A 53,930-nucleotide genomic window follows, 5' to 3' on the forward strand; every position below is an offset into this window, starting at 1 on the left:
AAGGACGTCGCACAGGTTACCCGCGATTATGCAAGCCCTGCCCCCTCCGTAATCCGGTACGGAGGAAAGCCAGCAGTCATCATTGCAGTCGCGATGTCTTCAGGCGGAGACGGCCTTACCCTTGGTACCTCACTCCGTAAAATCACGAGTGCATTCGATCTCCCTGCAGGCATGAAATTGACGCAGGTGGAAGACCAAAGCCTTGTGATTGGAGAGGCTGTAAACACGTTTCTAATAAAATTTGCGGTTGCGCTCATCGTTGTTCTTCTGGTGGCTTTCGTAAGTCTGGGATGGAGATCCGGAATTATTGTCGCCTGCTCCGTTCCCCTGACACTTGCCGGCGTCAACCTTTACATGGGTATGAAGCATATCGGGCTGGATCGCATCTCGCTTGGCGCCCTCATTCTCTCTCTCGGCCTCCTGGTCGATGACGCCATCATCAGCATTGAGGCCATGGTGGTGCAACTGGAACAGGGGAGCAGCCGGGAAGAAGCAGCCTCTTTTGCCTGGACACACACGGCCTTCCCCATGCTGACAGGTACACTTCTGACTGTTGTCAGCTTTCTGCCTGTCGGCCTGGCCACATCCACGACAGGCGAATATGCCGGTGAAATTTTCTGGGTGAGCGGTGCGGCGCTCCTGTTCAGCTGGATCGTCGCGGTTGTCTTTATTCCGTTTCTAGGTGTTCACCTTCTGCCAGAACCAAAACATACAGCAAACGATATTCCGCAGATTTCTGCGGGAACGACAAAGCTCCAGCAAATCCTCTTATGCGTTCTGAACTATAAAAAAGCTGTGGCTGCAGGAACGATTGGTCTTCTTGCCCTGGCATGTGGTGGTTTTTTCTTCGTTGATCAGCAGTTTTTCCCACAATCTGACCGTCCGGAACTCATTGTGGACGTCGCAATGCCCCCCGGTACATCCATCAAAGAAACAGATCAGGCCATCGGCTTTCTGGAGCGTCATCTCGCCGGTCTCTCCTCACTGCGTCACATGGAAGCGCATATCGGAGACGGTGCGCCCCGCTTTTATCTGCCATACGCTCCCGCTACCCCCAGTGCCGCACATGCGACCCTACTTTTGGTCGCGAAAGATCTGAAAGCCCGGGAAGAGCTCGCTCGTCAGATTACGACAATTCCGGTTCCCATCACCGTACACCTCCATGTGCAGCGCCTGTCCTTAGGCCCTACAGCCGATTTCCCTGTACAGTACCGCATCATCGGCCCTGCCGCAGACAAGCTGCTTACAATTGCCCATGAAGTAAACGCAATCGTAGCTGCGACTGGCGTAGCAGTCTCAGTACAATCCGACTGGGGCAACAAAGCTCCGACCCTGACGCTGGAAGCGGATCCTGACAAACTGGCACGCTTCCAAATAGACCGTGCCAATCTTGCTGCGCAGCTCCAAGCAAGTATTTCTGGTGAAAACGCAGGAGACATTTCTAAAGATCACCATGCCATCCCCGTGATTGTACGCGCAGCGCAAAGCATGCGTTCTGACCCAGGGCAGTGGCACTCCATGCCGATCGAGACAGGGGTTGGAATTCTTCCCCTTGGTCAGCTTGGAACAATACAGATGACAAGCGCCTTTCCGATCATATGGCAGAGAAATGGTGAACTCTGCATGACCGTTCAGTCCGGTGTGGCTGGAGATGTACAGCCTTCTCGCGTCCTGCAGCTTGCGGCTCCCGCAATGGATGCGCTCCAGCAAAGGCTTCCGGCAGGTTATCGCATTGAAATCGGTGGAGATGCAGAACTCTCATCAACAGCAAATGATGCGATCTTCGCGCTGTTACCGGTCACAGGCGGCTTGATGCTCTTGTTCCTGATGCTTCAGTTACAGAGTTTCAGCCGTTCTCTACTGGTCATCTTTTCAGCTCCGCTTGGCATCATCGGCATGGTGGCTGGCCTCCTGATATCTGGTGCGCCCTTCGGATTTGTCGCTTTGCTTGGGCTGATTGCTCTAGCAGGCATGATCATGCGGAACACAATCCTTCTCGTTGATCAGATCCAGGCCAACCATATCAACGAGACTTCGCTCCATGATGCAATCATCAAAGCGACGCTACTGCGTGCCCGACCAGTCTGCCTGACAGCCATAGCAGCTGTTCTGGCCTTTATCCCTTTAAGCTTCAACGTGTTCTGGGGACCTATGGCCATTGTCATGATTAGCGGCCTTATCGGCGGCACTCTGCTGACGCTTGTCGCCCTACCTGCGTTTTATGCGCTTCTGTTTGATCGCTCACCGTCAGCATCTAACGGTTCACGTCATGCCTAAACCATATTTTGGATCAAAAAAGGCGTTTATCGTCCTGTGTGCTGCTATCATTGGCTTGGACGGATGTACCATGGGGCCAAATTTCGTCAGCCCAAAGCCGGTTCTGGCTGATCACTGGCAAAACGCGGCTCCTCCCCCGAGCGATCAGCACGCGGGAGCTCAATGGTGGACTGTTTTTAACAGTCCCTGCTTAAATACTCTGATACGTCGTTCCGAAAGCGGCAATCCAGACCTCGCCATGTCGCGTGAGCGGATCAGAGCCGCCCGAATACAGCGTGGCGCCGCATCGGCGGAAAGTCTTCCTACACTGAATGGGCAGGCAGCTTATAGCCGTGAACGGCTTGCCACAGCGGGGGTAGGACAGGTTCTTCAACCACTTCTTGGTCTCTCTTCCAGCACTACGGGCAATGAGCCTGAAGGTGTGTCTTACAACAACTACAACATTGGTGCCGTAGCTTCGTGGGAACTCGATCTGTGGGGCCACCAACGGCGCTTGCAGGAAGCCGCTGCATCTGAGCTTTTAGCCGTAGAAGCCGACGCAGATGCAATGCGCCTTTCCAATCAGGCTGAAATTGCTCGAACCTATTTCCAATGGCTCGACACGAACGAGCGCCTCGAACGATCAGAAGAAACACTCGACATCGCACAAAAATTACTCTCGATTGCTCAGACAGTGCGTGCACATGGGCTTCTCGCAACTATCGACCTTGATGAGCAAAACACCTTTTACCGCACCGCCCAGGCTGAACGCGACAAACTGGCTGCGCAAAAAGCCTCGCTTTATCGAGCGTTGAGCACCCTTGTTGCAGGCAGACCTGATGCCGCAATGCCAGAGCTTAACGCAAAGACCTCATTGCATGACATCAAAATTCCGGAAATTTCTGCCGGTGTTCCTTCGGAAATAGTGCGTAAGCGCCCTGATATCCGTGCGGCAGAAGCACGCCTTCACGCAGCAACAGCAGTGATCGGTATGGCAAAGGCCGACTTCTACCCGCAGCTCACGCTCACGGGCCAATTCAGCCTGGATGCCCTGACAATTGCAGAACTCGGATGGAATGCACGGAATACATCCTTTGGCCCAACCCTCTCTCTTCCTATCTTCAATGGCGGGCGCCTCTCTCGACAGCTGGAACTTCGTCACTCCGAGCAGCGCAGCGCAGGACTTTATTACCAGAGTACTGTTTTAAACGCATGGGTCGAGGTCGAAAATCTTCTGGCAAACCGCACACTTCTCCAAGAACGGCACCAAAGCCAGAATTCTCTCTTCGAAGAAAAAGAAGAAAAGATTCAAATTCTTGAAAAACTATATTACCGCGGAGAGATTGCTCAGAAAGATCTATTCACGTCAGAAATTTCAAACGTAGAATTTCAGAACGACTTTACAGGAACGCTAACTGAACGGCTCATCAATGCAGTAGATCTGACAACAGCCTTAGGTCAATAGACTCGAAATAGGGACGATTTAATATTACTAAAAATGTTACTGTGCGATGATCGCACTAAGAAATATCGCGGCGTCAAACGTATCTCACCTCAGAAGTACCCGTTACTCCTGTGTATACGTATAGACAACCAACAATCAGCTACTCCCCCGCTTTAGCGACAGGGGAATAGCATTCTGTCATTCACAAGGCTGGTTTTGTGCCGCCATGGAGCTCCAACCAGCTCCCCGCAACATCCACCGAAATCGTTGCAGGCTTATAAGATTCTTTGGGCGCAAGCATGATGTTTTCTACGTAAGTCTGAGGGTTTCGATCATACAATGGAAACCAACTCGACTGGACCTGTATCATGATCCGGTGTCCCGGCAGGAACGTATGATTGACCATCGGCAAGCGCACTGGATAGACCTGCTTCACATTCGCAGGGATCGCTTCGGGGTGCTCAAAACTTTTCCGATACCGCCCACGAAGAATATTTCCAGAAACCATGAGCTGGTAGCCGCCCATGGCAGGCTGTTGAGCCACTTCATCTGGGTAAACGTCAATCAGCTTCACAACAAAATCGCCGTCTGTGCCTGTCGTGGCGGCAGTCAGATGCATCAACGGCTCACCCGTTACAGTGAATGGCTTCGTCAGAACGTCAGACGTCAGAGACAGAACATCGGGCCGCGCAGCAGCGTTACGCTGATCCGTCGCCAGCCACCAGCGCCACTCGGAGCCTGCCTGCCCTTTCGAAATGACAGGGCGGGAAACATAGGACACCGGATGTTCAGGATCAGAAACATAGCTCAGTTGCCCTGCATTAACCGGAGGCTTGCCAAAGCTCAGCCCATGATTGGGCTGAAAACGCAGGATTGAGCATTGGCTGTCACAATCTGGCGAAGGAAGAGCATCCATAGTCTCCCACTCGTTCTCGCCTGACCGATAAGCCGTCACACGCGCGGGTAACGGGACTGTTCCATCCTTGAGATAATGCGCAAGGAACGGACTCAGGACATGTTTTCGAAAGTACAGCCCCGTATCGGAATGAAGATCCACTGTCCCCAGCGTACTGGCGGCATGAATTTCACCCCCGTGATTCCACGGCCCCATTGCCAGCCAAAGATTGGATCGTGCATCGGAATTCTTACGCAACGCGTCGTACATCGCGATGGCGCCATAGTTGTCTTCCTGATCCCAGAGGCTGTGAACCAGCATCGTCGGAACCTTCAGACCTTCTTTAGGCAGAAGTCGGTCAAGCGCCTGCAACTGCCACCATGAATCATACGCGGGATGAGCCAAAATCTGCTTAAAAAAGCCAATTTGATCCATACCGCGTGACTTACCAACAGCCCCAGCGGAAACACCGTTCAGGAAGAGCGTATATGAATCATAAGCGCTGTTCCACCATTCGACAGTGTTTTTCCGAGTAGCTCCCTGGTCGTGAATGTAGGGCAGCATTTCTTCACGAAACGCACCGTTATGGAACCAGTCGTCGCCCATCCAGCCATCAACCATCGGGTTCATCGGCACAGACACCTTCAATGCGGGATGAGGATGGAACAGAGCTGTGATAGCCGTATATCCGTCATAGGACACCCCGAGAATGCCGACTTTCCCGTTACTTTGCGGAACGTTATGTGTCAGCCATTCGATAGTATCCCAGGTATCGGTACTCTCATCGACGTCCGTGCCGTTCAGTGGCCCCCGCATGGGGCGGTTCATGACAAAAGCACCTTCAGAACCGTATTTTCCACGAATATCTTGAAGAACCCGAATATATCCCCCTTCGGTTATGACATCCGGCATGTTGTCATAACCGGGCAGGATCGACGCCAAATGATTGCTTGAACCGAGCGATGCCATATGCGCAGCATTGTAAGGGGTACGCGTCATCAGCATTCCAGCATTGTGCGCGCCTTTTGGAACGAGAATAACAGTGTGTAGCTTCACGCCGTCCCGCATCGGAATCATGACGTCTCGACGCGTATAATCGAAACTGGCATCGGAAATATGAAATTCAGCCGGCATGTCCGTGTAAACTGAGCCGTCAGCCTGCTGGGCCAGAGCAGACTGCGAGAAAGCCAGCACACAGGCCGACACCATAAGAATGTTTTTCATAATCGTTCCAAGAATAAAGGACGCGCGCGGTGCAAACGGCATGTATATTACACCTGATTGCACCGCACCATCATGTCACGTCAGAACTCAGCAGAGACCGTGCCGAAATATTGACGCGGCGCTGCGACGAAGAGATTGGCGTTATTGTCGCCTGAGACTGACGCTGCCCCGTAAATTCCGCCGATGTAGTTAGTGTCAAACAGGTTGGTGATACCGAAGGTGGCTTTTAAATTCTGTGCAAAGCCAACTTTGCCCAAATTATAGGCCAGATTAAGATTTGCCTGCCAATAAGACGGAACATACTGGTCGTTGAGGTAGGTCATCGGACGCGCACCAACATAATTGACGTTGAAGTTAAACATTGCCCGACGCCATGTATAATTCAAATTCGCCTTATACATGAATTTTGGATAATAGACTTGGTGCTTACCCTTCAGGCTATATGTGCGACCGCTATAATTAATTGAAGACGTCTGATACTCGGCGTCGTTCCAGCTAAAGCTGTTCGTAATTTCCAGCCCACGAAACGGGCGGATCGTGGCGACTGCATCAGCACCATTCATGGTCTCCCGTCCAACGTTCAGATAAGCGCTGTGTGCGGTCGCAGTGCTACCCTCTGTGATAGACGCCAGTCGATTATAGTAATCGGTATGGTAAAAATCTGCACTTCCCGAGAAAAAGCGGGAATCATATCGATATCCCACGATATAATTCCAGGTTCTCTCTGGCTTGATGACCTTTTTATTCGCATCGAACACGGATTGAGCAGACTGAGACGAATTGCCCAGACCACCCCACGGCGTCGCGCTGGACGTCTGTGAATAGTAGTCGTAGGCACGCAGGTTTTCGGCGATATCCCAGTAAATTTCGTGATGATCGAGGAAATGATAATCAAAATTGAAATGAGGCAGGAACGCACCTGACGCTGTCAGCGTACCACTTGCTGCATGGCGATAATACGTGTTCCACCCTTCAGCAGCGAGTTGTTCTGTATAATCGTTTTTTGTACCGCCATGAGTCGTTTGTGTCAGTGACTTGAAACCGGCAAGCAACGTCATGCCAGGCATAATCTTCCAGCGATCCTGGAGAAAGAACTGAAACGTGTTGGTATTATAGGCGTCATTATACCACGTGCTGCCGGTCCCTTTTTTGAACCCAGACAACGGATTATGGCCAGTTGTCAGACCGTCTTCATACAGCATGGAATCATATATCCAGCGGCTATTTTCATACCAGACGCCACTTTCGATATAGTTGTCATGCGGGGCTTCATACGAGAACTTCTGCGTGAAACCCAATCGTCGCATATCGGCATGTGACATGCCCAGCGCCATGGGAACCCCCGTGACCGACCCGTCCGCCTGCAACGAGGGCGTGCCATAGCTCGGCGACGTCACAAAGTTATTGGTTCCGCCATACAGACCACTGCTGACATTTCCATAAGCAACCGTGTCCGAGTGAATCTTTTCAGAGAGATCGAAATGACCCGTCACGGCCGAAAGATAGGTTCTCTGCACCTGAGAGGCGTCCCACGCATAATCACCAATCTCATCATTGGACAGTTTCCCCTCATAACCCGGTGGCACATCCGACGTGTACTGAGCGTAATAGGCCCACTGCTTGGCCTTCTCGTAGTCCGGCTTCAAATAGGTCGTATCGCGTCCCATCTGCCGCCACATGTTTTTGGTGAGCGTCAGATAATTCATCTGCTGGAAATTGCCATAACCGAAGAACCCCGTGAGCTTTCCATGCTCGCCCACAGGCTGAACAATCTTGGCATCAGCCTGTAATTCGCTTTGTCCCCCTGCCCCTTTCCACATGTCCGTGTCAGTGCGCGCAAAAGAGGCATAGAATTTTGTGCCCGTAGAGTTCAGGATACCACTGTCTGCGCGAACATACGTTCTGTAAGCATTGTAGCTACCAAACGTCTGGCTGATTTTGCCGCCCGCCTTGTCCTTCGGATCAGAAGACGTGTACGTCATGGCGCCGCCAAGGTTCTGAGCAGAAAATGAATCCAGCGCCCCGGCGCCCTGCGACATTGTCATGCCGCCAACATCATCCTGGATCATCGCCTGTGTGATTGAGACACCGTTATTATTAGCGAAACCCTGCGTCCCCAATGGTATGCCATCAAGCGTTGCGCCGATCTGCATCTGGGTAAATCCGCGCACATAGAACGTGTTGCCATAGGTATCGAGACCAAAGGCGTCGGTCGAGGTGAAATTCGCACCCGGCGTAGTCATCGCGAGGATTTGCATGGGGTTTGTGCCTTCAACAAACCTGTCCATGACTTTACGCGTGACAGCCACTTCAGGCCCGTGACTCCGTACACGGGACACACTAACCGAAATCGATTCCGGATCAGCACCTTCAACCGTATGATGTCGCTGGGGCTTTGAAGCAGCCTGGGATACGGCTCGCGGCGACGAAGGACGGGCCTTCGTAGTATGGTGCGACTTCGTTGCAGCATCCGCTCCCGTAGACACCACACTTGCAACAGCCATGCTGAGGATGCTCGTCGTGAACAGATAACGAGATCTTCTTCTCAGCTTACCTGACGTTTTCACAACACACATCCGCCGCACTCCTGGAAAGACTTTGATTAAGTTACGTTACGTGTCCGATATGTTGCGCGTCCATATTGCTTTATTTTCGTAGCTGATAGACTGAGGTTAACTCGTCGTCATCATCGAGGCTTCGCAAGACCGAAAAATACCGACAAGATACGAGCATTAAGCCTTTCCAATCAAAAAATGCCCCCCTCGCGCAATATTTTCCAAATGACTGTAAGAGGGATATGAAGGCCCTCTTCCCATTCGGTGGGTTAATACCGTTACTCGTTTGCGCTCAGGAGAGTATACACCGTGAGATTACGTCAGATCGAAGTCTTCTATGCGATCATGACGACGGGATCGCTCCGAAAAGCCGCAGAAGTCCTGAATGTTTCGCAGCCGGCTGCCAGCAAGGTTCTCCGTTATGCTGAGCATTCTCTTGGCTTCGCATTATTCGAGCGCAAAGGTGGTCGACTTATCCCCACACGGGAAGCGCAGATCATGCTTCCTCATGTGAACGCCATTTTCGGCAAACTTTCTGACCTGCGGCGCCTTACCCATAACCTGCGCTATGCCCGGGCAGGGCATTCCATCAGTATCGGGTGCGTGCCAAGCCTGGGCCTGAGCCTCATCCCCCGTGTGGTCCGCAGTTATTGTGCTGATCATCCCGATACAGAGGTCACGATTGATGCACTGCATGGCTCAGAGATCGTCTCACGAATTTTCAACCATGATCTCGATCTTGGCGTTGTATTTGGCAATTACTCACGAGAAGGCCTGACGGCCCAGCACATTGGCGACATTCCCTTGGTCCTGATTGATAAAGAGAAGGATCAAGGCCCCGTAGCACTGACGGATATTGATCAGAACCGTTATCTCGGCTTGTCCGAGAAAGATCCGACTGCTGACCTGCTTGATATGGCACTTGACGAAGCAGGCATATCCGCGACCCCTGCCATTCGAGTGCGGACGCATTTTATGGCGGCAGAACTCGTTCGATTAGGCGTTGGTTGCGCTATCGTAGATGCCCTGACAGTCCTTCATCATCCGGGGCTTCCCCGCCCTTGCACACTCTCTCCCCCTCTCAGCATCAAATGCACAGTCCTTTACCGCGCGGATTATGCTCTTTCACATATTTCGCGCGATATTCTCGGCCTTTTAAGGCACGAGCTCGACAAAGATCTGCAGGATTTGGAAGCAATGGTTTAGCTTTAGGTTATATATTATCTATGTTTATCAATGGTTTATGTTCTGGTTTTCATTGGTTTTTAAAACCGTGAAAACTAGGTCTCTCCCCACTTTTTCACCGCACTTATAGCCATATTTTCCTGGCTCGCAGACGCGGTATAAAGCGAGATCATGTTCAGAGATTTGTGTCCGGTTATCGCGGCGATTTCGAGCATACTACATCCGGCGTTGGCCAGTTCAGCCGCAGCAAGCTTCCGCAGGCCATGAATATTCAAACCTTCCCTCATTCCTAAGGCGCGCGTGAGCGCCATGACCGTGTTTGTCGCAGTGCCTGCGTGTAAGGGAAGTCCGCTTTTCGACGTAAGGATATGGACGGATTGAGTTTCACGCTTCCAAGCGTCTAACTCCACTTTCAGCTTGGGATGCACTGGGATCATCAGAACGGTCTTTGTCTTCTGCTGTGCAACCCTGATCGTGGCGCCGTTGTAAGCGCTCCACAGCAGCCCAACCAAATCTGAGCGCCGCTGTCCGGTGTAGCGCGCCAAGACTATCAGGCGACGAAGATGCTCAGGGAAATGCGCCTCAGCAAAGTCCGCTTCTGCTGCCGTCCAAGCCAACAGATGGCCTGTCTGGAGCTTCTTGATCCGCGCTGCGGGATTGCTGACAAGCCATTCGCGATCAATGCCCCAGTTCAATATGCTGACAAGCACCTTCACCGTCATGTTTGCCGTACTCGGGCCGCTCGTAACCGCCAAAGCATCTCGCATGCTGAGGACACTTTTGCGCTTTAACAAGGTGATATCAATGTTCCCAAGCACTTCAATATGCCGGATGTGGATGAGATATGTTCTCTGTGATTGCTTGGCGAGCGCCCTGAACTCTGGACTGTACTGATAAGCCCTCAGAAGAGCCCCCACTGTTTGCGTGGGGGCTGGTTCTGCGGATTTAATTGCTGGGTACCGGTACTCTCTGACTGTTCCGTCTGCGAGGCGCTTTTTGACGACGCGCTCTTTCGAAGATTTCATTCCTTATCGCCTCGTCTGAGATACCCGTTTCCACTGCTTTTTTACCGCCCGATAAAAGGCGGTCGATTTCTTCCCTGTCATATCGCGGCGACTTTGGCCCAAAGTGATAGGATGGGGCGGGCAGTTTTCCCTTTTTCACGAGGGTAAGAATTTGCCCGGTTGGTTTCCCGATATGCTGTGCGACGTCCTTTGGCCTGAGCCAGCGACCTTGCGTCTCACCCATGGCCACCCTCCTTCACCTTCACGGCGCGATACAGCCCGTCCGGACTGCGCTCGACCAGACCGAGGCGCATAAGGGGCTGATAGACGTAGCGATTGCGCTTGTCCGGTTCGTGCCAGACGTCTGGGTGTGCTTGCAGGGCGTTCAGGACGTCACGCTGTGGGCGGGTTAGGGTTGGTTCGGTCATGGCTTCACCTCCTTCAACTGGAACCCAAACCCTTTGCGGTTCGCGATCCCTTCTTTCTCCAGCGCTTCGAACACGGGCAGGTTAGCGTCAATGGGGAATATCCAGCCCGTAGCAACGCGCGGTAGGCGCGCGATGGCCTGCTCTTTCGTGATGGGGCTCATGGCTTGGCCTCCGGCGGATGGGGTAGAGGCATCCAGTGGGTTGCAGGTACCATTTCGTCCGGCCATTCCATCAGGTCAAAAACCCAGACCTCATCAGCGCGCATGACATTTGCAATCCGGTATCCACCTTCCTTGCTTGTCACCCAGATGTCGAAAGCCGTTTCACCATCCTTCGGCGCGCTCTCGATCGGCTGCCAAGCTGCGGCGTCTGCGGCTTTGAGAATGACTTCGACGGTCTCGCGGTAGAAGCGCTTGTCTTTTTCAGACATCCCATTCCATACAAGATCATCATATTCGACGTGGCTTAAACACATCGCCCGCGCTGCAGCTTCCACTCGTGGGTCTGTCACGCCACTCATCCCCGTTCCTCCGCGTCCATGGCTGCGTCGATGGCAATGCGCCCGTCCACGAGATCGATGGGGAACGTCTTTTGATAAAGAGCGAACACCACATCTTTCCACGCAGCCGGATCACTCCCGTAAGTTCCGATCACTACATCCTGCCGGAAAATCCACTCCAGCCGCTTCGTATCCGTCCGCCCGCTCATGCCGGGTCTCCTGCGTGAATATGCGGGACAAAATATGCTTCACGGCTCCGCCCGGTATATCCGCAAGCAGAGCAGCCCCAGCCTTTCGCTCCGGCGCGATACGGGTCTTCATCGGTGCAATCGCAGCAAGACCGGCTGAACGTGACCATCGAGCATAATTCAGGCACGTCGGCCTTGTCGTCATTAGGGATGAAAGCCCATGACTTACGACGATCCAGACGGAAACCCGCACGCTTGTCAGCTTCTTCCCATGACATGGCTCGGTCATTGTAGATGATCATCCCGTCCACAACTTCGTGGCCGGTTCGAAGGATGACAGATCCGCTCATGCCGGGTCTCCTGCGGGTGGAAACCGGCGCTTTACTTCTTCAGGTGCCCCATCAAGTACATCACGGCACTCCGCCACATGCTCGTGCAGGCTATCCCATTCGTCAGAAAACGGGCCGTGAGCCTGATTATTCACCTCGATTTCCCATTCCCTGCAATCCGGATGGTAAGCGCCGCTCCAAAAAGTGCCGTCTGAACCTCCTGCGGCGCGAAGGTACTTTCCCCCTGCATTGATAGGTTTCAGGCAGGCAGAACACTGATGAGGCTTGCGGGCTGTGATAATTTTCTCGCTGCAAAAACTACCCATCACGCCCCTCCCTCGCGTGTGAGCGCGGCGCGGGCCTTTTCGGCATCCTCCCTAGACGGGAAAGCGGAAAAACTCTCTACGTTATCATCTGAAGCATTGAGGATGAAAATAGGTCCAAGTTTCCGCCAAGAAATTACGCGTGTTATATCCCCGCAAGAACTCTCATCAGCTACTGCGGAAAGACTATCTTCCAAATCAACCCCGTAAAGCGCGTCAGGTGTCTCGTAGTGGTCTCCGCTTAGAGGGCTATTCAGAAGATCTACCTTTCGCGCCAATGAAACGTTTTCCTCTTTCAGCACCTCTTCCCGCGCCTTACTCGCCTCAGCATCAGCCCGCGCAAGCTGCTCGGCTTCCTTCAGAGACGCAATCTCCGCTTCCAACGCGTCCACACGATCAGCGACGTCAACAAACGCTGCCCCGAAGCCATAAGATGAAGACCATTCGACGCTATGTCCTAGAACGCGCTCAGCGAATTTGCGGATAAACTCTTCAGCGTTGTCCCGCTCGACTGTCATCTCTTCAAGCGCTTCATCGGATGTTGCCGCATCCTTCCGGCGCTGTTCTTCCGCGCCTCGGGCTTCGGCAAGTCGGATATGTTCTCGCAAGAACCATTCGAGAGTTTCTCTGCCCCGACTAGTCCTGATGAAGCGGACCATCCACTGGACCTGATCACCCTGCGTCCGCACGTTCTGTTCCGTGTTCTGGGTCATTTCGCGGCGCTCCGGATGGCTTCGAGAGATCCGTCGCGGTTGATCCACGAGCATTCGCCCGGTTCCGCTTCCACAGGGATCTTCGCGATGTCCCAGATACCGGGAACGCTATCCATTCCTTGAGTGGCTTGATGACGATACCAGCTTGTGTCCGGCCCAGATGTCGCTGCCATTTTGCAAAGCACGCCCCTCATGCGCTCATATCCAACCGCAAGAGAACGGATTAGAGCGTCGTTTTTCTCCCTCTCCGCCGCCACAGCCTCGGCAATGGCTTCATCCTGAGGCTTCCCGAGTAATGCAACAGCGCGCTTGTAGATCTCCTTGATGGTGGTCCACTGGACAGGGACGTGCTCAATCAGTTCTCCGGTCCCGTTGCAAACCTCACAACGGCTTTCGCCTTGGGTATGGGGGCACGCATAACCCAAGCCGTCGCCTTCACATTCGGTACACTCCCGAGTGTAGGTTTCATAGAACTCACCGTTCAGCTCAGCCTTTGCCCCGTTCTCGGCCGTAAGTCTTTCTGGCATCAAGATCATCTCAAACACTCCCCGGCTCAGCGCCGGACACAATCAGCAGCAGGAACACGAGGGCCAGCGCCTCGCAGATGGTCGGTAGGAGATCAGTCACGCCGCATTCTCCAGCCATGCCCGGTGATCCCGTCGTGGAACCACACGGACAGCGAGCGCAGAGCGTGATCGACCCACACAAGGAACGGGTGCGGGGTCATGCTTCACCCCCAACAAAGCGCCCTTGGAGGCGCATCATCCGCACGTCGTCAGTCGCCAGCGCCCTGCCCCAGCGTTTGTCTCGGTTCTCCTGCGACAGTTCCCACAGCGTCTCCGCCATATGCTGCACCCAGATTGCAGCGCTCATGTTCTGGTCCAGGTCGCGGGTCATGCGGCGGCTCCCTTCTTCATTTCGAAGTAGATCCGAGCGCATGCGCGAACATCGACCAAAGCGTCATGCGCACCTTCAAGCGTCTCACCGTAGAAGTGCTGAATGCATTCTTCGAGCTTGGGAGCTTTGGGTTTGTTAAATCCAGCTGCCAGCATTCGCGGTGTCGGCGGCAGGTTCACCAATGGTGCCGCCGTTTCCATGGTGCAAAATTGCGCTTCTGGCAACTTCCATTGCGCTCGGTTTGCCCGTGCGAACATTGTTGTAACGATCTGACGATCAAATTTAATGTTGTGCGCCACCAAAATATCAGCGCGACACAAAAGATCGTAAAATAGGACGGAGGCAACCTGCTCGCGTATGCCGTATCGAATAGCCTTTTCTGTCGTAATGCCATGCACAGCAGACGCTTGCTCAGGAATGGTCCAGCCATCAGGGCGAATAATCACATTGATTGAGACTTCCTCTTTCCCATCATCATCTGTCATTATGGCGGCCAACTGAACGCAGTGAGGTTGTGCTTCGTGGCCATCTGGCATTGAAAATGCTGGGAGCCCAGTAGTCTCGGTATCAAAGAACAGAATTGTCATGCTGGCACCATGTCGTCTTCGGGTTGTGCGGCGACTTCACTCAGCTCGGCAGCACGCTTGCTGGCTATGGCTTGGAGTTCCTGACCACGCGCATCGTTGCGTCCTTTCAGCTTTTCCAATCCATCTCGATATTTCGCGTTGGAAGTAAGTATTTCGAGACTTTCCAATGTCGGAGCTTCGGAGAGCGCTTTCACCCATTTCTGAACCCATGGAGCCCAAGGGTCTTGCTGCGCTACCTGCTGCTCCTGCTGCACTCGTAGCGGCTTCACGGTGAACAGCTTCTTGCTGCCCTTCGTGACCTGCAGTGCCATCGGCATGTCTTTTTCCAGTCCGGTCATGTGGCTGATGCGAATGCCGCCAACCATGATCCCACCGAATTTGACATTCGGGTCGCGATAGAGCGTCATGGATTTCCCGGCATAATCCGTGCCGTTCTTGCCCCATACGTTGACCAGAACGCGGCGCATGGATTTGCACGGATAGAACGGTTTGCCGTTGCATCCTTCGTACAGGATAGCGACCGGCTGGTCGGAATTGCCTTCCTTCACAGCCTGGACTTTTACAGTGATCGGACCGCCAAGAAGATCGTCAGCATTCAACTGATCCGATTTGGCAATAATGGTGCGAGATAGATCAACCATCGATCAGGATCTCCTCTTCCATGCTGCGCTTCTCAGTTTTCAAGAAGCGTAATTCGGGATTTTTCATTGCTTCGACGTATTCAGCTCGCTTGGCCTCAAGCTCGCCTTCAAAAGCCATGGCGGCATCAACAAGGGCGTCCTGCATGACGGGATCGGGATAGACGCGCTTGATCATCATTTGACCGCCGCCCATTGCGGGAAAGCTGATGAAGTCGAGCCACTGGCGCCCCGATACGAGTAACCCGGTCTGGATCTGTGCCATGTACTCGGCAGGCACTTCCTGAGAACAGATCACTTCAAGCTGCAGGCCGTGAGCGCGGGATTTGCATTCCAGCAAACCATCATCACCCACCAAACCATCTGGCGAGTACCCAATCTTGAAGCCCCACTTATCCTCGGTCATGAAGCCGACTTCAGACACGGGATCTATACGGTCTGCGTAGAGCAGCTTGGCTTCAATTTCGTCTTCATGGCCGCGCTGCATGGCGAATGTCTGAGGAATTTCCTCAACAACGCCGGTAATGCGCTGCGAAAGAAGATCCAGGACGATACGGCGGCTTTTATCGTTGCGCGCGCTCTTTCCTGTCGCCGTCAGCAGCTTGCCAATCGTGCTGGCAGTCAGGACACCGCAGCGCGCCTGTAGCCATTCGTCAGTGCCTTGCTCAAGGTCACGGTAAATCTTGAGGCTCATGACTGTGCTCCCAGACGTCCGCAATGAAGCGAGGCCTGAGAAACAAGACGGCTTTCTTCCATCTGATGGAGCGATGCAACGCATGCATCTTTCCAACGCGCATAGTTCTCGGCGTCTTTGTCGCGACCATCAGATCGCGCCATTCGCTCTTGATTGCGCCAGTGTCCAGCCATTGCGGCGAGTTTCTGGGCACGCTGTACGAATGAGGATGGCAGGAAGTGAATGACGTCCAAATTGGACGCACCTCTCCCGTTCACTGCTTCACGCATTTTTCGAATTCCTTGCTTTTACTTGGCGCTTAGGCGGCTTCTAAAGACCGGGCCTTGATTTCGTGACTGAGGCGAATAGCTGCCCGTGATGCGCTGTAAGTCGCTCCAAAGAGATCGTCTGTATTCAGACCTGACAGAGCGCTTCGAACATCAGCGCGCTTGAGAAAGTCCCGCACGATCCGCACTTCATTCAGTGCTTTATTCAGCTCGCTCGACATCAGCAGGCCACCTCGAGCGACTTGATCTCATTGTTGACTTCGGACCACTGCTCATCCAGTCGGTTCAGTTCATTCTGAACAGCATCGCTACGACGCTCGATATCTTTCAGCTTGAGCTGTAGTTCGACCACGCGACCGCCGCTGTTGCTACCATAGCCAAATCCAGCCATCCGGTGATTAAGGGCGGCCTGATTGATGTTGTCAGGGTATGGCATCAGTGCAACTCCATCTCGCGGGCAATCTGTGCCTGCTTCTCTCGGTTGGCCATGAGTTGCTTGGCGAGATGATACGCGATGCGCTCAATGCCCTTACGGGTCAGGCGGAAGTCTTCGCGCACCTTGGTCTCACCTGTGAAGCGATCCGTGTATGGCGCGGCACACATACGGCAATACTTCTTGGCGATACCGTAATGTGCGGCCTTCAGCTTCCCGCCTTCCCGGCAGGCCCATCCGTGCTTGAGGCAGAACTCGACAACGCGGTTCTGACCAATCTGAAGTTCCCGGCCTGCGTCACGAACGCCAAGGTCACTGTCTGCCTCGGTGATGACCTTCAGGGCCTCGGCCTTCGGGCGTAGAACTGCAATTTCTTCGTCCTTCTCGCGGATGATGTCCTGCGAGAGAAGGAAGGCCTCGTTGATCTTCTGCTCACGCGAAAGGGTCTGCACAGTAAGCACACCCTTTCCACTCACCATCTCATCAAAGGCTCGGATAACCTTCAGGTGGAAAGCCGGATTGATCCACATTGCATAGGCGTAGACCAGTTCTTTAGCGGCATAGGTGCCGCCGTTTCTGCCTTCGATGGTAACTACCGACTTCCCGGCAGTTTCTGAAACTGTGGAAAATTCCACAGTATCCATTTCTGCTATCAGGGCTTTAGTCTGCTTGTTTGCCATCCACTGGCCTGGTGCCTTCGAGGCGTCTCCCCCAGAAGCCCGGTGGCAGTCGTTCAGGCAATATCTGCCTTCCGCGTCCTGCCTGATATTCGTTCCAAGGATCGTAAGCTGTGTCACGAGCGTTTCTCCCATCGCCGTTCTGGCGTGGGATGAGTGTTAGCAATTCCAACATTTAACCGTCAATAACAAAGTTGGATATTCTAACTTTTTATCAAAAAAGAAACCCGGCCGAAGCCGGGCGGGGTCAGTGTCTGGGCTGTTACCACCACCTAGCTATAATGCCGTGGTGGTAAATGCCAAGGATCATGGTCGCGGCTGTAAGTGCGAGCACAAGAATGGCCGAGATTTTTGGCATTGTCGGTAGAGCGTCAACACGCCCTTTAATCTCGGCAACGCTTGCTGACGTGGCTTTGGCATCCAGAGAAGTCTTTATTACCGCCACATCTGACCGTACGGGCGAAATGTCATCTTTTGTGACTATTGTTGCCTCAATTTTGGCAAGGGTTACCGTAATGGAATTCAAGGTCTCCTGAACCTTGTCCATCTTCGCTTCGAGAGAGGCAACTCGCTGTTCCATACGAGGATCATATGGGCCGCCTCCACCTGGAGGCAAGCGGGAAGGTGGTAGACCTCGCTTTGCCCGCTCATTGTCAAATTGACTCCGGAGAGCTTCGGCCTCATTCATTCCTTACTCATCCCCAAAAGCTCGCCAGCAAGCTTCATCATGCTTTGATACGAAGTCTCTAGTCGAGCCTTTGCCTCATCGGGAGATATTGCTCCCAAAAGAGCGTTAGGAGGGCATACAAAATCTTGTAGTACAGAGGATACTCGAGCGACTTCAAATGCAACCTTTGCTAATGAAAGTTGTAGCTCTTCAGCAGATTGAATCGGTACAGGTACGACATCACTGCTCATTGTAATTTTACTTTCAAAGTAATTTTTAAAAACTAAATTTACGAAAACGAAACCATAGGCTTGGGCCGATAACTCGCCACGACAAGCGCCTGAATGAAGACATCAGGCATCCCGGCATCATGATCGCATTCGCCAGGCTTAATGCGGATAGGCGTTGCGAAGTCTGGGTTCGTGCTTTGGGGCCAGAGGATTATCTCGCCGCTATCCAGCACCTGGACGGCCTTTACAGTCGCCTCAAACTCATTGGACGTCTTCGACCGCTGGACGACTACAGCAATCTCGCCAGTTTTGGGCATACGGCCCAGATCAACCAAGTTGATCACGACGGCGATTGACCCATCAGGGAACACCTTGTCCATGGAATCCCCTTTTACGAGGAGGCCATAGCGGTGAAGGCCAGCAAAGGCGACGTCCAGCGGGACCGTAATGGCGTACCAGTCAGCCTGTGGCCATTCGATCGCCTCACGCCATACACCCGCCTGCACGTCGCCACGCACTTCAATCTGAGTGGTGTGGATGGGTGCGACAGTCGGGCTATTCGACAGGATCGCATCCATGGACACACCATAATATTCAGCCAGAGCTATCAGGGTATCTCTACCTGGCTTGTCGTGACCTTTCTCGTAGGCAGTTAAGGTGCTTCTGGCGATACCCACGGCATCCGCGACCTCAGCCTGAGTTGCTCTCGCTCCTCGCGCCTTTCCGAACTTGGTTCGGAGTGCCTTCAATCGATCGCCGATGGTGATTGGGTCTGTCATGTTGGAAATTCAATCATACTCAGCGGATGCAAGGGATGGTTTTTCCAACATTTTATCTTGTGTTTTGATGTTGGACATTCTAACGTTTGTTCATGTCGATTGTGGACGAAGCCATTAAGGCCGCAGGCGGCGCGCTCGAACTAAGTAAGGCGTGCAACCTGCATCGAACGTCTGTGCTGTTTTGGCGCAGACTGAAGCACATCCCGGTTCGCCATCTCTCGGCAGTAGAGGCCAAAACTGGCATCCCTCGCGAGCAACTCCGGCCAGATTTGTACCGTCAGCCCCTCCCCACCCGCGCCAAGCGCCCCACGAAGGAGGTGGCGCATGTCTAAAGAGGTCATGACTGCGCCTTACAAAGCGGACTTGGACGTGCCTCCTGAACTGCAAGACTTCCTTCGCAGGTTAGCCATCAAAACCCGCTCGACATCGGACCGACCATCATTGCCTGGAGCCAAGAGCGGATTGCTTTCTTGGTGCTGTCATCAATGCCGAGCTCATCGAGAGAGTCGTCTGATATTTGCAGCTTCTGTTGCAGTGATTCCAAGTCTAGCACTCCTTTTTCGTTCAGCTCTTGGATCAAAGCTTGCCAGCCGAGCAAAAGCGCCATTGCGGCAGGGTTTTGACCATTCATCCAGTTCATCCTCTGTGTTGGCAGATGGTGATAGCGGGGACTCGGTTGCCGCCGATCCCCGCAATAACGGTACTCCCGATACTTCCGAGAAGGGAGTCAACGGCGATGCCTGACTTGGTGACTATTGAGGCGTTCATTGTGATCGGCTCGGGGATCGTAATGATCCAGGCCGTTGTGCTGTCCCTCGCCTTCATGGCTCCGTTTCGGGGGATGGAGTGATGCGGCGCGAACATCCTATTCGGATCGATTGGTCGCCTCTGCTTCCTCGCTTGCTTGCGCTAATGGAGGAAGGCCGATCAGCGCGGGCGATCTGCAAGGAGCTTGGCGTCTCTCACAAGGCGCTAAACTCAGCAATTGAGCGTTCTGCGCCTGCGAAGCTGCGTGCAGATTGGAAGAGGAAATGGCGCGCCCCTGCGGCTGCTAGTGAGGTGACGCGGCCCGTTATCATCACGCGGCCTGCTCTTGAAGCGGGTTCATCCGTGACGTGGAGCGCGCTCTGGAATGGACCGGCCCCGGCCTTTCCAGAATATCTCAAGCGAAGCCGGTTGAGCTGATCTCACCCGATGCGCGCCCCTAACTCCTCAGCAACGCGAAGCGCGATATGGTCCCGCACCTCCTGGCACATGCCACGGTGGAGCAGTGCCCACGTACGCGCATGGCCGATGAGAAACCGGGCAATGACGGGCTCGTCGATGTCCGTTTCAAGCTGTGGTGTTCCGGGCGGCATGTCCTCCATCGCTGTTCTCCGTTCTTCGCTCAGTGACATGACGAAGAATGGAGAAAAAGCATGGGAAATGATCGGGCAAATCTCGACCGAAACTTGCCAATTATTGACCGAAAGTTTCCGCGAATGAGCGCCGTTACCATTGCGCCTGTCCGCGACCGACTTCTTGAAGCGATCCGGCGGGAGTTCATGCCCCTTCGCTTCGGAGCCGAAATGCTGGCGCGGGCTGCGAAGAAAACGCCCCGTGCTGCACGTAACTGGCTGTCAGACAAGAATGCGCCCGATGCGGAAGCGCTGATTGAGCTGATGGCCTCGTCCGAAAACCTCAGAAACGAGGTGCTGATGCTGGTTGCTGAGCGCCAGCACGCACGAGGAGCAGACACATGCCCTGGTTCAAAGTCCGGCTGCGACGCCGGTTTGTTTGGCTGAAGCGAGAGGAAGGACCTCCGCCGTCATGCCACGTCCTTTGCCTGCACGTCTCCTGGTTCGACTGGGAAACGTGGGCCGACAAGATGAAGCGTGCCCTGAGAGCGGCGGAAGAGGAGTTGCGTCGATGAGCGCCATTCCGATTACAGAAGTGAAATCACTCGTGGCCGATGCGGTGGAGTTGGCAGGAGGCCAGCGCGCGCTTGCTCGCCGCCGCGGGGTTTCTCAGTCCGATATTTCGCAGGCCCTTAACGGCGGTCGCAAGGACGCACGCAATCGAGTGCTGAATGCGCTTGGCTATTCCGTCGTAACGCCTCCGGAATACCTCGTGCCTATGTGGGGGCAGAACCGATGATGGAAGCTGCCCCGGGCCTCTTTGGAGATCAAGCCCTATCAGCTTGGCATTACGATGAACTGTATGCCCGCGCCGAAACAGTCCTGCGCGTTCCTCGCAAGGGCTCAGTGCTTCCGGCAGCGGAGATCAGGCTTTCACGCGGGATCTGTCACTCGTGGTTCTGGGATGCCTGCTGGCATGCGGCCCTCGCTGGTGGTGGCTGTCCTTTCCATGGATCCGAGTGCGAAAGCCGTGCCGAAGCCATCTCAAAAGCAAAAATCTGGATCGAGAAGAAGATCCCCCACATGGACCCGTCTGATGCCAATCGCGTCCGGGTTGCCCTCGGAGAACTCGCATGACCCAAGACATGACAGGCCACAACAGCGCCGCAACGGGCGGGATCGCGGCGGATCGCTTGCGCTCCATCATTGAGCGCGTTGAGCGTCTGGAAGAAGAGCGCAAGGCTCTCGCTGGAGACATCAAGGACATCTTCTCAGAAGCAAAGTCGGCTGGGTTTGACGTGAAGGTCATCAAGCAGATTATCCGCCTTCGCAAGCAGGAGCCTGCCGAGGTCGAAGAGCAGCAAACTCTGCTCGACATTTATTGCCGCGCTTTGGGAATGTGAGATGACCCGGACAATCTCATTCACCCTACCCGCGCCTTACCCGCTCGTGAATCGCACAACCGGCTACAGCCACTTCACTGCGGCGAGGCAGAAGAACGACATGCAACGGCAGGTCTCGGCTGCGGCTTATCACCTACGGCCTTCTGTGCCGTTTGACAGGGCGCATGTCCTGATCGAACGACATTCGGTCGGCACGCCTGACACAGACAATCTGGTGGGCTCTGCCAAGCGTCTGATTGACTGCCTGACGACGCCTCGCCCGTTGAATGTCCGTACGCCAGGCGCTCGCCAGCGGGTCAAGAACAAGCGTGGCCTGGGCTTTGTCGTGGACGATGGGCCGAAGCATCTCACGCTCGAAGTACGGGGCGTGAAATGCCGCCTGTGCGAGCAGAAGACGGTCGTGACGATCACTGAAATTGTGGATGAGGTGGCGATATGAGTGATCTTCCTGATCCTCTTACGACCCCAGAAGTCGATTTGCGCGGTTATGGGTTTATGCCGCTATTCGGCAACCGGCTTTTCCAGTCGAACCTTTATCGGCGCTCTGTCGTCACCTGTCCTCGTGCAGGCTTGGCAGCCATTAAGCTGTGGTGGTGCGCGTGGAACCAAGTCCCTTGCGGCAGCCTTCCGGACGATGAGATCGAGCTTGCCGTCATGGCTGACTTCGGAGCGGACGTAAAAGGTTGGCGCAAATGCAGCGCCCTTGCCCTGCAGGGCTTTGTGAAATGCTCAGATGGACGTCTCTACCATCCAATTCTTTGCGATGAGGCTATTCCGTCATTTGAAAAGCGTCTCAAGGCAGATGCGAAACGCACCAAAGACTACAAGCGCCTGAAAGATTGGCGTGAAAAACGTTCCCGCAGTGACGTTTCATGTGGCGATGAAACGGCAGATGAAACGCGTTTCACCGATCAAAATGAAACGAATATTCAAGAGCAGAGAAGCGTTTCAGAACCGGTAAGACAGTTAGACAGTAGTTCTTCACTACGTTCAGAACCCTCTTCACTTCGTTCAGAGGTTGGCGAACTTGCAGTTTCGCAACCCACCAAGGCCCCGAAGCGAAAAACTCGTTTGCCGGGGAATTGGCAGCCGTCCAGTTCTGAGCGCGCCTATGCCGAAAACTTGGAGCTGGACGTTGATGCGACTGCGGAGACTTTCCGCCTCCACTGGCTGGCCAACGGAGACACCAAGGCCGACTGGACGGCGGCGTTCCAAGGCTGGTGCCGTCGAGAAAAGTCTTGGGGGGTGAAGCGTAGGGGTATAACCCCAGACCCTGAACGTACCCCCCAATCTCGCCCTAGAACCGCAGCACAGAACGCGGACGAGAACGCCCGCTTCCTGATGGATCGAATGGGGGTAAGCCGATGAGCAACGTTGTCACAACTGGGGCCAAGCTCCCGACGATCAGAAGGGATCTGAACGACGCCCTGATGGTTCGAGGATCGGAAACGCGCTTTGGCCCGACCGAAAGCGCCGAGGAGCGAATTGCCCGGATGCGTCGTGGTGATCCAGTTCCGGGCATGGTGATCCGGATCCATCCCGATCGCCCTTCTGCCCGAGTGATCGCCGAGGCTAAGAGCATCCTTCCAGCCCTTGAAGCCGCGATGAGGCCAGCTAACGCGAGAGCCGTGCTCGAGGCAGCGGAGCGGATGCTGATCAGCCTGAATGGAGCCGTCGCCAACCCGTTCAGCGTCGATGCGGCCCGTGCTCGCGCCTGCCTTCTCGCCGATGTGGCGCAGGATTTGCCGTCTGGGGTTTGGGATCAGTCCACCGACCGCGCTCTGCTGCGGGCCTGCAAGTTCATGCCCTCAGTCGCTGAGCTGGTCGAACTGCTCGAAGCGCAGGTCCAGCCGTTGCGAGACAAAATCGCCAAGGTTCGGATGATCGCTGCCAGTGGTCCGGATCGCGCCGAGGATCGGGAACGCCTCACCTCCGAGGAAATCGAGCGCCGCCGCAAGATCCTGGCCGACCGCAAGGCTGAACTCGAAGCGCAAAACCGCGAGGAAGACCGGATCCGCAAGCACGGCAATCACACGCCCGCTGGAGCCGAGGGACTGACCGGGATTGATCTGGCCAACGCCCTGAAACGCGCCCTCCCCGCCATGTCTGGCGACCTGCGGGACGTGACGGAACAGCGGATCGCGATGTTGGAGCAGAACGCGGCCCTTATCGCGCAGTTGAGCGGAGGAAAACCCGCAGAAAATAGCCAAAAAGAGCACGATTTTTCTGGTACTGAAACGGCGGTTCTGGCATGATGGACGAGATGAAAAACCCCGAAATTCCGCCAGAAACTGACGTCTGGCCGCACTGTGTCGATACCTCGCGTCAGGGTCTCGGTCCGGCAATCGACTGGAACGCGTCATGCGCCAGACTGAGGGTGCAGCAGCGTCGGGATATGGCCGCGAGAGCGTCGAGGTTGAGCGCTGAGTGCGGTGACGAGCGTTTCGGGCGCCAGTCTTCGTCTGAGGGCATGAAAGCCGCTGTGCGCGAAGATATGGCGGTCGGGGCGATTAATACCGAGGGGGATTTTGGGATGGAAGAGAACGGATTTACGGTCGCTAAAAAGACGATCTGGGACAAGCTGGGATTTGGCGAAGCTTATGTGAGCCGCCCTCTGGATGAGGGCTATGCTGATGGGATGGCGCCCGGGTTCTTCGTCACGAATGTGCGGGTTGTTTTTGACTGGAAAGACCGCCTTCGCACGCTGGTTTCTGGGAAAATCCACGTCGAGGTCGTGTCCAAAACGAACGTAACCGTAGTCAGAGCGGAGACACGGGCGGCAACAAAGGTCATGAGGCCATGACCCTCCCTCGGTAACAGCATATTTGATACATTATAAACATAATAATTAAAGAATTCAATAAATATTCGAACTATACAGCCAAAAGGCAGAAGAAGTCCTTAAATTTAAAAATAAAGACGCATTAATTATAATGCGGATAGACTTTTCTATCATATATTTATTGTATCCACTCCTAATCAAGAAGCTCTTTATGGCTCCAACTGTTGCGATGTGATGCAGAATATTAATAATATCTGCATCATCAATAATTCTTCTCCCAGTAAAATTTCTTATTTCTATTAAAATGTCCCTAACGCAGAAGTAATATATAGATTTATTAAAGTATTTACTTGGTATATAAAGATGAGTTACCCCAAAGATAATTTTGTGATTATTATTATGAAGTGTTATGTTTCTATTTATTCCTGAAATCTCCCAATGTGCGTAAACCATAATTTCAGATGCTATAATGCATGTTTGGTCAGTAATTATCGAAAACATTACTAATTCCTTAGGGCATTAAACTTTACAATTAATTATAGAGCATGATTTATGTGTCAATGTGTTTCTGGAAATTTTCAGCATAGGCTTAACCCCAAACGGCGCCCCCCTTCCCGCACTTTCAGCAGTCGTAAGCCCAGCCTGATTTTGTTGGCGTCTTGGTCATAAAAATTTCTCAGGGAATACGGTTTTTAGAAAACCTGTAACTTCGGTTTTGTAGGGTTCAATCCATGGATTTTGGGACGAATAGTAATGCCCCCCAAGGTGATATTTTTCTTCCGCTACAGCGTCTTTTTCAGTTTGAGTAATTATTTCTAAAATTTCTGAGTAGTTTGGAAGGTCTGGTGTTATTGGGTATTCTTTAGATCCATTCAAATCAAACATAACAATACCATTTGATCGGACAAGCGTTCTGAAAACGTAAGAAGGTCGATATTTGCCGGAAAGATTATTTTCTCCCGTAAAAATATTAACGTATTTTATTTCTCCTCCGGTTCTCGCGTCACGCTTCTTTGCCTCTTCTATCGCCTCGATAGCATTATGCGTATCGTCCCATTTTGTTTTTGCAAACGCTCGTCCTGTTCCAGCCGTGCAAATTCCGGACTTCTCATCGTAAATCCATGCATCATCATTACCAAACAAAAAGTCGATCTTGTGCGTTTTAATATTCACTGCACAAAATACAGCTTCAGGCTTTCCATTTTTTATTGGAGGGAATGGTGGTAGACCTTTACTTTTATTATTTAACCACTCATGCCAGCAGTAAGATGTACGGCCACTTCCTGCGAAGATAAATACATAACCTCTCGCAACGCATATTTTATCATCATCAGAATCAACGGAGAATATTAGTTTATCTGAGCGCTTATCTGAATGCCTTGAATCTGCGGCTACTATGCCAGAATTCAAATCGACTATGAAAGTTGTCATGCGAATATAGTAGCACGAATTAAACGCAGAATTGTGGTATCCTGTTACCGGTTTTGCTTGTACTGAACATGGCCTGATGATAGGTTGGGCCTATGACAGAACCCACTGCAAACAGCGGCAAGCAGCGGAGAAAACCGCCAGCAGGCAAGCCATTTCAAAAAGGACAATCCGGCAATCCATCAGGGCGACCCAAGGCCCTGAAAGAGGTTGTCGAGCTTGCGCGGTCTCACACCATCACGGCTATCGAGGCGCTTGCACAGATCGCAGGTAAAGCCACAGCCCCTGAAAGCGCTCGCGTGTCTGCTGCGAATGCCCTGCTCGACCGTGCCTGGGGCAAGCCGAAGGACACCGTAGCGCTCGAGAACGCGGAGGGCGGGCAGCCCTTCCAGATCGTCATTCGCAAGCTGAGTGATGGCTGAGCTTCAGATCCCGGCTTACGGTTGGCTTCCACGTGATTACCAGATGGGGCTTTGGACCTATCTCGAGAACGGCGGGAAACGCGCATACGAGGTCGCGCATCGTCGATGGGGCAAGGATGACGTTGCGTTGAACTGGGCAGCCGTTTCTGCGCTTACGAAGGTCGGCAACTACTGGCACATGCTTCCCGAGGCGAGCCAGGCGCGGAAAGCCATCTGGGACGCGGTGAACCCACACACTGGACGCCGCCGCATCGATGAGGCTTTTCCGGAAGAAATCCGCGCCACGACCAAAGAACAGGAAATGTTCATCCGGTTCATCAACGGCTCAACATGGCAGGTTGTTGGCTCGGACAACTTCAACAGCCTCGTGGGCTCAACACCGATTGGCGTGGTATTTTCCGAATGGGCGCTGGCGAACCCTTCGGCCTGGGCGTTTCTCTCTCCGATCCTGCTGGAAAATGGCGGATGGGCGATGTTCATCACCACGCCACGCGGACGCAATCACGCCAAGACGTTCTTCGACGGGATGCGCAATGAACCGGGCTGGTTCTGCGAAGTCTCGAGCGTTGAAAAGACAGGACGTTTCACGCCCGAACAGTTGGCAGCAGAAAAGAGACAGCTCGTGGCTCAGTATGGCGAGGACGATGGCGGGGCAAAGTACGAGCAGGAATACGACTGCTCCTTCGATGCGGCCATACAGGGCAGCTACTACGGCAAGATCATGAAGCGCCTTGATGAGGATGGGCGCCTTGGTGATGTCCCGCACAATCCATCCCTGCCCGTCATCACGGCTTGGGATCTTGGCATCGGTGACAGCACGGTCATCTGGTGCGCGCAGCAGATCGGTCCAGACGTTCGCGTGATCGACTGCATTGCCGGATCCGGTCAGGGCATCGACTGGTATGTGCGAGAGCTTGGGAAGCGCCCCTACACCTACCGCCAGCACATCGTTCCGCATGACGCGAATAATGGCGACCTTGGAACCGGTCAGCGCCGGATCGATACCATGCGCTCACTTGGTATGAACCCGATCCGCGTCCTACCTCGCACGCCGGTGGATGATGGGATTAGCGCGGCCCGCAATCTCCTGCCACGCTGCCGGATTGACCGGAAGAACTGCCAACGCGGGATTGAAGCGCTCGAGCAGTATCGCAAGTCGTGGGACGACGCGAACAAGGTGTTTCGTGACAAGCCGCTGCATGACTGGGCGTCCGACTACGCGGATGCGTTTCGGTATCTGGCTGTTGGGTTGAGGGATCGCGAGGATGATAAGCCGACACGCAAGCCCATCAAACGCTCTCCCTTGATCGGCGCTGCCGGTGGATGGATGGGGGTGTAATCGGTCCAACCTGTTGAATTTGGTTGTACTGACAGGTTTTGGTGTGGTATTCGAATACCTCATGAAGACACGAATTCGCTTGGTGTACCGACGGTTTTGGTTTGGGGCTGCTCGCTTCTGTTTCCGGCGTTTGCGTTTCTCCGCATCTGACGGAACAACTGTGCTTCGTATCTTCATGCGAGATGGCGTTGCAGTCGCCTATGACCCGACAACGGATGACTGGGCGCGGTGGTCAGCATGAGCGGTCGTCTCCCAGAAACAGATGATGTTCTCCGCGAAGTTCAGGAGCGGTTCGAAGCCGCACGTGATTTCGAGGCGCAGTGGCGCAAGCATGCCTTGGAAGATCTGCGGTTCTTCCATGCCGATGCGTACAACCATGACCAGTGGGACAGTGCTGTTTATCAGGCACGTTCCGGAACGTTTGGTGGCTCCCCTCGCCCTTGTCTGACGATCAACAAAACCCAGCAGCACGTCTTCCAGATCGAGAACGACGCGCGGCAGTCGCAAATGGGCATGAAGGTCAATGCGACCGGCTTTGGCTCGAACGAAAAAGCGGCAGACGTCATCGAAGGCATTATCCGCCATATCGAGTATCAGTCGAACGCTCAGCAGAACGCCTATAACTGCGCCATACAAGGACAGGTACGCCAGGGAATGGGCTGGGTTCACGTCGTCACAGACTACGTGCGCGGGCAAGACAGCTTCGATCAGGACTTCTTCATCAAGTCCGTGCCGGACCCGCGATCCGTTTATTCCGATCCAAACACGCAAGAGCCCGATCATTCGGACATGCAGTGGGCGATGATCGTGGAGGAAATGCCGCGCGCTGAGTTCGAGCGGCTTTATCCCGGGCATGAAGACGTCAAGGGCGCGCCACTGTCTATCGCGGCAGAGGGCGATGAACGCACAGACATTTCAGAGCGCGATACTGTGCGTGTGTTCCGGTATTACCGTCGCAACGAGGACAAGGACACGCTGTTGATTTTCACTGAGAACTGACCCTGGGAGCGGGGAAATTTTCATTCAGAATTGACCCATGCCTGACACTGCTCCCGACGCATGAGCGCGGGAGGCGAAGGAGTGATCAGCATGGACTTGTTGAGTGTAATCCGCCGTTGGCACTATCGGGATCGTCTGCCGATCCGTGAGATTGAGCGCCGGACGCACCTGTCGCGGAATACGATCCGCAAATATCTTCGATCCGAAACGCTTGAGCCGGTTTTTGCGAGCACTGTCCGGATGAGCAAGCTGGACCCGTTTGCACAAAAGCTGACGAACTGGCTGATGCTTGAGGCTTCGAAGTCGCGCAAACATAAACGCACAGGGCGCCGCTTTCATGCGGATCTTGTAGCGCTTGGCTATACGGGGTCGTATGGCCGGGTTGCCGCCTTCATAAGAGAGTGGAAAGCCGAGCAGCAGAAGGTGAAACAGACGACGGGGCGTGGCGTGTTCGTGCCCCTGAGCTTTCAGCCAGGCGAAGCCTTCCAGTTCGACTGGGGTGAGGACTGGGCGGTTATTGGGGGACGGCGGATCAAACTGCAGGTTGCCCACACCAAGCTTTGCTATAGCCGTGCCTTCATTTTGCGGGCCTATCCACTCCAGACGCATGAAATGCTGTTCGATGCCCTGACAGAGGCTTTCCGCGTTCTGGGAGGCGTTCCCCGCAGAGGTATTTTCGACAACATGAAAACAGCGGTGGATTGTATCGGGCAGGGCAAAGCCCGTCAGGTCAATCTGCGTTTTTCTGCCTTGGTCAGCCATTACCTCTTCGAGGCGGAATTCTGTAATCCGGCCGCAGGCTGGGAGAAAGGACAGATCGAGAAGACCGTTCAGGACGCGCGGCGGCAGATCTGGCAGGACATGCCGAATTTTCCAGACCTGACAGCTTTGAATGCCTGGCTTGAGACGCGTTGCCTGGAGCAGTGGATCAGCCTGCGTCATGTCGAACTGCCTGGCAATGTCGCCGCGGCGCATGCGGCGGAGATGCCTCACCTGATGGTGCCGGGACGAGCATTTGACGGGTTTGTCGAGCACACCAAGCGTGTATCGCCGACCTGCCTCATTCAGTTCGAGAGCAATCGTTACAGCGTGCCAGCGTCCTTTGCCAATCGGCCTGTCAGTCTGCGCGTCTATCCTGAGCGGCTGGTTGTTGCAGCCGAAGGCAAAGTGCTTTGCGAGCACTCCCGGATCGTGACGCGCTTCCATGGGCTGCCTGGACGAACGGTCTATGACTGGCGGCATTACCTGGCTGTACTCCAGCGCAAACCGGGTGCCTTGCGCAATGGCGCACCTTTCACGGACCTGCCCGAAGCGTTTCGCATTCTCCAAACCCATCTGCTTCGCCGTCCCGGTGGTGACCGGGAAATGGTCGAGATCCTTGCTCTGGTTCTCCATCATGACGAGCAGGCCGTGCTTTGTGCTGTCGAACTCGCAATCGGGGATGGCGTGGCGACAAAGACCCATATCCTCAACACACTGCACCGTCTGACCGACGCCAAGAAAACGGATGGTCCAAGGATCGATGCGCCACAGGCGCTGAAGCTCGAACACGAACCCCGGGCCGACACAGGGCGGTATGATACTCTGCGTGGAGCGACCCGCCATGCGTCATGATCCTGCTATCGGTGCTCTCGTCGTTATGCTGAGGGGCTTGCGCCTGTACGGCATGGCGCAAGCCACAGAAGAGCTGGGCCAGCAGGGAGCACCAGCATTCGAGGCGGCCGTTCCTGTCCTCGCGCAGCTCCTCAAGGCCGAACTGGCCGAGCGCGAGGTGCGCTCCATTGCCTATCAGATCAGGGCGGCGAAGTTTCCGGCCTACAAGGATCTGGCAGGCTTCGACTTCTCGGCTGCCGAGATCAATGAAGCCACAGTTCGTCAGCTCCATGCAGGAGACTTCGTGGATCGCGCTGAAAACGTCGTGCTCATCGGTGGACCCGGGACGGGTAAAACGCACGTCGCTATTGCCCTGGCCGTACAGGCAATCGAATATCACCGTAGAAAAATCAGGTTCTGGTCTACCGTCGATCTCGTCAACGCCCTGGAGCAGGAAAAGGCCGCCAATCGGGCCGGACAGATTGCCGAACGCCTCCTGCGTCTCGACCTGCTGATCCTTGATGAGCTGGGATATCTGCCATTCAGCGCATCAGGTGGCGCACTTCTGTTCCACCTGCTCAGCCGTCTCTACGAACGTACCAGTGTTATCATCACCACCAATTTGAGCTTCGGTGAATGGGGCGAGGTCTTCGGCGACGCCAAGATGACAACCGCCCTTCTCGATCGCCTCACCCATCACTGTCATATCCTCGAAACAGGCAATGACAGCTACCGCTTCCGCGCCAGTACAGCCGCCCCAAAGGCCAGAAAGGACAAAAAAACCTTATCCGCTTGACCTCTCCATAAAACACAGGAGAGATAACCACAGGCCGGGTCAATTCCTGATGAAAACCCAGGGTCAGTTCTCAGTGAAAATCAACACCAGTACCGCCCTTATTGCTGGGCCGCAGCGTATGGCAAGGTTTTCGCGGGTGATTACGAAAACGGCATCATTTACGAGGCCAGCCTGGACACGTTCACTGAGAACGGCACGCCCATCAAACGCCAGCGTGCTTTCCCTCACCTGCTGACCAGTGGCGCGCGCGGCATTCATCGCCAGTTCATGGTGGATATGCAGGACGGCGGAGGCCAGAGTGTCGACGTGGATTGGAGCGACGATCGTGGCGCAACATTCTGCACGCCGCAGTCTCTTTCCCTGGGCGTAACAGGTAACACATGGCCGTCGCTTTGGCGGCTCGGTCTGGCGCGTGATCGCGTGTATCGCCTCACCTGGCAGGCATCTGGGAATACCGCACTCATGGGAGCGTTCCTCGCGATCGATCCGGTGCGGACATGAGTGCGCGCGATCTTAACTGCCCGCTGCCTCATCAGATCTGCAACGCAGATGGCACACTGACGGCATTAGGCCAGACCTTCCTTCGTCGCCTTTGGGAACGGACCGGATCAGCCCCCGGCACCGATACGGCCTGGATCGAAGCAGAGGCCGATATGGCCACGCTTTCTGCCGCTCAGGCTCAGACCTCCGCCTTTGCGGCATTGCGTGAAGCGCAGGACGCCCTCTCCCTTGCCGAGCAAACGCTTTTGCAGGCCCAGTCCATCCGGGCGCAGACTTTAAAAGCATTGGAAACGGCACAGGATTCCGCTATTCTCTCGGTTACGGCGCGACCACCGCGTGACGGGTCACATTCAGACGAGAGCATGATCTTTGCGATCATGAAGCCCTGATGTCCGTTGTCGCGAAATCCCTTCAGCCTGGAACAACCCTGACCGCTTCCGCTGCTACAGTTTTCAAAGCTGGAGCCGGAACAAGTGTTGTGACGAGCGGTGTGCTGTCAAACCCCACCTCAGCAGCAGTGACGTTCACGTTCCAGATCCAGAGATCGGGCGGCGCGGCTCTGGCTGTCGTTCCGCAACGGTCCATTCAGGCCAATGGCACCGATTTGCTTCCAGAGCTGTCGAGCCTTGTCCTGACGGATGGTGACGTTCTGCTCGCCTCGGGTGCAGGGCTTGTCTGCATCCTGAATGGTTACGCCCTGTCGTGATGACGGACGCTGAAATCCTGGGCGCCGTGCCTCCGGAGAACGCGATCCTCTACCGGGACGGCGATGCGGTCGGGATGCTGTTGCCGATCACGTCGTCTGTCTGGGAGGTCCATTGCGGGGCTGCCCCGGCCATGCGGGGCAAAGCATCCCTCGCCGCGTTCCGTCGCCTGCTCTCCGAATTCTGGTCTGACCACCCCGAGGTTCAGGAACTGATTGGGGTTATGAAATCAGAGCATCTGTGCGCCCGGTACAACGCGGCTCGGCTCGGCTTTGAGCGCGTCAACACAACCCCCATCACATGGCCGGACGGGACTGTCCGCAATACCGCCGATTACAGGATGAAACGCCCATGATCCGCCATCCCGCTGCTCAGGCTGATTACTTGCCGGGGGTTTGTTTTGATCCGAGCGCCGCTATCGGGGGCGGTTTATCCGCTGCGGGTACGGTGGCTGCCACGGCCATGCAGGTCAATGCCGAGAAGCAGGCGCGCGCGATTGCCGTCAACACGGCCAAGGAAGTCGCACCGACGATCACGGACAGTGCGACCTCCGCCAACGCCTTGCTCGGAAACTATGCCTCTACAGGCAACTCCGCGATCAATGCGCTGTCGAATGGACTGACAGAAAGCCAGCTTCAGGCCACTCCCGGATACAAGTTCAACCTTCAGCAAGGCGAACAGGCGGCGACGAACAGCGCCGCCGCGCGGGGGCTGGCGAATAGTGGGGCAGCCCAGAAGGGCGCTGCGACCTATGCCTCCGGCCTTGCTGACAGCACGTATCAGAACCAGTTCAACGACACGAACGCACTGGCGCAGGAGGGCTACAACGCCCTCAACCAGCAGGGCAACAACACCATGACGGCCGCGAACAATGCGGCTCAGGTCCGTATGGAAGGCGCGAATGGTGCCATGGCCACGACGGTTGGTGCGGGTAATGCGCTGGCCAGTGGTCTCTCGTCTCTGGGTAATACGGCCAGTCAGTACAGCATGTACAATGCGCTTTTAAATGGCTCTGGTTCTTCTTCATCTGATCCCTTTGGTGGATCTGGAACGAGTGCTTAACCATGGCAGGCTTCAACACAAACGCCCTCATGCCGACACCGCTCACGCAGCAGACCAATCCGCTTGAGTTCGCGTCTCAGGCTGTCGGTCTTCGCAATGCTCTGCTCGGTAACAAAATCCAGCAGGCGAAGTATGATGCTGACATGGCGCAGGGAAATGCTCTTCTCGGCGCGACTGGCGCAGATGGCCGCACAGATTACGCCAAGGCCCGCGCCGCAATGGCTGCTGACCCGGCTGCCGCATATGGGGCAGCGCAGGCCGTACGCGAACAGAACGCTGCGCGCGCGGACGATCTCGCCAACACAGAAGCCGGGAAAAACGCGGTCGGGGCCATCCTGTCCTACGTTGGATCAAACCCGGATCAGGCGCACCTCTTCGCAGCGAAGCGCATGGCCAAAGCGATTTTTCCTGGTCAGAACGTTGACGCTATCGTTAATCAGATCGCGCAACACCCGGACGGCATTGCGGGCGGCGTAGCGCAACTGACGAACTCCATGCAGGCTCCAGGCCAGCAGGAAGCCAACGTTTATGGCACACCCGGTGCGACCGTAAACAACGGGCAGCAGACCGTCATTGGAACGCAGCAGAGCGCCATGAATGGCGGGCAGTTTCAGCCGACGACGACGGTTCAGCAACAGACATCGCCCGATACCAATTCTACCCCGATGGAGGTCATCAACCCAGACGGCTCCCGCAGCTACGTCAGGCGCGATCAGGTGGTTGGTGGCGCAAAGCCGACCGTTCCGCCCGAGGCGATGGGTTCGGGACGTTATCCGACGCAGCAGCCCGCAAACCCCGGCTATCAGGCCGCACCCGCAGCAGGTCAGACGGAAGCCCTTGCCGCGACTGCGAAGGCCGGAGCAGATGGGGCCAATGCGCTCATGCAAGCGTCCGCGAACCGCAATGATCGGATGGCTATGCTTGGGAATATGGGTTCGGATCTGGAAGGCTTTAATAGCGGTCCGGGCTACGAAAATCTTCGCCACCTAGCTTCCGTTGTTGATAATTGGACGGGAGCGACATGGAAGAGTGGAGATATTCAAGATGCTCAGTCCTTCAACAAGTGGGCGCAAAATCTTGCCAATGCTCAATCACAAGCCTTGGGGACTGGCACTGACAGCAAGCTAGCTGCCGCCGTCCACGCCAGCCCGAACAGTGCGCTTCAAAGCGGAACAAACCGCCTCATGATCCATCAGCTTCAGGGCAATGAAGACGCGATCAATGCCAAGGCGCAGGCGTGGAAAGCCTCGGGGATGCAGCCTGCGCAGTTCCAGCAGTGGAACCAGCAGTTCAGCCAAAGTTTCGACCCGCGTGCGTTCCAGATGATCCGCATGACGCCACAGGAGCGCAGCACCTATATCGAGGGTCTGAAGAAGTCCGGGCAGTTCGATGAACTGAAGAACAATTACAACGCCATGGCTGAAGCCGGGTTGGTGCCAAGTGGCAGACCTTGACCGCGTTTATGACGATGCCGGGAAATACTGGAACGTTGACCCGGACGTTCTGAGGGCGGTTCATCAGGTTGAAGATCCGCAGAATGATCCAAAGATCCGGTCTCATGCGGGTGCTATCGGCCATATGCAGTTCATGCCGGATACAGCGCGGCGCCTAAGTATCGATCCGACTGACCCGGTGCAAAGCATCTATGGCGCGGCGCGCCTACTGGACGAAAACCTGAAGCACTACGGCAATCTTCCGGATGCGCTCCGGGCTTACAATGGCGGCACAGACCGCACCAAATGGGGAAACCCCGAGACAATGGCTTATCCGGGCAAGGTTGCGACAAATTACCAGCCAGCGCAGAACCGTGCACAGACGTCTGGGCCCGATGCGTTTGATACGATGTTCGGCGGGACGCCAGAGACGAACGCTCCCGCTCCTGCTCAGAAACCATCTGGCGATGCGTTCGAGACGATGTTTGGTCAGTCAGGATCGGCAGACCCTAAATCGGCAGAACCGTCGCGCGCGGAAAAAGCCTGGACGCTTGTAAACGATACGGTGAACTCCGCAGGACGGGAGATCGACCGGACATTCGGTGTCGGCGTCCCTCATCTTGTGAGTTGGGCCACGTCTCTTGGTCATCACATCGACAATCCGGTTTCCCGCGCCGCACACGGCGTCGGTGACTGGGTTGCCTCCAAGGAAGACGGCGACGAAGCGGCGCGCAAGAACGATTATGGCGCGCCTTATACGGATGCAGCCGGGACCATGCTTGGCGCAGGGTTGGCAACCGCGCTTGGTGGTCGTGTCGTGCGCCCTGCTGCTGCGGCGCTTGACGAAACGAGGGCTGGTCGTGTTGTCGCCAATGCACTGACTGGCGATGGCCCTTCTTCGATGAAGTACGCCAACAACGCCCTTGCGGCAGCGGTGCAGACCGGTCTCGCTGGCGGCGACTGGAAGGACGCGACAGCCCTGACACTTGGCCTCGGTGCGGCTGGAAAGCTCGGGAGTAAAGTCCTCTCGCCTGTCACGGATCGCGCCTCTGCGGCGCTCCGCCGTGCTGGGGATTATCTGGACCCACAAGGCGCGGCTGCCAGAGGAGCAGAAGAAGCGCCTATAGAAATCGGACAGGCTGCCAGCACTTCGGCGCAGAAGGCGGAAGAGAAAGCCCAGATCAAGGCTATCTCCAAGGTTGGCGCCTTCAGTGATCCGGAGAAAGCCGCAGATGCCATCATGAAGGCCTTCACGAGTGAGGACGGAACGCGGCTGTATCAGGCGCAGGTTCCGGGTGTCTTCCACACGACTGCGGTGCGCACTCAGGATGCCAAAATGGCAGGATTGGAAAACAACCTGCGGGATCTTTACCCGGATGCTTTCAGGACGCTGGATAGCGCCAATGACCATGCCTACACGCAGCACCTGCGGGAGACGATTGGGACGCCGGAGCAGATCCACAACCTGGAAGCCGAGCGTTCAGCCTTCGAGGAGGCGCAGCGAACAAAGGCTTTTGAGAATGAAGAAGCCGTGCCGGTGGGGGCGCTTCATTCGATACTGGATAGCCATATCTCGGCCAATAAAGGCAATGAGCCGGTTCGTCAGGCCATCATGAAAGCCAAGAAGGCGCTCGAGGATGTGACGTTTGCCAAAGAAAATCCGTCGCCAACGCATACTCTTTGGAATGAGCCGAAAGACCCTGTTCGTTGGGCAAGCCCGTCCGATCTTTGGAATGTCCGCAAGGCTATCGGTTACGGCCTTCAGAAAGCCGCGGCCGGTGAAGACGGTCATATGCGTGCAGCGGCTGCTCGCCTCTCTCCCTTTATGGATGACCTCGCGCACCACATCGACCAGGGCGCCCCCGGCTTTCATGACTATCTGGCTGGATATTCGCAGCGCTCAGGCACTCTCGACAGCCTGCGCTTTCTTCAGTCGCGCGGCCTGATGCAGCCTTCGACAAATGCGCCAACGGGTGAAAGTGTAAATTACACGGCGCTGAAGAACCTCATCAAGCAGATCGACAAGAATGAGGTTTCGGTTGCGACCAAGGGAACAGACGCTGTTACGCCTGAGCAGGAAGCGCGCATTCGGACGCTCTACCGCGACATGCTTGCAGAACGCACCATGCGAGACGCGGGCGGCTCCGTGGGGTCAAAGACCTTCAAGGCAGGGATGACGCAGCGCCAGAAGGAAATCCGAGGCGGTCATTTTGGTGGGGCTGTCAGTACACTCGGCGGCTTACTTGGCGCTCAGGAAGGTGGCTTAATGACGGGCGGCGCGACAGGAGCAGCGCTCCATGCGGGTAATGCTCTACTTGGTCACGCTCTTGCCAATCGTCGCCTCACCAAAATGGAGCAGACGGATCAAGCAGTTATCAATCACTTGTTGGGTCAGTCGCGGTAATTGAACCGAACGCCATTCAAAAGCCGATCCGCCCTTTCTACGCGGTATCGGCGGATAGCGTAAGGGATGAAGGATAAGCAGATCAGCACAAACGCCAGCGTGTAATCGTATCCCGGGTTCCGCGTAAATGGGCTTGGATCATTGTATGACGATAGCCACAAAACCGCGAAAAAAGCCGGGAACGCCAATGCAGGCAAAAGGTACCCCTTCACCCAGAAGAAGCACCAAGCCGCAGCCACGACGAGATAGAGGAAGATCATGCCTCGGAGTTTACCTGCGGTTGGGGCAATTTGCTACTAACCATTCATGGTCTGCCTGCCCTGTAATGCAAGGCCCTGTTGGCCCATGATATGCATTCGGATCTGATGATGGTGGTCCAGAATAAACCCCACCTCCAGGCCCAGTATACATCCCGCCTCCAGGGCCTGTATACATTCCCCCACCCGGACCGGTGTACATTCCCCCGCCTGGTCCGGTATACATACCTCCACCAGGACCCGTGTATTTTCCACCGCCAGGTCCAGTGTATAGCCCTCCGCCTGGACCCGTATATAATCCGCCACCGGGCCCCGTATAGCAAGGGCCGCCTGGTCCCGTGTAACCAATGCAATCATCAGCGTAAGAAGTGTTTAATGGAGCCGAGATTGCAGCAATAGCAATCAACGCAATAGATAGTCTTCTCACAATCTCTTCTCCGAACTGTAACGCACTATTTCATTTCTGAGAGAGTCGGGTCAATGCGCTATTCCCGGCAGAGCCGGTTAGAGCCACTGTTCGACACCGCCATGATGCGAACAGGTTCCGCGCCTATGCTGGCTAAAGCTAAAAGTGCCATCTTCGCATTTGGCTGACGCGCCCGAAGGCATTCTGTTTCCTGCTGTGTGGCTAGGAGAATGGATGCGTTTTCCATCGACGTTGGTGTAGTGGCCGTTATCTAGCAGAACGACCTCTTGGCTAGGCTTCGTTACTTGTGGTTTCGGCTGCGGGGGCTGAAATGCATATGCCTGCGGAGCTAGAAAAAGCAGTCCAATAGCAATAAAAAAGCCAAATAACGTTCTATTAACGACAAATCCATTCCAAGGCATATTTAGCCCTCCACAATGGATTGGCGCACTTGTCTTGGATTCGAGTCAATTGATTGAATTAATTGTGGCGGCCTACACTTCGCCCTAACAATTTTCCCTCATCCACATCCCACCAACAACCAAAGGTGGCTTCTGTGGACTCCCTCAACTACATCTACGATCATCTCGACACGGCGATGGCTTGCTTGCGATTGGTGCAACCCCGCTTATTCTCGATTTAGCGCATCACGGTCTTTTATAGCGTTGCTTTCCAAGATCGTTTTGTCATAGAATCTCAGCACGGCACGCTTCGCGTGTGACGGGTCACAATCTGTCTAAGATTTCCCCTCATGCGCCCCCTATTGCTTGCCGTTCCCCTTCTTATCCCACTGTGCGCCCAGGCGCAGACGACTGCCGCTAATCCGGTTGAGCCGTTTTCGTATGGCGTTCGGACCGGCACGCCCAAGAACCCACTTGTCGCAGTGCTGTCTTCTGTCGTGCCTTCTGCTCAGGCTGGTTCGACACAGGCCGCCTCTCCCGTTGAGCTATTCAGCTACGGGCGCCGTGTCGGTACGCAGTCGAACCCAATTTACGTCAATCTTGGAAATGCCCTCGACGGCTATCTACCTCTAACGGGGGGTAACACGACCGGGCCGCTCAATGGTTACGAGTATTTTCCTGGGTTGATTGGAAGTAGTTCTTCTGGCTCTACAGTGACGCTAACGACAGATAATAGCGGGAACCTTACTACAGCCAACTGTATGGTTATTCCGGGTCACGGTGCGACGGAATACGACATCAATATCATTGGTGTTAGCAGCAACGGCACTGATGCGTTCTTGCAGCGCTTTTCCGGCGTCATGAGCTATCGGACGACTTCCGGCTATGTTCTGACGGCAAGCTCGTCTTCTAACAATTATCCGGCCATTGGTTCTGATCATGGCACCGTTGCCGCCACTGTGGCGGCTGACACCAATGGATGCCTGCGCCTCACTGCGACCGGTGGCGGTTCCGGCTCCTGGAAATGGCGTGCGGGTGTTCACTACGAAAATCTGGTGCCCTGATGGGTGATGCTATGCCAACCATCGTAGGCGCTCCCGATTACATCACGCGCGGCGAGTTTTCCGAGGTCCGGCAGGACGTGAAGACGCCGGAGCGGCAGATGGTCGAGGTCCAGACGATGCAAACGACGCAGCAGACCACGTTAAACGAAACCCTTGCCGCGGTTCGTAAACAAGGCTGCGTTCTATCCATGGTCATTGCGGTGTTCTCCGGCCTTGGTGGCGTCGCTTCAGCCCGCCCCCCTTCCACCATCCTTGATCCTGGTTTTTTCGGCGGCGGCCCCTGGCTATCAAAGCAGGAACTGATCCAAGGGCGGAACGCTCCCAATGGCATCGCTGGCACGGACGCGAACGGTCATGTGACGGCCTCATCGATTACTGTTACTGCGCTTTCAGGCACAAACGTCACGGTATCGCCGACCGATACCGACACCACGCTTTATACCCTGACGCCATCGGCTCCCACTACGATCACACTAGGAGCAGGCGGGGCTGCGGTCGGGCAGAAAATCATCGATCTACTTGTGACCCAGCCGTCCTCGGGTGGGGCGTCCGTCGCACTAGCCGGCACGATCTTTTGGCCCAATGGCGCTCAGCCCGTCATCAGCGCAAAGGCTGGCGATAAAACGCTTATTCGCTTCATGACCGTTGATGGCGGCCGAACCTATATCGGTGGTATCTAAAATGAGAAATTGGCTCAAGCTCGCAGCCTTGGGCGCGACCTTTCTGGTCTCCCCTGTGTATGCTGGAACTTACGACGCAACTGGCACATCGGTGACTTATGGTCCTGGTCTATTCAGTGAAGCAACGACCGGTGGTCTTCTCACAACACCGACCAGCCTTGCCGATGCACTGTCCTCAGCTTCTGGTCTGACAATCGAAGTCCGCTTCAAAATATCAGGTAATCCATCCTCAACGCAGGTCATGGTCGGCAATAAAAATCTCGGCTGGTTCGGCGTTACTACGAGCGGCAATCTGACATTCGTAAACAATGGGACGGATGGCGGCCAGTACACCTTAACAACATCCGGCACGGTAACTGACGGCCAATGGCATACGGCGACTATGGTTATTGGAACCGGTGCGATGGTCGGCTACCTTGATGGTGAGAGCGTCGGTATAGCGTCCACAAACATTAAAACGGTTCCTGCTGGAACGCAGTTTGGGCTGCGCGGTTTTGAGGATGGCGGCTTCGGATTTACTGGCACGATAGATGAAGTTTCATTCTGGAACATCGTGCGTTCATGGCAAGGGTGGACCCCAGAGGACGCGCCGTTTCAGGGTATTGAGCCGGGTCTCTTGGCGCTTTATCACCTGAACAACGATACGACCGACAGCGTGACATCTTCCGTTCAGGCGTCTTTTTCTGACGGGACTGTATATTTCAGTCCCTATAATTGGGGCGCACTATCCGACACATCCAAAGATTCCATCAATGCTGGCGCGTATTTCAAAACCACCTTCTCAGGCGAAAATTGCGCGTTGGCGTTTAGTACCTATGGAGAGTCAGAGCCATTAACGCAGGTTAGCGTCTCGGTGGATGGGATGGACGCCAAAACATACCCAGTAAGGGGCTCCATACCCTGCACGCCCAGCTCTCTAGTCTCCACCTCCGTTCACTCTCTCAGGGTTTCCTTGAAGTCCACATCTGAGGGGCTAATTAGATGGGCGACTACCCCTGGAACCCGTGCGGAATTAACGGGAATAAGCATCGGTGCCAGCCAATCCTTTTATGCTCCGAAAGTGTATCCGCGTACGCTGCTGTTCTACGGCGATAGCATTACGGAAGGTGTGCGAACACTTGGGGAGACCCAAGCCTATGACACTAACCGCAATGACAATGCAGTTGAATGGTCTGCTCAGGTAGCCCAGAGGCTGAACGCTGAATACGGCATTGTTGGGTTTGGCGGTACCGGACTGACTGTCGGTGGGTCGGGAGGTGTCCCATCACTGCCGAACACATGGAGCCAGGTCTTTCCCGGTCAAAATCGGTCTTTTGCCTTGTGCCCAGATGCTATGATTGAGAACGAAGGCACAAACGACGCCAACGCAACCACCTCGTCCGTTCAGGCAGCAGAAACGTCATTCCTGACGGCTTTTTCTTCGATGTGCCCATTCACAAAATCCATCGTCATGCGCCCTTTCAACGGAGCGCAGTGGCAAGCGCTACAGGCATCTGTTGCCGAAATGGGCAGTCGTAATATCAGCCTTCTTGATACGACAGGCTTCATGAATACGGTGATGGGCGTGGATAGCCTTGGAGTGCACCCGACAGCCAATAATGCGGTGAATTACCTGGCTCCACAGGCTGCAGCGGCGGTGCGTCAGATCATCGAAGCGCAACCCTCACAGACCTACACGTTCCGGTAAGTGGAAAGACAGGCAAGTGATGCCAAACACACTCATTTCACCTCAGGCTGCGGACCCGCGCTTTGACGACCACGAACGACGCATCACAGCCTTGGAGGTTGGTATGACGGCCATTCAGGTGAAGCTCAGCGAGGTTCAGACGGAAGGGCGGATGCGCGGGGAGCGGCAGGACACGGATCTGCGCGACCTCAAAAGCATGATCAGCACCCTTCTCGGCGGTATGTCCTTTTTCAAATGGGCTGGCGCCATGGCGGTCACGATCCTCGCTTTTCTGGCGATTTATGGTGAGCGTCTTCTCCATTTCTGGCAGGCGCTTCACACGTGACCGGCCTCGACGTGCGTCAACTCAAATACGAGATCGTGCGGCCTACGCTGATTGCGCTCGGGCTCTGGTCCTCTTCAGCTGAGAACCTGCTGACGGGAACTGCTCTTGCGGAAAGCCGCGCCGCTTATGTCCGGCAAGTTGGCGGTGGCCCTGCCGTTGGTCTTTGGCAGATGGAGCCAGCCACTCATGACGACTGCTGGACGAACTTCCTCAACTTCCCGGCACAGTCTCGGCTGGCGACGGTATGCACTCGCATGCGCGCTCCTGATCTGTCTGCGTCAGCGCAGTTGGTCACGAACCTCCGTTATGCCTGCGCGATGGCGCGCATCCGGTTCTATCGCGTGCGTGACGCCCTGCCCGCCTCCACCGACGCGGCCGGACTAAGTGCGTACCACAAGGCTCATTACAATACGGCACAGGGCGCGGCTGATCCGGTCGCGAATGTTGCCTTCTTCGCAGAGGCCATCGCGGCATGAACCCAAACGTCAACACCTTCCTCAAGGCTGGCGGCGTCGGCTCTCTGCTGGTGCTGCTGCCTGATCTGATCCCGGCTCAATATCTGATCTATCCGGCATGGCTGATTGTTGGCTGCGCGATCCTGCGCGCCGTGATCCAGCCCCCGGAAGCAACGAGCAAATGGGCCGGACTTTACGAATTGATGTCGGCTATTGGCGGTTGCATCGGATGGGCGATCCCTCGCCTGCGTCCGGGCATTACCGCTGTTCCTGTCGCGCGCGAAGACGCGGCGAAGGTGAAGGCCGCCATCCCCGAAATCCTCAGCAAGTCCACGGCACCGGTCGCGGATTGACTGCGGGACACCCCAAACCACTCAAAAGGAAATGCCATCATGGCAACTGACACACTCATTCAGGAAGCTGGCGCACTCGGACAGGAACTGCTGCCAGTTCTGGGCGGCTTCATCATCGAGAAGCTGGATCCGAACTGCGACACGGTAGCGGCCAAGGCGGCTCTTGTCGGTCTGGCCGGCAACATCGCTTCCCTCGTCACGGCGTTGGAAACGAAGACGACCACGACTGAAACGGTCGCGGCTGCTTGAGCCAGTACGTCTACATCGGCGGGGGCGTCATTGCCCTCGCCTTTGTCGCCTGGCTGATCTGGTTTTCGTACCGGGCCGGGAAGAACAACGCGTCTGTCACGACGGCACAAGCCGCGACTGATAGCGCAACAGCAATCACCGAGAAGGCCGAAGCGATGGCGCAGGCTCAGGCGGATAAGCCCGCCACGACAGACGCTGTTTTGGCGCGGCTTGATGGCGGTTCGGCATGAGGTGGCTTGTCTTGGCACTTTCCCTTACCGGCTGCACATCCGTGCGCTATGTGCCCTGCCCCACGCTGGTGACGTACTCGGCTGCCGATCAGAAAGCGCTGGCAACGGAGATCAGAGCGCATCCTAGCCCGCAGGTAATCCGCTGGATTAGCGATTATATAGGTTATCGCGATCAGGCACGGGCATGCTCGAAAAAGTAGCCATCGTCGCCCTGATCGTTCTGGCCCTGCTCTGCGCCGTCGTCATTGCCCCGATTGTCTGGGATGAGATTACGCGGGATTGAGTGCCAACCGGTTGCAAACAAACAAAGAACACACCGCCGCAACTGGAGAAAGTTGCTTTTCTAAGTAATTGATAAGGCATGTAGTTTCATAACTTTAGGTTATCACCTACGTATATCTCGTCACGGGACACTCCCCTGATTCCATGCTTTATTTCTCTTATCTGACACAGAGGTTCGTTTCTGGACCAATATAAGATGAGAGTTTTCGAGCAGTTATGAACAAGCGTCACGCCCTGTATGGAACTGCTCTTCTCGCAGGGGCGCTGATGCTCCGTCCGGCGTATAGAGTTCAAGCCGCAGAGCTACCGTCTGGGTTAACGGCTCCATATATCGATGCAACTGTAGAGCAGGCACGTAAGGCTTTTGACGTGCCTGGTATTGCTGTCGCTGTCGTGCAGGATGGAAAAATCGTTTTCAACCGCGGTTACGGACGCCGCGCGGAGGATGTCCATAGCGCGCCTGTAGATAGCAGCACCCTGTTTGCCATTGGGTCGAATACAAAGGAATTCACGGCCACTGCTCTGGCCCAGCTTGTGGATGCCGGAAAGCTGAAGTGGGATGATCGTGTGATTGACCACCTGCCCGAATTTCGTGTTTCGGACCCATGGATCACACGCGATTTCCGTGTCTCGGACCTGCTGACTCACCATAGCGGCATGGGTCTCGGCGCGGGAGACCTGATGCTTTTCTCCCACAGCACATTCACCCGCAAAGACGTTTTGGCCGGGCTTGCATATATGCCTTTTACGGCTCCTTTCCGGAAGGAGTACGCCTACAACAATCTGCTCTACGTGGTGGCTGGTGCGCTTGTGGAACGGGTAACAGGCCATAGCTGGGAAGATGTCGTCCAGACCCACCTCATCGAGGTATCCGGGCTGGCAGCATGCCAGTCAACACCACCATATAAAGGCCAGACAGACGTTGCGACCGGCCAAGGGGATCACGCCCCCCTCCCCGAAAAAGCAGCGCGCCGTTTTCCAGCAGTCGGTCCGGCAGGCAGCATCTGGTGTAGCGCAGAAGGAATGGCGCGTTGGGCCCAGATCTATCTCGGAGGAGGACAAACGCCAGAGGGAAAGCGCATTTTCAGCAGCGAGAGCCGCGACACGCTTTGGGCGCCCCATGCTCTCCTTCCCTTGCCGGACATGGCGGCTTTAACCGGAACGCATTTTCGCGCCTATGGCTACGGGTGGTTCATGGAGGACTTCTTCGGGCACAAGCGCGTCTGGCATACCGGTACGATCGGAGGGATGGTTAGTTACGTCACGTTCCTGCCAAAACTAAAAAGTGCCGTTGTGATCCTGACCAATCATGATGACCACAATGCGACCTATGCCCTGGCGACCACTTTAAGCGCGCGCATCGCAACCGGTCACAGTGCTGACTGGATCAGTTACTGGAAACACGAGGAAGACGAAGCAAAAGCACACGAGAGCGTAGCTGCGACTACGACTGGGCCCGGATCGCCTGCTCGTCCTTTCGTGACACTCCAGACATCACAGCGACAGGACTATATGGGCGACTATCTGGATAACTGGCGCGGACCAATCTCCGTCACTGAGCGCGGTCAGGACCTAAGGCTAACATTTTCCAAGGCCGATGGCCTGACGGGGACCCTAAAGGCTCTTCCGCATGACCTGTTCGTCGTACGCTGGGATAACCGAGACGAAGACAGCGAAGATGACGCTTATGTCCAGTTTGAACGCGACGTCACGGGCAAAGTGACGGGTATGAAGATGCAGCTTTTAGGGTCTGATTTCAGTTTCGATGCACAGGACCTCCACCCCCGTAAAGTAGAGACAGCGCACGGAGAGGCACACCCGTGAAACAGCATATTGCGGTTATCGGCGGCGGTGTCATCGGGCTTTCGACAGCTTATGCCCTCATCCGAGCGGGCCATTGCGTAACTCTGATCGAACAGAATGCAGATGTCGGCTTGGGAGCAAGTTATGCCAATGGCGGTCAGCTTAGCTACCGCTACGTCAATCCTTTGGCTGATGCTGGTATTCCGCGTCAGGCGCTGCGCTGGATGCTGAAATCCGGGTCTCCGGTCTCCCTTCGTCTTCGGGCCGATCCGAAACAGTGGCGTTGGATGCTGTCCTTTCTTTCCGCCTGCACACGCACAACAAACCGTCGAAATGCAAAAATTCTTTTACAGCTGGGCTTGGAAGGACAGGCCGAGATGGAAATATGGCGCGAAGAGGGATTGAAAGGTTTCCTTTGGCGTCAACCAGGAAAGCTTGTCCTCTATCGGAATGAAGCCGTTTTCAGGAAAGCCGTATCAGGAATACAGAACACAACCTTGGAACGGGCCCTTTCTCCTGCAGAATGTGCTGAGATAGAGCCAGCTTTCGCTCACCTGACACCAGATCTTGCAGGAGGCATTTTCTCCCCCGAAGATGAAGTCGCGGACAGCCATCTCTTCTGCAAGGCCTTGAAGACGGCTCTTCTGGACGCACCTGAATTTCAATACCTTCAGGAAAAAGCCACGCTAGCACCTGACACGAACAACACGTGCATGCTGATTGTCGGCGGCCGACATCTTGAAGCAGATCAGATTGTCCTGGCTGCGGGCCTGAACTCACGCAAGCTCGCTGCCCCGCTCGGCATCCATCTGCCTCTTTATGGCCTGAAGGGTTACAGCCTTACACTCCGCCCCTCACCCAAGACGCTACCGTCTGTGAGCGTTACCGATTACGACAACCGAGTAGTCTATGCACGACTTGGCGACGCACTGCGTGTTGCCGCGATGGTCGATATCGGAGCGGAAGATACGTCTCTTAACCCAAAGCGTCTCGCATCGCTGCGCGCCCTCGTACGGCAAACGCTCCCGCAGGCAAGCACAGATCATAGCCCTGACTCTCCATGGGCCGGTCTGCGACCTGCCACTCCCACGGGTGTTCCCATTATCGGCCGGAGCAAATGTGACAACCTTCTGCTCAATGTAGGTCATGGCGCGCTCGGCTTCACACTTGCTGCCGGTTCAGCAGCGCGGATCGCCCAATTAGTCGCCGCCGTTCATACCGATGGAGTTCAGAAATGAATGCACACCTACGTCGTCGACTTTCTGCATTCCTGCTTATGGCAAGCGCTGGCACAGCATATGCCGTTCCCCCTGCTGCCACAGACGCACTGCTGACGCACACGTTAACAAATGGAGAGGCCCGCCCGCTGGCAGCACTCGCCGCACTGCGCATCCATAATGGTGCCATGTCTTACCGATATGTGGGCGGTTTTGCGCGCAAAAATGGCGCTGACGTCACCCCCGTCCATTCAGATACCCTGTTTCGCATCGCGTCTGTCTCGAAATTCGTTACGACGATCGGTCTGATGCAACTGGTGGATCAAGGGCGGATTGATTTGGACGCCGATGCCTCCAAGTACCTTGGCTTCCAGCTTCGGAACCCTGATTTTCCAGATACACCGATTACAACGCGCATGTTGCTCAGCCATACGGCAAGCATCGCAGACGCAGACGACTATGTAACACCCGCAGATCACACCGTTTCAGAATTTTTCGATGCGTCCCGCCGCCCGGGAGCCGCAAACTACCACTTCCTGCCCGGACGGAAGCCGGGGTCATGGTTCAGCTATTGTAATCTGTGTTACGGCTTGGCCGGCACCATGATTGAGCGGGTTAGCGGAGAGCGCTTCGATCTTTACCAGCAAAAGCACGTGCTAACGCCACTTGGTATTGATGGCGGCTATGACCCGGCGCTTCTTTCCCATCCTGAACGTCTCGCAACGCTCTATCATCATACCGCCACCGGCTACGAAGCCGCCAAAGATAGTGACACGTATTTCGTTCCAGAAGCCTCCGCCCGGTCTCGGATCGGGACGAACGCCACGATCTTTTCACCGCAAGGTGGCCTCCGTATTTCCCTTGATGGTCTCTATCGTCTGTCGCAGTTCGTGTTCGGAAACGGAACACTTCAGGGTGTGAAAGTCCTTTCCTCCCAGTCGCTTCAGACGATGCTGCATTCGGGCTGGCATTACGATGGTCATAATGGCGAAGGACCTTATCCCATCCCAAGCTACGGTCTGGCGACCATTCAGTTGACCGGCGCGCGCGACCCATCAGGGCACCCGACAACCCCATGGCGTGGCTATCAAGGCGGCCTAGTTGGGCACCTTGGGGATGCTTACGGTTTGAGGTCCGGGTTCTGGCTCAATCCAGCAACGCGCGATGGCTATCTGTTTATTGCCGATGGTTTTCCTGAGGACGGCAAGGAAAAGCCAGGAAAAATATCGTCTTTCACCAATGTCGAAGAAGAGATTTTTAGCGCGCTTTCAAACGCAGGGTCTGTTTCAGGAACGGTTCAATGAAGATTACCATGCCCCATAGCCGCACATGCGCGTTGGTCTTGTCACTTCTCTCATGCACATCCTGGACAGCCCACGCTCAGGACAACGCATCGACGCAGTCACGCCTTTCCAACCTAATGGCAATGCCATTCGCGACGAATATGGTGGGAGCAAAGCACGCGCAACGTCTGGCATGGGTAGAACAACGCAAGGGCGTGCGTAACGTCATGATCTCGGATGCCGGGAACGCTCCCCATCAGGCCACAACCTACTTAAAGGATGACGGAACCCCCCTTTGGGGCCTAACGCTCACGCCGGATGGCAAGGCCCTGGCTTATGTAGAAGGCGGCGATCCAGAAGCCCTCACAGCCCCTGCTCCCAACCCGGATAATGCCGCCTATCGCCCTACGGCCACAGTCCATGTCGTTCGCGATGGCAAACAAAACACCATTGCAGGACAGGGCTATCTTCCAGAGTTCTCTCCCGACGGGCGGCAACTCGCTTTTGCACAAGGAGGCACTCTGCTGCTCGGGGCAACCGGCTCTTCTGCCCGGGCAGTCATGACTACGGACGGAACGATCACGGCCCTTCATTGGTCCCCGGATGGCACGTTTGTCGCATTGGAGATCAATCGTGGTTCACACGGCATGATTGGATTATGGGACACGAAGCACCGCGTTCTCAGCTTTATTCCGCCAGGTTTGGGGTTCGACCGGCTACCGACATTCTCACCTGACGGCAAGCATCTTGCTTTCGTCCGTGTACAGCAACCTCCATTACTGACGCGTCCAGAAAACGGCCGGTTCTGGTCCCTCCATAGCTACGACCTGACAAGCGGTGCAGAACAACTGCTCTGGACACCACCAAAAGGGCCTGGAAGCAGGTTTTGGGCAGCAGACGACCTTGATCTGACATGGACGCCAGACGGGCGCATCCTGTTTCCTTGGGAGGGAAGCGGCTGGCTTCGGATCTGCGCCATTTCTGCTGCTGGCGCCACAACGCCACAATGTTTAACCCCTGAACAAGCCGAGGTTTCATCCTATCTCCTGTCATCCGACGGCAAATCCCTTTTCTATACCTCCAACGTCGGGGAACTCGATCACTGGCGCGTATGGTCCAAGCCGTTGGACGGAAATGCAGCCGCTCTGACGGATGCAACAGAAGAAGCAGGCTCGCTTGCTATGGCTGGCGAGGACCTGGCAGTGATGGTCACAAGCGCCACCCAGACGGCTCACCCTATCCTTCGCCACGAGGGACAATGGAGAGCGCCGGTAACGCCGACACTTCCTAAAAATACCAACTTCGTTGCACCGCAGAGTGTGCAGTTTCGGAGCGAAGACGGAACCAATATCCACGGTCAGCTTTTCCTCCCGCCGACTGAAATGCATGGACCTCATTCAGCGCTGGTGTTCGTCCACGGCGGGCCCAATCGGCAGATGATTCCGGCTTTCAATGCCATGGGATACTATTCCAACGCTTACATGATGAACCAGACACTCGCATCACACGGTTACGTCGTGTTGTCCGTGAACTATCGCAGCGGTACGGGCTATGGACAGGCGTTTCGTGAGGCCGACAAAATAGGAAGCGCGGGAGCCAGCGAATACCAGGATGTCCGTGCCGCCGCGCAGTATCTGCGAGCAAGACCAGACGTAGCGTCGAAGCATATCGGGATCTGGGGCGGAAGCTGGGGTGGCTATCTTGTCGGATTAGCACTGGCCCGCGATAGTGGATTGTTCGCTGCCGGGGCAGACTTCCATGGCGTCCATGACATGACAGAGCCAGATCATCCCGGTCTGTCCCCTGAAGAAAACCGCAAACAACATGAAACGGAATGGCGGTCCTCCCCTCTGGCAGATATTGCGCACTGGCACGCGCCGGTCCTGCTTGTCCACGGGGATGACGATCATGACGTGGAATTTGAGCAATCGGTGTTGCTGTCCAAGGCATTAACTGCGTCAAGTGTGACGCACGAGGATCATGTATTTCCAGGTGAACGACACGAATTTCTTCGGCAGCAAGACTGGCTGACAGCATACGGCTGGACCATTCGATTTTTTGATCACTATCTCGAAAACGCTGAGGTGCCGTAGAGCGGCTTACCCCACAACAGATATTATCTGGATATTTTCACGCAAACTGTGAGCACGCCTAGAAAAAATCGACTTTGATATACCCATTCGCTATAGAGGCAACATTCTTCAACCGGGTCTTCAAGGGTTAGTTTGTGCAGTGCGAGTGGCGTAGATCTTATGACAGGCTGGTTCCAATGCTGATCAAAGAACATTTCGGAGACCCGGGTGTCCTTACGCGGCAGTTCCCCTACATGAAGTCGACGTATCTATGGAAAAACGACGACTTTATCATCACGGCAAAAGCCCTTTCCAACCCGAATAGCAAGTATCATGAGCTTGAACGGCAGGCCGTAGCGCTTCATCAGGCCGGATCTTGGCGACTTGCCGGTGAATATTGGCTAATTGCGGCCGGCTGGCGTCGTAATATGATGGACGCAGGCAATGAACAACACGTAGAGGCGCTCCAATTCGTGCTTCGTCATGTCGAGTACAACAGAGCACTAGCTGAATGGAAAAAGAAGAAACTCAGCCGAAATGCTATGCCCTATCCTGATCAGTTCGGAATTCCCGAAGAGTAAAATTTCGATATAGTTGTAGACCCTAATTCTACCCATCTTTTCAATGTTTCTTGAAATTTCAGAGGGTGCGCATTCATAAACTCGCACCCGAAACCAACTACGCTTACTCCCCACAAGTACACATAAAAATACTTTCAATCTTCTATTTCATTTCTTCCGTCTCTCTAAATAATTCCAGAGGCAGCAAGTCTTCATAGGAAAATAGAGGTTTTTCTAATCTCATCCGTCATCAAACACCGCAGATTCAACATTGATAGCAGAACGCTTCAAGGGGGCTCGCTCGAAGGTGATCGACCTAAAAAGCGTGCTGATGCGTTCTTTTCCTCAGTGATCCTCTGAGGACGAAAGATACGATGAAGCGCTTCTACAATCACCGCGACACTCTTGTTACAGAAGGTCTTGACGGTCTTCTCAGGTCATCCGTCGGGCATCATCTCTGCCGACTTGAAGGGCACGAGAATATCCACGTCGTTCTCAGAAGGGACTGGGATAAATCGAAAGTAGCCATCATTTCCGGCGGAGGCTCAGGCCATGAGCCAGCCCATGCTGGTTTTGTCGGCAAAGGCATGCTGACGGCAGCAGTCTGCGGTGCGCTCTTCGCCTCCCCCAATGTGGATGCCATTCTCGCCGCCATCCTTGAAGTGACTGGCGAGGCAGGATGCCTCCTGATTGTTAAGAATTATACCGGAGACAGGTTGAATTTCGGCCTTGCCGCAGAACAGGCCCGCACTCTTGGAAAGAACGTTGAACTCGTCATTGTGGCCGATGACATCGCACTTGGCCGCGGACCTCATGCCCGAGGTATTGCTGGGACAGTCCTTGTTCAGAAAATCGCGGGCCATCTGGCAGAAACGGGATCTAGCCTGGCAGAGGTAAAACAGGCTGCCACTGATGCCATTCAATCAACAGCATCAATCGGTCTCGCTCTATCAGACGTCAATGTTTATGATGTGGAGCATAAAACGCGGCTAAATGACACAGCGGCGGAACTGGGCCTTGGCATTCACGGCGAACCTGGCGCTGAGCGGATCTCTGTAGATAAACTCGATGTTTTAGTTAATAAAGCCGTAGATACACTCGAAAAAACTCTAACAAATGATAAGAAAGTAATTATGGTCAACATGCTGGGCGCAGTTCCAGTGTTGGAAGCTCAGGCCATAGTAGATGCTCTTTCCAGAACCGCATTTGCAGACCACATAGAATTTATTATCGGGCCTGCCCCGATGATGACTTCCTTGGATATGTATGGATTTTCTTTATCCGCCATACCTGCAAGAGAAGACTTCGTCGAGGCCTTGAAATCTGCTGTTGAGCCTTGGGCTTGGCCGGGTTTAGCCCCTTTTAAGGGGGTACAGACAAAGCAAACTCCGACCTTGCCTGAAACTTTCTCCTATGAGCCCTCATCCGACACTTATGTAGAGAGCCTTATCACTCATGGCGCAAAGGTTCTCATAGACAATGAGAAAGATCTCAACGCGCTTGATGCCCTGATTGGCGATGGCGATGCAGGCTCAACTTTCGCTGAGGCGAGCCGCGTTATTCTCAAAGAAATCGGCCGCCTTCCCCTCGCTTCTCCCCAACATCTCTGTGAAACGATAGGCAGGCTTCTCGCGCGCAATGCTGGTGGCTCCAGCGGCGTTTTGTTGTCCATCATGTTTGCCACAGCAGGACAACAGCAGGATTGGCGCACCGGGCTTGAGGCAGGTCTGGACCGTATGCACAGATACGGTGGAGCGTCTCAAGGAGATAGAACAATGCTCGATGCGTTGTTTCCAGCAATAACGGCACTTCAAACTGGAAATCTCCAACAGGCCGCCAAGGCTGCTCGTGAAGGTGCTGATGCCACCCGGAAGATGCCAGCACGAGCTGGGCGCGCAGCTTATGTTCCGAAAGAACAACTCAAGAATATCCCTGACCCAGGGGCAGAAGCCATTGCTCGCCTGTTGGAAGGACTGTCGAGTTTAACCTAAAAAGTAGTGGCGCTTTAAAATTCTCATTGCGCGTTGTTACGATTTTTACCAATCGCTAACAACGCGCGCACATTTTATCCTGCGAAATTCCAACACTTCCACAATACATATCTAGTTTTTACAAAATTAAAATACATCTCACCTCCTTTGAATGGAGAAAAATTATTCTAAATATCATTACCATACAAAAAAAACGTATATCATTTTCGAACCAAGATAATCATAGCCTCCATAAATAACTATAAGATATAGAACTATAAAAATATTTTTATTCTATTTGTTTATCACTCTCATATATTTTTCCCTCCCTATTTCGTCATGCTCAAAAAATCGTTATCACATCAAACTGTTGCCAAAAAAATACACACGATTTCATAAATCATTCGTTTCTGCATCAGAACCGCTTGCTTGGTTGCAATTAATATTGAATCAGCAACAAAATGTAGTGTTCCGGACGGCTGATCCGTGATCCCAACCGTCATCGAAAGAAACCCATGGTGTATCGAAGCAGAAAGCGACGTCGTACAATCATGCTTTTTGGTGCTACTGCGCTGGCATCAACCTCTATGTACGCGGGTGCGTCAAAAGCACAGACTGTCAGCCAGGGCGCAGGCACTGCTGGAAACCAAAATCCAGCCGTGGTTGCCCCTCATCATCGCGGCAAGAGTGCCAGCAAGAAAAAAACACCCACACAAACAATCAAACCCTCTGGTGCCGAAGCCCCGGCAGGCTCCGCAATAACGACTGACAACGCTGCCAACAGGCGCGTAATTGCTGATGCGAAGGCGCAAGGAGCCGCCCCTCGGTCCAGAGAAGAGAACGTTGTTGTAACAGGAACGCTCTTCAGTGATCCAAACGCGACCAATGCGTCGCCGATAGAACACATCACCCGCATGGACATGCAGCGGCGCGGTCTCAAGACAGTGACTGACGTGCTCCAGTCCCTGTCTACGAATGGCGCAGGCAATCTGACAAACGGCTGGTCTGCTGGTGGTGGTTTCGCGACTGGTGGTTCTGCTCCGTCGCTTCGTGGCCTTTCTACCGACTCAACTTTGACGCTCATCGACGGTCAGCGCCTCGCCTATTACGGCCTCGCTGACGATGGCGAGCGCAATTTCGTCGATACCAACTGGATCCCGATGTCGATCATGCAAACGGTCGATGTTCTTGAAGATGGTGGCTCCGCAACCTACGGCGCCGACGCTGTCGCAGGCGTCGTCAACATGGTGACACGCAAGGAAATTCAAGGTGTTGAGGGAAATGCTGAGGGCGGCCTGTCCCAGCGTGGCGATGCCGGTCATCAGCGTCTGTGGGCAACATATGGCCACGGCGACCTGCACCGTGACGGATACAATTTCTATATCAACTCAGAATATCAGCAGGATGACCCACTCTACTACCGTCAGCTTCAGTCTCCATACAATAGTGGCGACCTGACAGGTATTGGAGGTGGAAACGCCAACTATAACACCCTGCTCCCGGATGGAACGATCAGTCCTTT

At 54.8% G+C, this 53,930-nt stretch carries 69 protein-coding genes (2 of these 69 cut by a window edge); 41 read left to right on the forward strand and 28 right to left on the reverse strand.

From position 1 onward, the window contains the following. Positions 1-2,277 carry the 3' portion of an efflux RND transporter permease subunit gene (locus tag M2305_RS00235; protein ID WP_264648189.1) on the forward strand. Its footprint begins 765 nt before the window's first position, so the window shows 2,277 of its 3,042 coding nt (coding positions 766-3,042); its start codon lies beyond the left edge, outside the window; it ends in the stop codon at positions 2,275-2,277. Further along, on the forward strand, positions 2,270-3,721 hold the full coding sequence (locus tag M2305_RS00240; protein WP_264648190.1) for an efflux transporter outer membrane subunit: 1,452 nt from the start codon (positions 2,270-2,272) through the stop codon (positions 3,719-3,721). Before M2305_RS00235 ends, M2305_RS00240 begins: the two co-directional genes overlap by 8 nt. A 181-nt stretch (positions 3,722-3,902) precedes the next feature. On the opposite strand, the gene M2305_RS00245 is transcribed toward M2305_RS00240, so the two are convergent. Next, positions 3,903-5,819 (reverse strand): CocE/NonD family hydrolase, encoded by a 1,917-nt coding sequence (locus M2305_RS00245; RefSeq protein ID WP_264648191.1) that lies wholly within the window; start codon positions 5,817-5,819, stop codon positions 3,903-3,905. Between the two features lie 80 nt (positions 5,820-5,899). Beyond that, entirely contained in the window at positions 5,900-8,395 is a 2,496-nt protein-coding gene (locus M2305_RS00250) for a TonB-dependent receptor domain-containing protein (RefSeq protein WP_408871450.1), read from the reverse strand. A 288-nt stretch (positions 8,396-8,683) separates the two neighbouring features. On the opposite strand from M2305_RS00250, the gene M2305_RS00255 reads away from it, so the two are divergent. Further along, positions 8,684-9,580: a LysR family transcriptional regulator gene (locus M2305_RS00255; RefSeq protein WP_264648193.1), complete on the forward strand. Its 897-nt coding sequence runs from the start codon at positions 8,684-8,686 to the stop codon at positions 9,578-9,580. A 74-nt stretch (positions 9,581-9,654) separates the two neighbouring features. Here the strand turns inward: M2305_RS00255 and M2305_RS00260 are convergent, their stop codons facing one another. The 20 genes from M2305_RS00260 to M2305_RS00355 form a co-directional block, all read right to left on the reverse strand. Continuing rightward, positions 9,655-10,584: a tyrosine-type recombinase/integrase gene (locus M2305_RS00260; RefSeq protein ID WP_264648194.1), complete on the reverse strand. Its 930-nt coding sequence runs from the start codon at positions 10,582-10,584 to the stop codon at positions 9,655-9,657. Positions 10,585-10,799: 215 nt separating this feature from the next. Further along, positions 10,800-10,991 carry a hypothetical protein gene (locus M2305_RS00265; RefSeq protein ID WP_264648195.1) on the reverse strand — a complete coding sequence of 64 codons (192 nt, stop codon included), beginning with the start codon at positions 10,989-10,991 and terminating at the stop codon, positions 10,800-10,802. Beyond that, the gene (locus tag M2305_RS00270) at positions 10,988-11,152 is read right to left on the reverse strand and encodes a hypothetical protein (protein WP_264648196.1); all 165 of its coding nucleotides are present in this window, start codon (positions 11,150-11,152) and stop codon (positions 10,988-10,990) included. Before M2305_RS00270 ends, M2305_RS00265 begins: the two co-directional genes overlap by 4 nt. Continuing rightward, complete coding sequence (locus tag M2305_RS00275; RefSeq protein WP_264648197.1) at positions 11,149-11,511, reverse strand: DUF551 domain-containing protein; 363 nt, start codon at positions 11,509-11,511, stop codon at positions 11,149-11,151. Before M2305_RS00275 ends, M2305_RS00270 begins: the two co-directional genes overlap by 4 nt. Beyond that, entirely contained in the window at positions 11,508-11,699 is a 192-nt protein-coding gene (locus tag M2305_RS00280) for a hypothetical protein (protein ID WP_264648198.1), read from the reverse strand. Before M2305_RS00280 ends, M2305_RS00275 begins: the two co-directional genes overlap by 4 nt. Next, complete coding sequence (locus tag M2305_RS00285) at positions 11,696-12,028, reverse strand: hypothetical protein (protein WP_264648199.1); 333 nt, start codon at positions 12,026-12,028, stop codon at positions 11,696-11,698. The genes M2305_RS00280 and M2305_RS00285 overlap by 4 nt, the downstream gene beginning before the upstream one ends. Next, a complete protein-coding gene (locus tag M2305_RS00290; RefSeq protein WP_264648200.1) occupies positions 12,025-12,333 on the reverse strand; it encodes a hypothetical protein in 309 nt (102 codons plus the stop codon). The genes M2305_RS00285 and M2305_RS00290 overlap by 4 nt, the downstream gene beginning before the upstream one ends. Continuing rightward, the gene (locus M2305_RS00295) at positions 12,333-13,043 is read right to left on the reverse strand and encodes a hypothetical protein (protein WP_264648201.1); all 711 of its coding nucleotides are present in this window, start codon (positions 13,041-13,043) and stop codon (positions 12,333-12,335) included. The genes M2305_RS00290 and M2305_RS00295 overlap by 1 nt, the downstream gene beginning before the upstream one ends. Beyond that, positions 13,040-13,570, reverse strand: coding sequence for a hypothetical protein (locus tag M2305_RS00300; protein WP_264648202.1), 531 nt, complete (start codon positions 13,568-13,570; stop codon positions 13,040-13,042). Before M2305_RS00300 ends, M2305_RS00295 begins: the two co-directional genes overlap by 4 nt. A gap of 196 nt (positions 13,571-13,766) precedes the next feature. Further along, positions 13,767-13,940, reverse strand: coding sequence for a hypothetical protein (locus M2305_RS00305; RefSeq protein ID WP_264648203.1), 174 nt, complete (start codon positions 13,938-13,940; stop codon positions 13,767-13,769). Then, a complete protein-coding gene (locus M2305_RS00310; RefSeq protein ID WP_264648204.1) occupies positions 13,937-14,527 on the reverse strand; it encodes a 3'-5' exonuclease in 591 nt (196 codons plus the stop codon). The genes M2305_RS00305 and M2305_RS00310 overlap by 4 nt, the downstream gene beginning before the upstream one ends. Then, positions 14,524-15,168, reverse strand: coding sequence for a hypothetical protein (locus tag M2305_RS00315; protein WP_264648205.1), 645 nt, complete (start codon positions 15,166-15,168; stop codon positions 14,524-14,526). Before M2305_RS00315 ends, M2305_RS00310 begins: the two co-directional genes overlap by 4 nt. Further along, positions 15,161-15,859 (reverse strand): lambda exonuclease family protein, encoded by a 699-nt coding sequence (locus tag M2305_RS00320; RefSeq protein WP_264648206.1) that lies wholly within the window; start codon positions 15,857-15,859, stop codon positions 15,161-15,163. Before M2305_RS00320 ends, M2305_RS00315 begins: the two co-directional genes overlap by 8 nt. Next, positions 15,856-16,128, reverse strand: a complete 273-nt coding sequence (locus M2305_RS00325) for a hypothetical protein (protein ID WP_264648207.1) — start codon at positions 16,126-16,128, stop codon at positions 15,856-15,858. The genes M2305_RS00320 and M2305_RS00325 overlap by 4 nt, the downstream gene beginning before the upstream one ends. Before the next feature lie 29 nt (positions 16,129-16,157). After that, positions 16,158-16,346 (reverse strand): hypothetical protein, encoded by a 189-nt coding sequence (locus M2305_RS00330; protein WP_264648208.1) that lies wholly within the window; start codon positions 16,344-16,346, stop codon positions 16,158-16,160. Then, the gene (locus M2305_RS00335) at positions 16,346-16,561 is read right to left on the reverse strand and encodes a hypothetical protein (RefSeq protein WP_264648209.1); all 216 of its coding nucleotides are present in this window, start codon (positions 16,559-16,561) and stop codon (positions 16,346-16,348) included. The genes M2305_RS00330 and M2305_RS00335 overlap by 1 nt, the downstream gene beginning before the upstream one ends. After that, positions 16,561-17,355, reverse strand: a complete 795-nt coding sequence (locus tag M2305_RS00340) for a KilA-N domain-containing protein (protein WP_264648210.1) — start codon at positions 17,353-17,355, stop codon at positions 16,561-16,563. The genes M2305_RS00335 and M2305_RS00340 overlap by 1 nt, the downstream gene beginning before the upstream one ends. Before the next feature lie 142 nt (positions 17,356-17,497). After that, positions 17,498-17,815 (reverse strand): hypothetical protein, encoded by a 318-nt coding sequence (locus M2305_RS00345; RefSeq protein ID WP_264648211.1) that lies wholly within the window; start codon positions 17,813-17,815, stop codon positions 17,498-17,500. 104 nt (positions 17,816-17,919) lie between these two features. Next, entirely contained in the window at positions 17,920-18,153 is a 234-nt protein-coding gene (locus tag M2305_RS00350; RefSeq protein ID WP_264648212.1) for a hypothetical protein, read from the reverse strand. A 38-nt stretch (positions 18,154-18,191) separates the two neighbouring features. After that, the gene (locus M2305_RS00355; protein WP_264648213.1) at positions 18,192-18,911 is read right to left on the reverse strand and encodes a LexA family protein; all 720 of its coding nucleotides are present in this window, start codon (positions 18,909-18,911) and stop codon (positions 18,192-18,194) included. 92 nt (positions 18,912-19,003) lie between these two features. On the opposite strand from M2305_RS00355, the gene M2305_RS16330 reads away from it, so the two are divergent. Continuing rightward, positions 19,004-19,243, forward strand: a complete 240-nt coding sequence (locus M2305_RS16330; RefSeq protein ID WP_408871483.1) for a YdaS family helix-turn-helix protein — start codon at positions 19,004-19,006, stop codon at positions 19,241-19,243. Positions 19,244-19,320: 77 nt separating this feature from the next. Here the strand turns inward: M2305_RS16330 and M2305_RS00365 are convergent, their stop codons facing one another. Further along, on the reverse strand, positions 19,321-19,542 hold the full coding sequence (locus M2305_RS00365) for a hypothetical protein (protein ID WP_264648215.1): 222 nt from the start codon (positions 19,540-19,542) through the stop codon (positions 19,321-19,323). A 218-nt stretch (positions 19,543-19,760) separates the two neighbouring features. Between M2305_RS00365 and M2305_RS00370 the strand changes: the two genes are divergently transcribed. Then, a complete protein-coding gene (locus M2305_RS00370) occupies positions 19,761-20,096 on the forward strand; it encodes a Clp protease N-terminal domain-containing protein (protein WP_264648216.1) in 336 nt (111 codons plus the stop codon). A 2-nt stretch (positions 20,097-20,098) separates the two neighbouring features. On the opposite strand, the gene M2305_RS00375 is transcribed toward M2305_RS00370, so the two are convergent. After that, the gene (locus M2305_RS00375) at positions 20,099-20,278 is read right to left on the reverse strand and encodes a hypothetical protein (RefSeq protein WP_264648217.1); all 180 of its coding nucleotides are present in this window, start codon (positions 20,276-20,278) and stop codon (positions 20,099-20,101) included. Positions 20,279-20,392: 114 nt separating this feature from the next. Between M2305_RS00375 and M2305_RS00380 the strand changes: the two genes are divergently transcribed. From M2305_RS00380 to M2305_RS00415, 8 genes are all read left to right on the forward strand, one after another. Then, positions 20,393-20,695: a hypothetical protein gene (locus M2305_RS00380; RefSeq protein ID WP_211496842.1), complete on the forward strand. Its 303-nt coding sequence runs from the start codon at positions 20,393-20,395 to the stop codon at positions 20,693-20,695. A 124-nt stretch (positions 20,696-20,819) separates the two neighbouring features. Further along, positions 20,820-21,047, forward strand: a complete 228-nt coding sequence (locus M2305_RS00385; protein WP_264648218.1) for a helix-turn-helix domain-containing protein — start codon at positions 20,820-20,822, stop codon at positions 21,045-21,047. Then, the gene (locus M2305_RS00390; RefSeq protein WP_264648219.1) at positions 21,044-21,385 is read left to right on the forward strand and encodes a hypothetical protein; all 342 of its coding nucleotides are present in this window, start codon (positions 21,044-21,046) and stop codon (positions 21,383-21,385) included. Before M2305_RS00385 ends, M2305_RS00390 begins: the two co-directional genes overlap by 4 nt. Next, positions 21,382-21,651, forward strand: coding sequence for a DUF2312 domain-containing protein (locus M2305_RS00395; RefSeq protein WP_264648220.1), 270 nt, complete (start codon positions 21,382-21,384; stop codon positions 21,649-21,651). Before M2305_RS00390 ends, M2305_RS00395 begins: the two co-directional genes overlap by 4 nt. Before the next feature lies 1 nt (position 21,652). Beyond that, positions 21,653-22,090 (forward strand): hypothetical protein, encoded by a 438-nt coding sequence (locus tag M2305_RS00400; protein WP_264648221.1) that lies wholly within the window; start codon positions 21,653-21,655, stop codon positions 22,088-22,090. After that, the gene (locus M2305_RS00405; RefSeq protein ID WP_264648222.1) at positions 22,087-23,019 is read left to right on the forward strand and encodes a hypothetical protein; all 933 of its coding nucleotides are present in this window, start codon (positions 22,087-22,089) and stop codon (positions 23,017-23,019) included. Before M2305_RS00400 ends, M2305_RS00405 begins: the two co-directional genes overlap by 4 nt. After that, a complete protein-coding gene (locus M2305_RS00410; RefSeq protein WP_264648223.1) occupies positions 23,016-23,906 on the forward strand; it encodes a hypothetical protein in 891 nt (296 codons plus the stop codon). The genes M2305_RS00405 and M2305_RS00410 overlap by 4 nt, the downstream gene beginning before the upstream one ends. Then, positions 23,903-24,454, forward strand: a complete 552-nt coding sequence (locus tag M2305_RS00415) for a hypothetical protein (protein WP_264648224.1) — start codon at positions 23,903-23,905, stop codon at positions 24,452-24,454. Before M2305_RS00410 ends, M2305_RS00415 begins: the two co-directional genes overlap by 4 nt. Positions 24,455-25,096: 642 nt before the next feature. Here M2305_RS00415 and M2305_RS00420 read toward each other — a convergent pair. Then, positions 25,097-25,864 carry a hypothetical protein gene (locus M2305_RS00420; RefSeq protein ID WP_264648225.1) on the reverse strand — a complete coding sequence of 256 codons (768 nt, stop codon included), beginning with the start codon at positions 25,862-25,864 and terminating at the stop codon, positions 25,097-25,099. Between the two features lie 92 nt (positions 25,865-25,956). Here M2305_RS00420 and M2305_RS00425 point away from each other — a divergent pair, with 92 nt between their 5' ends. The 6 genes from M2305_RS00425 (at position 25,957) to istB (ending at position 31,010) form a co-directional block, all read left to right on the forward strand. Beyond that, positions 25,957-26,283: a DUF5681 domain-containing protein gene (locus M2305_RS00425; protein WP_046901568.1), complete on the forward strand. Its 327-nt coding sequence runs from the start codon at positions 25,957-25,959 to the stop codon at positions 26,281-26,283. Continuing rightward, positions 26,276-27,622 (forward strand): terminase large subunit domain-containing protein, encoded by a 1,347-nt coding sequence (locus M2305_RS00430; RefSeq protein WP_264648226.1) that lies wholly within the window; start codon positions 26,276-26,278, stop codon positions 27,620-27,622. The genes M2305_RS00425 and M2305_RS00430 overlap by 8 nt, the downstream gene beginning before the upstream one ends. Before the next feature lie 61 nt (positions 27,623-27,683). Then, a complete protein-coding gene (locus M2305_RS00435) occupies positions 27,684-27,863 on the forward strand; it encodes a hypothetical protein (protein WP_215767433.1) in 180 nt (59 codons plus the stop codon). Next, on the forward strand, positions 27,860-28,621 hold the full coding sequence (locus tag M2305_RS00440) for a portal protein (protein WP_264648227.1): 762 nt from the start codon (positions 27,860-27,862) through the stop codon (positions 28,619-28,621). Before M2305_RS00435 ends, M2305_RS00440 begins: the two co-directional genes overlap by 4 nt. Positions 28,622-28,711: 90 nt before the next feature. Then, a complete protein-coding gene (gene istA / locus M2305_RS00445; protein ID WP_264648228.1) occupies positions 28,712-30,235 on the forward strand; it encodes an IS21 family transposase in 1,524 nt (507 codons plus the stop codon). Then, complete coding sequence (istB, locus tag M2305_RS00450; protein WP_211564224.1) at positions 30,225-31,010, forward strand: IS21-like element helper ATPase IstB; 786 nt, start codon at positions 30,225-30,227, stop codon at positions 31,008-31,010. Before istA ends, istB begins: the two co-directional genes overlap by 11 nt. A 63-nt stretch (positions 31,011-31,073) precedes the next feature. On the opposite strand, the gene M2305_RS00455 is transcribed toward istB, so the two are convergent. Then, a complete protein-coding gene (locus M2305_RS00455; RefSeq protein WP_264648229.1) occupies positions 31,074-31,268 on the reverse strand; it encodes a hypothetical protein in 195 nt (64 codons plus the stop codon). Between the two features lie 9 nt (positions 31,269-31,277). Here M2305_RS00455 and M2305_RS00460 point away from each other — a divergent pair, with 9 nt between their 5' ends. From M2305_RS00460 to M2305_RS00490, 7 genes are read left to right on the forward strand one after another with little or no spacing between them, the layout of a single operon-like run. Continuing rightward, on the forward strand, positions 31,278-31,511 hold the full coding sequence (locus M2305_RS00460) for a hypothetical protein (protein WP_264648230.1): 234 nt from the start codon (positions 31,278-31,280) through the stop codon (positions 31,509-31,511). Further along, positions 31,508-31,900: a hypothetical protein gene (locus M2305_RS00465; RefSeq protein ID WP_264648231.1), complete on the forward strand. Its 393-nt coding sequence runs from the start codon at positions 31,508-31,510 to the stop codon at positions 31,898-31,900. The genes M2305_RS00460 and M2305_RS00465 overlap by 4 nt, the downstream gene beginning before the upstream one ends. Next, positions 31,900-32,217, forward strand: coding sequence for a hypothetical protein (locus M2305_RS00470; protein WP_264648232.1), 318 nt, complete (start codon positions 31,900-31,902; stop codon positions 32,215-32,217). The genes M2305_RS00465 and M2305_RS00470 overlap by 1 nt, the downstream gene beginning before the upstream one ends. Beyond that, complete coding sequence (locus M2305_RS00475; protein ID WP_264648233.1) at positions 32,214-32,570, forward strand: hypothetical protein; 357 nt, start codon at positions 32,214-32,216, stop codon at positions 32,568-32,570. Before M2305_RS00470 ends, M2305_RS00475 begins: the two co-directional genes overlap by 4 nt. Continuing rightward, positions 32,567-33,277, forward strand: a complete 711-nt coding sequence (locus M2305_RS00480; protein WP_264648234.1) for a hypothetical protein — start codon at positions 32,567-32,569, stop codon at positions 33,275-33,277. Before M2305_RS00475 ends, M2305_RS00480 begins: the two co-directional genes overlap by 4 nt. A 2-nt stretch (positions 33,278-33,279) precedes the next feature. Further along, entirely contained in the window at positions 33,280-34,731 is a 1,452-nt protein-coding gene (locus tag M2305_RS00485) for a hypothetical protein (protein ID WP_264648235.1), read from the forward strand. Beyond that, positions 34,718-37,114, forward strand: a complete 2,397-nt coding sequence (locus M2305_RS00490) for a lytic transglycosylase domain-containing protein (RefSeq protein ID WP_264648236.1) — start codon at positions 34,718-34,720, stop codon at positions 37,112-37,114. Before M2305_RS00485 ends, M2305_RS00490 begins: the two co-directional genes overlap by 14 nt. On the opposite strand, the gene M2305_RS00495 is transcribed toward M2305_RS00490, so the two are convergent. Together M2305_RS00495 and M2305_RS16335 are read right to left on the reverse strand one after the other, a co-directional pair. Then, on the reverse strand, positions 37,102-37,374 hold the full coding sequence (locus M2305_RS00495) for a hypothetical protein (protein ID WP_264648237.1): 273 nt from the start codon (positions 37,372-37,374) through the stop codon (positions 37,102-37,104). The two genes, M2305_RS00490 and M2305_RS00495, sit on opposite strands and share 13 nt — an antisense overlap. A 501-nt stretch (positions 37,375-37,875) precedes the next feature. Beyond that, on the reverse strand, positions 37,876-38,199 hold the full coding sequence (locus tag M2305_RS16335) for a DUF3761 domain-containing protein (RefSeq protein ID WP_408871451.1): 324 nt from the start codon (positions 38,197-38,199) through the stop codon (positions 37,876-37,878). A 329-nt stretch (positions 38,200-38,528) separates the two neighbouring features. Between M2305_RS16335 and M2305_RS00500 the strand changes: the two genes are divergently transcribed. The 15 genes from M2305_RS00500 to M2305_RS00570 form a co-directional block, all read left to right on the forward strand. Beyond that, positions 38,529-39,242 carry a hypothetical protein gene (locus tag M2305_RS00500; RefSeq protein WP_264648238.1) on the forward strand — a complete coding sequence of 238 codons (714 nt, stop codon included), beginning with the start codon at positions 38,529-38,531 and terminating at the stop codon, positions 39,240-39,242. Beyond that, positions 39,242-39,922 (forward strand): hypothetical protein, encoded by a 681-nt coding sequence (locus tag M2305_RS00505; protein ID WP_264648239.1) that lies wholly within the window; start codon positions 39,242-39,244, stop codon positions 39,920-39,922. The genes M2305_RS00500 and M2305_RS00505 overlap by 1 nt, the downstream gene beginning before the upstream one ends. 1 nt (position 39,923) lies before the next feature. Beyond that, complete coding sequence (locus tag M2305_RS00510; RefSeq protein ID WP_264648240.1) at positions 39,924-41,609, forward strand: LamG-like jellyroll fold domain-containing protein; 1,686 nt, start codon at positions 39,924-39,926, stop codon at positions 41,607-41,609. Between the two features lie 19 nt (positions 41,610-41,628). After that, complete coding sequence (locus M2305_RS00515; RefSeq protein ID WP_264648241.1) at positions 41,629-41,934, forward strand: hypothetical protein; 306 nt, start codon at positions 41,629-41,631, stop codon at positions 41,932-41,934. Beyond that, entirely contained in the window at positions 41,931-42,410 is a 480-nt protein-coding gene (locus M2305_RS00520) for a hypothetical protein (protein WP_264648242.1), read from the forward strand. The genes M2305_RS00515 and M2305_RS00520 overlap by 4 nt, the downstream gene beginning before the upstream one ends. Further along, complete coding sequence (locus M2305_RS00525; protein ID WP_264648243.1) at positions 42,407-42,742, forward strand: hypothetical protein; 336 nt, start codon at positions 42,407-42,409, stop codon at positions 42,740-42,742. The genes M2305_RS00520 and M2305_RS00525 overlap by 4 nt, the downstream gene beginning before the upstream one ends. Positions 42,743-42,781: 39 nt before the next feature. After that, positions 42,782-42,991 (forward strand): hypothetical protein, encoded by a 210-nt coding sequence (locus M2305_RS00530; RefSeq protein WP_215767536.1) that lies wholly within the window; start codon positions 42,782-42,784, stop codon positions 42,989-42,991. Then, on the forward strand, positions 42,988-43,221 hold the full coding sequence (locus M2305_RS00535) for a hypothetical protein (protein ID WP_264648244.1): 234 nt from the start codon (positions 42,988-42,990) through the stop codon (positions 43,219-43,221). The genes M2305_RS00530 and M2305_RS00535 overlap by 4 nt, the downstream gene beginning before the upstream one ends. Before the next feature lie 498 nt (positions 43,222-43,719). Continuing rightward, on the forward strand, positions 43,720-45,327 hold the full coding sequence (locus M2305_RS00540) for a serine hydrolase (RefSeq protein ID WP_264648245.1): 1,608 nt from the start codon (positions 43,720-43,722) through the stop codon (positions 45,325-45,327). Continuing rightward, entirely contained in the window at positions 45,324-46,544 is a 1,221-nt protein-coding gene (locus M2305_RS00545; protein WP_264648246.1) for an FAD-dependent oxidoreductase, read from the forward strand. The genes M2305_RS00540 and M2305_RS00545 overlap by 4 nt, the downstream gene beginning before the upstream one ends. Next, a complete protein-coding gene (locus M2305_RS00550) occupies positions 46,541-47,827 on the forward strand; it encodes a serine hydrolase domain-containing protein (RefSeq protein ID WP_264648247.1) in 1,287 nt (428 codons plus the stop codon). Before M2305_RS00545 ends, M2305_RS00550 begins: the two co-directional genes overlap by 4 nt. Next, positions 47,824-49,899 (forward strand): prolyl oligopeptidase family serine peptidase, encoded by a 2,076-nt coding sequence (locus tag M2305_RS00555; RefSeq protein ID WP_264648248.1) that lies wholly within the window; start codon positions 47,824-47,826, stop codon positions 49,897-49,899. The genes M2305_RS00550 and M2305_RS00555 overlap by 4 nt, the downstream gene beginning before the upstream one ends. A 176-nt stretch (positions 49,900-50,075) precedes the next feature. Beyond that, positions 50,076-50,459, forward strand: a complete 384-nt coding sequence (locus M2305_RS00560; RefSeq protein ID WP_264648249.1) for a hypothetical protein — start codon at positions 50,076-50,078, stop codon at positions 50,457-50,459. Between the two features lie 353 nt (positions 50,460-50,812). Beyond that, positions 50,813-52,429 (forward strand): dihydroxyacetone kinase subunit DhaK, encoded by a 1,617-nt coding sequence (locus tag M2305_RS00565; protein ID WP_264648250.1) that lies wholly within the window; start codon positions 50,813-50,815, stop codon positions 52,427-52,429. A gap of 494 nt (positions 52,430-52,923) precedes the next feature. After that, positions 52,924-53,930, forward strand: partial view of a TonB-dependent receptor plug domain-containing protein gene (locus tag M2305_RS00570; RefSeq protein WP_211502916.1) — the 5' portion only. 2,125 nt of this gene lie beyond the right edge of the window; 1,007 of the gene's 3,132 nt are visible here — the first part of the coding sequence; its start codon is at positions 52,924-52,926; its stop codon lies beyond the right edge, outside the window.

This window comes from Gluconobacter cerinus (assembly GCF_025961355.1).
Lineage (GTDB): Bacteria > Pseudomonadota > Alphaproteobacteria > Acetobacterales > Acetobacteraceae > Gluconobacter > Gluconobacter cerinus.

What these genes read in the sequence shown, in the direction of transcription:
- M2305_RS00270 (WP_264648196.1), bottom strand. Translation starts at nt 11,152, where the DNA reads ATGAGCCCCATCACGAAAGAGCAGGCCATCGCGCGCCTACCGCGCGTT.
- istB (WP_211564224.1), top strand. Translation starts at nt 30,225, where the DNA reads ATGCGTCATGATCCTGCTATCGGTGCTCTCGTCGTTATGCTGAGGGGC.
- istA (WP_264648228.1), top strand. Translation starts at nt 28,712, where the DNA reads ATGGACTTGTTGAGTGTAATCCGCCGTTGGCACTATCGGGATCGTCTG.
- M2305_RS00525 (WP_264648243.1), top strand. Translation starts at nt 42,407, where the DNA reads ATGAACCCAAACGTCAACACCTTCCTCAAGGCTGGCGGCGTCGGCTCT.
- M2305_RS00365 (WP_264648215.1), bottom strand. Translation starts at nt 19,542, where the DNA reads ATGAATGGTCAAAACCCTGCCGCAATGGCGCTTTTGCTCGGCTGGCAA.
- M2305_RS00325 (WP_264648207.1), bottom strand. Translation starts at nt 16,128, where the DNA reads ATGCGTGAAGCAGTGAACGGGAGAGGTGCGTCCAATTTGGACGTCATT.
- M2305_RS00560 (WP_264648249.1), top strand. Translation starts at nt 50,076, where the DNA reads ATGCTGATCAAAGAACATTTCGGAGACCCGGGTGTCCTTACGCGGCAG.
- M2305_RS00495 (WP_264648237.1), bottom strand. Translation starts at nt 37,374, where the DNA reads ATGATCTTCCTCTATCTCGTCGTGGCTGCGGCTTGGTGCTTCTTCTGG.
- M2305_RS00555 (WP_264648248.1), top strand. Translation starts at nt 47,824, where the DNA reads ATGAAGATTACCATGCCCCATAGCCGCACATGCGCGTTGGTCTTGTCA.
- M2305_RS00480 (WP_264648234.1), top strand. Translation starts at nt 32,567, where the DNA reads ATGATCCGCCATCCCGCTGCTCAGGCTGATTACTTGCCGGGGGTTTGT.
- M2305_RS00515 (WP_264648241.1), top strand. Translation starts at nt 41,629, where the DNA reads ATGCCAAACACACTCATTTCACCTCAGGCTGCGGACCCGCGCTTTGAC.
- M2305_RS00395 (WP_264648220.1), top strand. Translation starts at nt 21,382, where the DNA reads ATGACCCAAGACATGACAGGCCACAACAGCGCCGCAACGGGCGGGATC.
- M2305_RS16335 (WP_408871451.1), bottom strand. Translation starts at nt 38,199, where the DNA reads ATGCCTTGGAATGGATTTGTCGTTAATAGAACGTTATTTGGCTTTTTT.
- M2305_RS00510 (WP_264648240.1), top strand. Translation starts at nt 39,924, where the DNA reads ATGAGAAATTGGCTCAAGCTCGCAGCCTTGGGCGCGACCTTTCTGGTC.
- M2305_RS00550 (WP_264648247.1), top strand. Translation starts at nt 46,541, where the DNA reads ATGAATGCACACCTACGTCGTCGACTTTCTGCATTCCTGCTTATGGCA.
- M2305_RS00275 (WP_264648197.1), bottom strand. Translation starts at nt 11,511, where the DNA reads ATGAGTGGCGTGACAGACCCACGAGTGGAAGCTGCAGCGCGGGCGATG.
- M2305_RS00540 (WP_264648245.1), top strand. Translation starts at nt 43,720, where the DNA reads ATGAACAAGCGTCACGCCCTGTATGGAACTGCTCTTCTCGCAGGGGCG.
- M2305_RS16330 (WP_408871483.1), top strand. Translation starts at nt 19,004, where the DNA reads ATGTCGATTGTGGACGAAGCCATTAAGGCCGCAGGCGGCGCGCTCGAA.
- M2305_RS00420 (WP_264648225.1), bottom strand. Translation starts at nt 25,864, where the DNA reads ATGACAACTTTCATAGTCGATTTGAATTCTGGCATAGTAGCCGCAGAT.
- M2305_RS00380 (WP_211496842.1), top strand. Translation starts at nt 20,393, where the DNA reads ATGAGCGCCGTTACCATTGCGCCTGTCCGCGACCGACTTCTTGAAGCG.
- M2305_RS00295 (WP_264648201.1), bottom strand. Translation starts at nt 13,043, where the DNA reads ATGACCCAGAACACGGAACAGAACGTGCGGACGCAGGGTGATCAGGTC.
- M2305_RS00320 (WP_264648206.1), bottom strand. Translation starts at nt 15,859, where the DNA reads ATGAGCCTCAAGATTTACCGTGACCTTGAGCAAGGCACTGACGAATGG.
- M2305_RS00300 (WP_264648202.1), bottom strand. Translation starts at nt 13,570, where the DNA reads ATGCCAGAAAGACTTACGGCCGAGAACGGGGCAAAGGCTGAGCTGAAC.
- M2305_RS00485 (WP_264648235.1), top strand. Translation starts at nt 33,280, where the DNA reads ATGGCAGGCTTCAACACAAACGCCCTCATGCCGACACCGCTCACGCAG.
- M2305_RS00375 (WP_264648217.1), bottom strand. Translation starts at nt 20,278, where the DNA reads ATGGAGGACATGCCGCCCGGAACACCACAGCTTGAAACGGACATCGAC.
- M2305_RS00240 (WP_264648190.1), top strand. Translation starts at nt 2,270, where the DNA reads ATGCCTAAACCATATTTTGGATCAAAAAAGGCGTTTATCGTCCTGTGT.
- M2305_RS00465 (WP_264648231.1), top strand. Translation starts at nt 31,508, where the DNA reads ATGAGTGCGCGCGATCTTAACTGCCCGCTGCCTCATCAGATCTGCAAC.
- M2305_RS00430 (WP_264648226.1), top strand. Translation starts at nt 26,276, where the DNA reads ATGGCTGAGCTTCAGATCCCGGCTTACGGTTGGCTTCCACGTGATTAC.
- M2305_RS00265 (WP_264648195.1), bottom strand. Translation starts at nt 10,991, where the DNA reads ATGACCGAACCAACCCTAACCCGCCCACAGCGTGACGTCCTGAACGCC.
- M2305_RS00285 (WP_264648199.1), bottom strand. Translation starts at nt 12,028, where the DNA reads ATGAGCGGATCTGTCATCCTTCGAACCGGCCACGAAGTTGTGGACGGG.
- M2305_RS00305 (WP_264648203.1), bottom strand. Translation starts at nt 13,940, where the DNA reads ATGACCCGCGACCTGGACCAGAACATGAGCGCTGCAATCTGGGTGCAG.
- M2305_RS00415 (WP_264648224.1), top strand. Translation starts at nt 23,903, where the DNA reads ATGATGGACGAGATGAAAAACCCCGAAATTCCGCCAGAAACTGACGTC.
- M2305_RS00460 (WP_264648230.1), top strand. Translation starts at nt 31,278, where the DNA reads ATGGTGGATATGCAGGACGGCGGAGGCCAGAGTGTCGACGTGGATTGG.
- M2305_RS00370 (WP_264648216.1), top strand. Translation starts at nt 19,761, where the DNA reads ATGCGGCGCGAACATCCTATTCGGATCGATTGGTCGCCTCTGCTTCCT.
- M2305_RS00565 (WP_264648250.1), top strand. Translation starts at nt 50,813, where the DNA reads ATGAAGCGCTTCTACAATCACCGCGACACTCTTGTTACAGAAGGTCTT.
- M2305_RS00405 (WP_264648222.1), top strand. Translation starts at nt 22,087, where the DNA reads ATGAGTGATCTTCCTGATCCTCTTACGACCCCAGAAGTCGATTTGCGC.
- M2305_RS00385 (WP_264648218.1), top strand. Translation starts at nt 20,820, where the DNA reads ATGAGCGCCATTCCGATTACAGAAGTGAAATCACTCGTGGCCGATGCG.
- M2305_RS00435 (WP_215767433.1), top strand. Translation starts at nt 27,684, where the DNA reads ATGAAGACACGAATTCGCTTGGTGTACCGACGGTTTTGGTTTGGGGCT.
- M2305_RS00505 (WP_264648239.1), top strand. Translation starts at nt 39,242, where the DNA reads ATGGGTGATGCTATGCCAACCATCGTAGGCGCTCCCGATTACATCACG.
- M2305_RS00250 (WP_408871450.1), bottom strand. Translation starts at nt 8,395, where the DNA reads ATGTGTGTTGTGAAAACGTCAGGTAAGCTGAGAAGAAGATCTCGTTAT.
- M2305_RS00425 (WP_046901568.1), top strand. Translation starts at nt 25,957, where the DNA reads ATGACAGAACCCACTGCAAACAGCGGCAAGCAGCGGAGAAAACCGCCA.
- M2305_RS00530 (WP_215767536.1), top strand. Translation starts at nt 42,782, where the DNA reads ATGGCAACTGACACACTCATTCAGGAAGCTGGCGCACTCGGACAGGAA.
- M2305_RS00455 (WP_264648229.1), bottom strand. Translation starts at nt 31,268, where the DNA reads ATGAATGCCGCGCGCGCCACTGGTCAGCAGGTGAGGGAAAGCACGCTG.
- M2305_RS00280 (WP_264648198.1), bottom strand. Translation starts at nt 11,699, where the DNA reads ATGAGCGGGCGGACGGATACGAAGCGGCTGGAGTGGATTTTCCGGCAG.
- M2305_RS00345 (WP_264648211.1), bottom strand. Translation starts at nt 17,815, where the DNA reads ATGGAACAGCGAGTTGCCTCTCTCGAAGCGAAGATGGACAAGGTTCAG.
- M2305_RS00390 (WP_264648219.1), top strand. Translation starts at nt 21,044, where the DNA reads ATGATGGAAGCTGCCCCGGGCCTCTTTGGAGATCAAGCCCTATCAGCT.
- M2305_RS00290 (WP_264648200.1), bottom strand. Translation starts at nt 12,333, where the DNA reads ATGGGTAGTTTTTGCAGCGAGAAAATTATCACAGCCCGCAAGCCTCAT.
- M2305_RS00410 (WP_264648223.1), top strand. Translation starts at nt 23,016, where the DNA reads ATGAGCAACGTTGTCACAACTGGGGCCAAGCTCCCGACGATCAGAAGG.
- M2305_RS00310 (WP_264648204.1), bottom strand. Translation starts at nt 14,527, where the DNA reads ATGACAATTCTGTTCTTTGATACCGAGACTACTGGGCTCCCAGCATTT.
- M2305_RS00355 (WP_264648213.1), bottom strand. Translation starts at nt 18,911, where the DNA reads ATGACAGACCCAATCACCATCGGCGATCGATTGAAGGCACTCCGAACC.
- M2305_RS00315 (WP_264648205.1), bottom strand. Translation starts at nt 15,168, where the DNA reads ATGGTTGATCTATCTCGCACCATTATTGCCAAATCGGATCAGTTGAAT.
- M2305_RS00330 (WP_264648208.1), bottom strand. Translation starts at nt 16,346, where the DNA reads ATGTCGAGCGAGCTGAATAAAGCACTGAATGAAGTGCGGATCGTGCGG.
- M2305_RS00440 (WP_264648227.1), top strand. Translation starts at nt 27,860, where the DNA reads ATGAGCGGTCGTCTCCCAGAAACAGATGATGTTCTCCGCGAAGTTCAG.
- M2305_RS00335 (WP_264648209.1), bottom strand. Translation starts at nt 16,561, where the DNA reads ATGCCATACCCTGACAACATCAATCAGGCCGCCCTTAATCACCGGATG.
- M2305_RS00400 (WP_264648221.1), top strand. Translation starts at nt 21,653, where the DNA reads ATGACCCGGACAATCTCATTCACCCTACCCGCGCCTTACCCGCTCGTG.
- M2305_RS00350 (WP_264648212.1), bottom strand. Translation starts at nt 18,153, where the DNA reads ATGAGCAGTGATGTCGTACCTGTACCGATTCAATCTGCTGAAGAGCTA.
- M2305_RS00260 (WP_264648194.1), bottom strand. Translation starts at nt 10,584, where the DNA reads ATGAAATCTTCGAAAGAGCGCGTCGTCAAAAAGCGCCTCGCAGACGGA.
- M2305_RS00245 (WP_264648191.1), bottom strand. Translation starts at nt 5,819, where the DNA reads ATGAAAAACATTCTTATGGTGTCGGCCTGTGTGCTGGCTTTCTCGCAG.
- M2305_RS00500 (WP_264648238.1), top strand. Translation starts at nt 38,529, where the DNA reads ATGCGCCCCCTATTGCTTGCCGTTCCCCTTCTTATCCCACTGTGCGCC.
- M2305_RS00470 (WP_264648232.1), top strand. Translation starts at nt 31,900, where the DNA reads ATGTCCGTTGTCGCGAAATCCCTTCAGCCTGGAACAACCCTGACCGCT.